General features: G+C 38.6%; 53 protein-coding genes and 2 tRNA genes (1 of these 55 cut by a window edge). 31 read left to right on the top strand and 24 right to left on the bottom strand.

What is annotated here, in order from left to right; genetic code table 11:
• Positions 1-381: 381 nt before the first annotated feature.
• From gmd to I7X29_RS12445, 3 genes are all read left to right on the top strand, one after another.
• Entirely contained in the window at positions 382-1539 is a 1158-nt protein-coding gene (gene gmd, locus I7X29_RS12455; RefSeq protein ID WP_009412673.1) for a GDP-mannose 4,6-dehydratase, read from the top strand.
• A 2-nt stretch (positions 1540-1541) separates the two neighbouring features.
• Positions 1542-2612 (top strand): GDP-L-fucose synthase family protein, encoded by a 1071-nt coding sequence (locus tag I7X29_RS12450; RefSeq protein ID WP_198475082.1) that lies wholly within the window; start codon positions 1542-1544, stop codon positions 2610-2612.
• 250 nt (positions 2613-2862) lie between these two features.
• Complete coding sequence (locus I7X29_RS12445; RefSeq protein ID WP_088593479.1) at positions 2863-3426, top strand: hypothetical protein; 564 nt, start codon at positions 2863-2865, stop codon at positions 3424-3426.
• A 531-nt stretch (positions 3427-3957) separates the two neighbouring features.
• Here the strand turns inward: I7X29_RS12445 and I7X29_RS12440 are convergent.
• A complete protein-coding gene (locus I7X29_RS12440) occupies positions 3958-5040 on the bottom strand; it encodes an OmpA family protein (protein WP_198475081.1) in 1083 nt (360 codons plus the stop codon).
• Between the two features lie 73 nt (positions 5041-5113).
• Positions 5114-6493: a leucine-rich repeat protein gene (locus I7X29_RS12435; protein ID WP_198475079.1), complete on the bottom strand. Its 1380-nt coding sequence runs from the start codon at positions 6491-6493 to the stop codon at positions 5114-5116.
• Positions 6494-6938: 445 nt separating this feature from the next.
• Between I7X29_RS12435 and I7X29_RS12430 the strand changes: the two genes are divergently transcribed.
• From I7X29_RS12430 to cls, 5 genes are all read left to right on the top strand, one after another.
• A complete protein-coding gene (locus I7X29_RS12430; RefSeq protein ID WP_198475077.1) occupies positions 6939-8144 on the top strand; it encodes a hypothetical protein in 1206 nt (401 codons plus the stop codon).
• A gap of 511 nt (positions 8145-8655) precedes the next feature.
• Positions 8656-9696, top strand: a complete 1041-nt coding sequence (locus I7X29_RS12425; RefSeq protein WP_198475075.1) for a threonine aldolase family protein — start codon at positions 8656-8658, stop codon at positions 9694-9696.
• Positions 9693-10406, top strand: a complete 714-nt coding sequence (locus I7X29_RS12420) for a ZIP family metal transporter (RefSeq protein ID WP_198475073.1) — start codon at positions 9693-9695, stop codon at positions 10404-10406. Before I7X29_RS12425 ends, I7X29_RS12420 begins: the two co-directional genes overlap by 4 nt.
• A gap of 155 nt (positions 10407-10561) precedes the next feature.
• The gene (locus I7X29_RS12415) at positions 10562-11743 is read left to right on the top strand and encodes a toxin-antitoxin system YwqK family antitoxin (protein WP_198475071.1); all 1182 of its coding nucleotides are present in this window, start codon (positions 10562-10564) and stop codon (positions 11741-11743) included.
• Positions 11740-13191: a cardiolipin synthase gene (gene cls / locus I7X29_RS12410; RefSeq protein ID WP_198475069.1), complete on the top strand. Its 1452-nt coding sequence runs from the start codon at positions 11740-11742 to the stop codon at positions 13189-13191. The genes I7X29_RS12415 and cls overlap by 4 nt, the downstream gene beginning before the upstream one ends.
• A gap of 34 nt (positions 13192-13225) precedes the next feature.
• Here the strand turns inward: cls and I7X29_RS12405 are convergent.
• A tRNA-Gln gene (locus tag I7X29_RS12405) sits at positions 13226-13296 on the bottom strand.
• Positions 13297-13563: 267 nt separating this feature from the next.
• Between I7X29_RS12405 and I7X29_RS12400 the strand changes: the two genes are divergently transcribed.
• The 8 genes from I7X29_RS12400 to I7X29_RS12365 all read left to right on the top strand — a co-directional run bounded on the left by I7X29_RS12400 (position 13564) and on the right by I7X29_RS12365 (position 19577).
• On the top strand, positions 13564-14388 hold the full coding sequence (locus I7X29_RS12400) for a thymidylate synthase (RefSeq protein WP_198467240.1): 825 nt from the start codon (positions 13564-13566) through the stop codon (positions 14386-14388).
• Between the two features lie 140 nt (positions 14389-14528).
• Positions 14529-15776: an alpha/beta hydrolase gene (locus I7X29_RS12395; protein WP_198467239.1), complete on the top strand. Its 1248-nt coding sequence runs from the start codon at positions 14529-14531 to the stop codon at positions 15774-15776.
• Positions 15757-16305, top strand: coding sequence for a dTDP-4-dehydrorhamnose 3,5-epimerase (gene rfbC / locus I7X29_RS12390; protein ID WP_009412523.1), 549 nt, complete (start codon positions 15757-15759; stop codon positions 16303-16305). The genes I7X29_RS12395 and rfbC overlap by 20 nt, the downstream gene beginning before the upstream one ends.
• Positions 16306-16423: 118 nt before the next feature.
• A tRNA-His gene (locus tag I7X29_RS12385) sits at positions 16424-16500 on the top strand.
• A 180-nt stretch (positions 16501-16680) separates the two neighbouring features.
• Positions 16681-17301 (top strand): hypothetical protein, encoded by a 621-nt coding sequence (locus I7X29_RS12380; RefSeq protein WP_198475067.1) that lies wholly within the window; start codon positions 16681-16683, stop codon positions 17299-17301.
• Positions 17302-17573: 272 nt separating this feature from the next.
• The gene (locus I7X29_RS12375) at positions 17574-18011 is read left to right on the top strand and encodes a hypothetical protein (RefSeq protein WP_225883742.1); all 438 of its coding nucleotides are present in this window, start codon (positions 17574-17576) and stop codon (positions 18009-18011) included.
• Between the two features lie 247 nt (positions 18012-18258).
• A complete protein-coding gene (locus I7X29_RS12370; protein WP_198475063.1) occupies positions 18259-18762 on the top strand; it encodes a hypothetical protein in 504 nt (167 codons plus the stop codon).
• A 29-nt stretch (positions 18763-18791) separates the two neighbouring features.
• Positions 18792-19577, top strand: coding sequence for a DUF7738 domain-containing protein (locus I7X29_RS12365; RefSeq protein WP_198475061.1), 786 nt, complete (start codon positions 18792-18794; stop codon positions 19575-19577).
• Between the two features lie 231 nt (positions 19578-19808).
• Here I7X29_RS12365 and I7X29_RS12360 read toward each other — a convergent pair whose 3' ends face one another.
• Positions 19809-21206: an alginate export family protein gene (locus tag I7X29_RS12360; RefSeq protein ID WP_198475059.1), complete on the bottom strand. Its 1398-nt coding sequence runs from the start codon at positions 21204-21206 to the stop codon at positions 19809-19811.
• Positions 21207-21392: 186 nt separating this feature from the next.
• Between I7X29_RS12360 and nrfH the strand changes: the two genes are divergently transcribed.
• The 5 genes from nrfH to I7X29_RS12335 all read left to right on the top strand — a co-directional run bounded on the left by nrfH (position 21393) and on the right by I7X29_RS12335 (position 26091).
• Positions 21393-22010 (top strand): cytochrome c nitrite reductase small subunit, encoded by a 618-nt coding sequence (nrfH, locus tag I7X29_RS12355; protein WP_198475057.1) that lies wholly within the window; start codon positions 21393-21395, stop codon positions 22008-22010.
• A gap of 27 nt (positions 22011-22037) precedes the next feature.
• Complete coding sequence (gene nrfA, locus I7X29_RS12350) at positions 22038-23504, top strand: ammonia-forming cytochrome c nitrite reductase (RefSeq protein WP_198475055.1); 1467 nt, start codon at positions 22038-22040, stop codon at positions 23502-23504.
• Between the two features lie 84 nt (positions 23505-23588).
• Positions 23589-24812 (top strand): cytochrome c biogenesis protein ResB, encoded by a 1224-nt coding sequence (locus tag I7X29_RS12345; RefSeq protein ID WP_198467565.1) that lies wholly within the window; start codon positions 23589-23591, stop codon positions 24810-24812.
• Positions 24813-24836: 24 nt separating this feature from the next.
• Positions 24837-25631, top strand: a complete 795-nt coding sequence (gene ccsA / locus I7X29_RS12340; protein WP_198467566.1) for a cytochrome c biogenesis protein CcsA — start codon at positions 24837-24839, stop codon at positions 25629-25631.
• Positions 25632-25731: 100 nt separating this feature from the next.
• A complete protein-coding gene (locus tag I7X29_RS12335) occupies positions 25732-26091 on the top strand; it encodes a helix-turn-helix domain-containing protein (protein ID WP_009412534.1) in 360 nt (119 codons plus the stop codon).
• A 34-nt stretch (positions 26092-26125) separates the two neighbouring features.
• On the opposite strand, the gene I7X29_RS12330 is transcribed toward I7X29_RS12335, so the two are convergent.
• From I7X29_RS12330 to I7X29_RS12320, 3 genes are read right to left on the bottom strand one after another with little or no spacing between them, the layout of a single operon-like run.
• Positions 26126-26533: a hypothetical protein gene (locus I7X29_RS12330; protein ID WP_088593504.1), complete on the bottom strand. Its 408-nt coding sequence runs from the start codon at positions 26531-26533 to the stop codon at positions 26126-26128.
• Positions 26534-26544: 11 nt separating this feature from the next.
• On the bottom strand, positions 26545-26916 hold the full coding sequence (locus I7X29_RS12325; protein ID WP_009412536.1) for a hypothetical protein: 372 nt from the start codon (positions 26914-26916) through the stop codon (positions 26545-26547).
• Positions 26917-26949: 33 nt separating this feature from the next.
• Entirely contained in the window at positions 26950-28572 is a 1623-nt protein-coding gene (locus I7X29_RS12320) for a hypothetical protein (protein ID WP_198467567.1), read from the bottom strand.
• Positions 28573-29094: 522 nt separating this feature from the next.
• On the opposite strand from I7X29_RS12320, the gene I7X29_RS12315 reads away from it, so the two are divergent.
• The 3 genes from I7X29_RS12315 to I7X29_RS12305 all read left to right on the top strand — a co-directional run bounded on the left by I7X29_RS12315 (position 29095) and on the right by I7X29_RS12305 (position 31087).
• The gene (locus I7X29_RS12315; RefSeq protein WP_225879542.1) at positions 29095-29916 is read left to right on the top strand and encodes a HipA family kinase; all 822 of its coding nucleotides are present in this window, start codon (positions 29095-29097) and stop codon (positions 29914-29916) included.
• Positions 29916-30758 carry a hypothetical protein gene (locus I7X29_RS12310; protein ID WP_009412539.1) on the top strand — a complete coding sequence of 281 codons (843 nt, stop codon included), beginning with the start codon at positions 29916-29918 and terminating at the stop codon, positions 30756-30758. The genes I7X29_RS12315 and I7X29_RS12310 overlap by 1 nt, the downstream gene beginning before the upstream one ends.
• A gap of 185 nt (positions 30759-30943) precedes the next feature.
• A complete protein-coding gene (locus I7X29_RS12305) occupies positions 30944-31087 on the top strand; it encodes a hypothetical protein (RefSeq protein WP_009412540.1) in 144 nt (47 codons plus the stop codon).
• Positions 31088-31234: 147 nt separating this feature from the next.
• Here I7X29_RS12305 and I7X29_RS12300 read toward each other — a convergent pair whose 3' ends face one another.
• From I7X29_RS12300 to I7X29_RS12275, 6 genes are all read right to left on the bottom strand, one after another.
• Positions 31235-32494, bottom strand: a complete 1260-nt coding sequence (locus I7X29_RS12300) for a putative DNA modification/repair radical SAM protein (protein ID WP_198467568.1) — start codon at positions 32492-32494, stop codon at positions 31235-31237.
• Between the two features lie 18 nt (positions 32495-32512).
• Complete coding sequence (locus I7X29_RS12295) at positions 32513-33085, bottom strand: 1-acyl-sn-glycerol-3-phosphate acyltransferase (RefSeq protein ID WP_198467599.1); 573 nt, start codon at positions 33083-33085, stop codon at positions 32513-32515.
• A gap of 236 nt (positions 33086-33321) precedes the next feature.
• Positions 33322-35496, bottom strand: coding sequence for a peptidase domain-containing ABC transporter (locus I7X29_RS12290; RefSeq protein ID WP_198467569.1), 2175 nt, complete (start codon positions 35494-35496; stop codon positions 33322-33324).
• A gap of 469 nt (positions 35497-35965) precedes the next feature.
• Positions 35966-36169, bottom strand: coding sequence for a hypothetical protein (locus tag I7X29_RS12285; RefSeq protein WP_198467570.1), 204 nt, complete (start codon positions 36167-36169; stop codon positions 35966-35968).
• A 96-nt stretch (positions 36170-36265) separates the two neighbouring features.
• Positions 36266-36790 carry a TlpA family protein disulfide reductase gene (locus I7X29_RS12280; protein WP_198467571.1) on the bottom strand — a complete coding sequence of 175 codons (525 nt, stop codon included), beginning with the start codon at positions 36788-36790 and terminating at the stop codon, positions 36266-36268.
• A 1-nt stretch (position 36791) separates the two neighbouring features.
• On the bottom strand, positions 36792-37424 hold the full coding sequence (locus I7X29_RS12275; protein ID WP_198467572.1) for a hypothetical protein: 633 nt from the start codon (positions 37422-37424) through the stop codon (positions 36792-36794).
• A 274-nt stretch (positions 37425-37698) separates the two neighbouring features.
• Here I7X29_RS12275 and I7X29_RS12270 point away from each other — a divergent pair, with 274 nt between their 5' ends.
• Positions 37699-37935, top strand: a complete 237-nt coding sequence (locus tag I7X29_RS12270; RefSeq protein ID WP_198467573.1) for a helix-turn-helix domain-containing protein — start codon at positions 37699-37701, stop codon at positions 37933-37935.
• A 4-nt stretch (positions 37936-37939) separates the two neighbouring features.
• Here I7X29_RS12270 and I7X29_RS12265 read toward each other — a convergent pair whose 3' ends face one another.
• The 8 genes from I7X29_RS12265 to I7X29_RS12230 form a co-directional block, all read right to left on the bottom strand.
• On the bottom strand, positions 37940-39094 hold the full coding sequence (locus tag I7X29_RS12265) for an ABC transporter permease (protein WP_198467601.1): 1155 nt from the start codon (positions 39092-39094) through the stop codon (positions 37940-37942).
• 153 nt (positions 39095-39247) lie between these two features.
• Positions 39248-40270: a virulence RhuM family protein gene (locus I7X29_RS12260; protein ID WP_198475053.1), complete on the bottom strand. Its 1023-nt coding sequence runs from the start codon at positions 40268-40270 to the stop codon at positions 39248-39250.
• Between the two features lie 19 nt (positions 40271-40289).
• Positions 40290-41006 (bottom strand): Fic family protein, encoded by a 717-nt coding sequence (locus I7X29_RS12255; protein WP_225883741.1) that lies wholly within the window; start codon positions 41004-41006, stop codon positions 40290-40292.
• Complete coding sequence (locus I7X29_RS12250) at positions 40999-41751, bottom strand: hypothetical protein (RefSeq protein WP_198475051.1); 753 nt, start codon at positions 41749-41751, stop codon at positions 40999-41001. The genes I7X29_RS12255 and I7X29_RS12250 overlap by 8 nt, the downstream gene beginning before the upstream one ends.
• Complete coding sequence (locus tag I7X29_RS12245; protein ID WP_198475049.1) at positions 41748-42044, bottom strand: DUF1493 family protein; 297 nt, start codon at positions 42042-42044, stop codon at positions 41748-41750. The genes I7X29_RS12250 and I7X29_RS12245 overlap by 4 nt, the downstream gene beginning before the upstream one ends.
• Positions 42045-42060: 16 nt before the next feature.
• Positions 42061-42453 carry a 30S ribosome-binding factor RbfA gene (rbfA, locus tag I7X29_RS12240; protein ID WP_009412549.1) on the bottom strand — a complete coding sequence of 131 codons (393 nt, stop codon included), beginning with the start codon at positions 42451-42453 and terminating at the stop codon, positions 42061-42063.
• A gap of 48 nt (positions 42454-42501) precedes the next feature.
• Complete coding sequence (ribD, locus tag I7X29_RS12235) at positions 42502-43473, bottom strand: bifunctional diaminohydroxyphosphoribosylaminopyrimidine deaminase/5-amino-6-(5-phosphoribosylamino)uracil reductase RibD (RefSeq protein ID WP_198475047.1); 972 nt, start codon at positions 43471-43473, stop codon at positions 42502-42504.
• A 145-nt stretch (positions 43474-43618) separates the two neighbouring features.
• Positions 43619-44578 (bottom strand): ribonucleotide-diphosphate reductase subunit beta, encoded by a 960-nt coding sequence (locus I7X29_RS12230; protein ID WP_009412552.1) that lies wholly within the window; start codon positions 44576-44578, stop codon positions 43619-43621.
• A gap of 215 nt (positions 44579-44793) precedes the next feature.
• Between I7X29_RS12230 and I7X29_RS12225 the strand changes: the two genes are divergently transcribed.
• The 6 genes from I7X29_RS12225 to I7X29_RS12200 are packed head-to-tail and all read left to right on the top strand — an operon-like array spanning position 44794 to position 49213.
• The gene (locus tag I7X29_RS12225; RefSeq protein WP_034555269.1) at positions 44794-45000 is read left to right on the top strand and encodes a hypothetical protein; all 207 of its coding nucleotides are present in this window, start codon (positions 44794-44796) and stop codon (positions 44998-45000) included.
• A gap of 2 nt (positions 45001-45002) precedes the next feature.
• Complete coding sequence (gene rfbD, locus I7X29_RS12220) at positions 45003-45839, top strand: dTDP-4-dehydrorhamnose reductase (protein WP_198475045.1); 837 nt, start codon at positions 45003-45005, stop codon at positions 45837-45839.
• A gap of 9 nt (positions 45840-45848) precedes the next feature.
• The gene (locus I7X29_RS12215; RefSeq protein ID WP_198475043.1) at positions 45849-46994 is read left to right on the top strand and encodes a cytochrome-c peroxidase; all 1146 of its coding nucleotides are present in this window, start codon (positions 45849-45851) and stop codon (positions 46992-46994) included.
• Positions 46994-47653 carry an HAD family hydrolase gene (locus tag I7X29_RS12210; protein ID WP_198475041.1) on the top strand — a complete coding sequence of 220 codons (660 nt, stop codon included), beginning with the start codon at positions 46994-46996 and terminating at the stop codon, positions 47651-47653. The genes I7X29_RS12215 and I7X29_RS12210 overlap by 1 nt, the downstream gene beginning before the upstream one ends.
• 16 nt (positions 47654-47669) lie before the next feature.
• Entirely contained in the window at positions 47670-48473 is an 804-nt protein-coding gene (locus I7X29_RS12205) for a phosphoribosyltransferase family protein (RefSeq protein ID WP_198475039.1), read from the top strand.
• 2 nt (positions 48474-48475) lie between these two features.
• Positions 48476-49213 carry a TIGR03915 family putative DNA repair protein gene (locus I7X29_RS12200; protein ID WP_198475037.1) on the top strand — a complete coding sequence of 246 codons (738 nt, stop codon included), beginning with the start codon at positions 48476-48478 and terminating at the stop codon, positions 49211-49213.
• On the opposite strand, the gene I7X29_RS12195 is transcribed toward I7X29_RS12200, so the two are convergent.
• The 3 genes from I7X29_RS12195 to I7X29_RS12185 all read right to left on the bottom strand — a co-directional run.
• Positions 49210-50073 (bottom strand): glycerophosphodiester phosphodiesterase family protein, encoded by an 864-nt coding sequence (locus I7X29_RS12195; RefSeq protein ID WP_198475035.1) that lies wholly within the window; start codon positions 50071-50073, stop codon positions 49210-49212. The two genes, I7X29_RS12200 and I7X29_RS12195, sit on opposite strands and share 4 nt — an antisense overlap.
• 6 nt (positions 50074-50079) lie before the next feature.
• Positions 50080-51129 (bottom strand): peptide-methionine (R)-S-oxide reductase MsrB, encoded by a 1050-nt coding sequence (gene msrB / locus I7X29_RS12190; protein ID WP_394368709.1) that lies wholly within the window; start codon positions 51127-51129, stop codon positions 50080-50082.
• A 169-nt stretch (positions 51130-51298) separates the two neighbouring features.
• A protein-coding gene (locus I7X29_RS12185; RefSeq protein ID WP_198475032.1) for a ribonuclease Z crosses the window boundary here: on the bottom strand, positions 51299-51723 show its end. Its footprint extends 490 nt past the window's final position; 425 of the gene's 915 nt are visible here — the last part of the coding sequence; the start codon falls outside the window, past its right edge; its stop codon occupies positions 51299-51301.

The raw sequence follows: 51723 nt of genomic DNA, 5'->3' as shown, positions 1-51723 counted from the left end.
TAAAAAAATAAAGACTTTTATGCACTCCCAATTTCGTGAAAATTCGTGTAATTCGTGGGAGATTAAAAATATTTCACTGATTGTTAAATAATTACTTAGGCCGAACTCACATTAATATAACGTCAGTTCGATATAACAGAACATTGATTTACAGCTTTATAACATAATATATTCACAAAATAATTCACCGTCAGGTGAAAATTCGTGAGATAATAAAAAAATAAGGACTTTTATGCACTCCCAATTTCGTGAAAATTCGTGTAATTCGTGGGCAAGGGCAGTCAATACCTACTAAAAAATATCTACAAAAAGTATCTTTATCTCCAATATTTTTCGTAACTTCGCCCCTTGAACAATCTCCTTTATTACACCAATAATAAAATGACAAAAAAAGCACTCATTACAGGTATCACAGGGCAAGATGGCGCCTATCTCGCCGAATACCTCCTCAAAAAAGGATATGAAGTACACGGTATGAAACGCCGATCATCCCTCTTCAATACCGACCGTATCGACCACCTCTACCAAGACCCTCATTTAGAACACCGCAACCTTATCTTACACTACGGCGACCTTACCGATAGTATGAATATCACACGCCTTGTCCAAGAGGTACAACCCGATGAAATCTACAACCTCGCAGCGATGAGTCATGTGCACGTGAGTTTCCAAACCCCCGAATACGTCGGTAACGCCGATGGTCTCGGCACCTTGCGCATCCTTGAAGCTGTACGCCTCTTGGGGCTTACTGAAAAAGCGCGTATCTATCAAGCTTCTACTTCTGAACTTTACGGTTTGGTACAAGAAGTACCTCAAAGTGAGCGCACTCCTTTCTATCCGCGTTCACCTTATGCAGTCGCTAAATTGTATGCCTATTGGATTACTGTGAATTACCGCGAAGCCTATAATATGCACGCCTCTAATGGTATCCTCTTCAACCACGAATCTCCTATACGTGGCGAGACTTTCGTAACCCGCAAGGTAACCCGTGCGCTCAGCAGGGTAGCGTTGGGTATGCAGGATAAGTTCTATATGGGTAACCTCAGCTCTCAACGCGACTGGGGGCACGCCAAAGACTATATCAAGGCGATGTACCTCATCTTGCAACAACCCGCTCCTAGCGATTATGTAATTGCTACAGGTATCACTACCGCCATCCGCGATTTTATCACAATGGCTGCCAAAGAAATAGGTCTTACTATCGAATTTAAAGGCGAAGGCGTAAACGAAAAAGGCTATATCACAGCAGTAGATACTTCTGTTTTCAGCGAAAAAGTAGGCGAAAAGTACCTCAGTGCCATACGCGAACGTATTGCCAATAACCCCGAAGTGGTAAATGTAGACCCTCAGTATTTCCGCCCTACCGAAGTGGATTTGCTCATCGGCGACCCTACCAAATCGCAAACTGTTTTAGGTTGGAAACCTGAGTATGACCTTAAAGGACTGATTGAAGATATGATGCGCTCGGATATCAAACTCTTCAAACGCGATGCCTACCTCAAAGAAGGTGGTTTCACTGTAATGAATTACTTTGAATAACAATGGATAAAAACGCTAAAATATATATCGCAGGACACAAAGGGTTAGTGGGTTCTGCTATTTGGAAGAATCTTTCTCAAAAAGGATATACCAATTTGATAGGCAGAACAAGTGCCGAACTCGACCTACGTGATGCACAAGCCGTCGCTCAATTCTTTAAAAACGAAAAACCCGACTATGTCTTCTTGGCAGCTGCCAAAGTAGGCGGCATTATGGCTAACAACACCTATCGCGCCGATTTTATCTACGAAAACCTGATGATTCAAAACAATGTAATTCATTCGGCTTACGAAAATAAGGTGAAAAAATTACTGTTTTTAGGGAGTACTTGTATCTACCCTAAGGAAGCACCCCAGCCTATGAAAGAGGACTGTTTGCTCACCTCTCCGTTAGAATATACGAATGAACCCTATGCTATTGCCAAAATTGCAGGCATCAAGCTATGCGAGAGTTACAACCTGCAATACGGCACTAATTATATTGCTGTAATGCCCACCAATCTCTATGGGCCTAACGACAATTTTCACCTCGAAAATTCTCACGTATTGCCAGCGATGGTACGCAAAATACACTTAGCAAATGCCTTGCTTAAAAATGATTGGGAAGCAGTAAAAACAGACCTTAACAAGCGTCCGGTAGAAGGAATAAGTGGTAAAAACAACCAAGAAGAAATAAAAACAATCTTATCAAAATATGGTATTACAGCCGAAACAGTTACGCTATGGGGTACGGGCACTCCTTTGCGTGAGTTCTTGTGGAGTGAAGATATGGCCGATGCTTGTGTGTTTCTAATGGAACGCATCAATTTTAAAGATACCTATCCTGCTGATGCCAAAGAAGTCCGCAACACCCATATTAATATTGGTACAGGTAAGGAACTTTCTATCAAAGAACTCGCCTATATGATAAAAGAGACCATTGGCTATCAAGGAAAAATAGTCTTCGATAGCACCAAACCCGATGGTACAATGCGCAAACTCACCGACCCCAGCAAGTTACACCAACTCGGGTGGCAACACTCTGTTGAACTCCAAGAAGGCGTAAAACTGATGTATGAACATTATTTGTTGTAAATCAACCTCATATCTGTACTACTCTGTTACAACCCTGTTACCCCTTGTTACAACTTTTTGCACACACGCAAAATTCGCCGCAATTTTGCACCGTAAAAGTTAGGAAATAAAGCTCAGAAATGAAATAGGAAATAGAATAGTGGTCAGCCCCTCTGGACAGGCTGACGTGTCCAGCACTATCCACTTTTCACTATTCACTATTCACTATCCCCTAACCCCTAATTATAAACAACTTTAAAATCAAACAAAAATGGCAAAAAGTATTAACAACATCGTAACAGAAGGCCTTTCTGGTCGAATCGGAAAACAAATCGTTTTCAGTCAACGCAATGGTGAAACCATCGTCTCTAAATTCCCAGTGCGTACCAAAAAACCAACCGCTAAACAAATAGCTCAACAAACCAAATTCTCAAGTGCTATCGCCTACGGTAAAAATGCTTTGCAGGACAATTCCCTCAAAGTACTCTATACCACCGAAGCTCAGAAACGAAAAGGCGTATCTGCTTACAACCTCGCTGTCGCCGATTTCCTCAAAGCTCCAGTGATTGAAAACGTAGATGTCTCAGCTTATAAAGGGGCTGCCAGCGGCGAAAAAATAACCATCACCGTCACCGATAATTTTAAGGTAACCACTGTGAAAGTCGCAATTATAAACAGTGATGATACCCCTGTTGAACAAGGCGAAGCAACCCTCTTAGAAGGCAAATGGGTCTATAGCACCACCGCTACTAACGCCGCCCTCTCTGGCGATAAAGTAGTCGTAACGGCTACCGACCGCCCTGGTAACAAAACCGTAAAGGAAACAACCCTCTAATCACAAATCGTTATTATAACAACAATTAGAAAAACAATAGGCTCATCTCCCATCAAAAGATGAGCCTATTATACTTCTGTTTTCCACACACCTGTAGCTTACACTTTTAACATCAGTCCGATATAAAAAAACCTCAGTTCGGTATAATAGAGCATTATAATTCACCGTCAGGTGAAAATTCGTGGGAGATTAAAAATATTTCGCTGCTTCTTAAATAAATCCTTACCTCGAACTTTTTACAAAAAAAAGACTCAGCAATTCCCATCGCGAGCCTTTCAATTATTGTATAATTAAAATGAGATTTTGTGGTGAATAAGCCACCTATGAAAAAAACTTTTCAGCCAACTGTCAATTGCCAATTGTTAATTGTCAATTGTTAATTGTTAATTAAAAAAGCCCTCCCATAGTTCTCCAAAAAGCAAATATAATTACCTTATTAAAAAACATTTATGATGATTGCATTGTGAAGAACCCTCTAATTTTAACAAGTATTCAAAAAAAGAGAATATGGAAGGTACTTTTCATCACTAACTATTGTTGTTCTTTGATAACATTGATTTCTACACGTCGGTTAATCTCTTTACCGCGTTCAGTATCGTTGCTCTCAATAGGGCGAGTTTGCCCGTAACCTTTAGCCTCGAGGCGTTTTTTGCTCACACCGTGGCGTGAAAGGTATTGCTTGATAGCATCAGCGCGATCTTGTGAGAGTTTGAGGTTGTGCTCAGGAGTGCCAGTGTTATCAGTATGTCCTTCTACTACGAAGTTGAAATCGGGGTTTTCGTTCATAATCACCGCAATATTGTCCAAAATAAACTCAGCTTGTGGTTTCACTACCGATTTATCGGTGTCAAACAAGATAGTCTTTGCATAAAGGTTTATCTGTTTTACCACGCGTTTGGTACGCTCTTCGCGTTCTTCAGGAGTTTCTACACGAGTAATCGCTTTGTTAGCTGATACGCGTTTGCGGTCTTTTTTCTCTTTTACTTTAGGTTCTTTGGTGCGTTCTACGTGGTCTACGATAGGGTTTTCGCGAGCGGTAAGAGGCAATTTAAGCACTACACCAGCGCCCCATTGGTAGTAGTCGTGACCAGTGCCACCCCCTACGTTGTAGGCAGTGTTCACATTGGCGCCCACTACATCTGTAAACCAGAAGTTCACCCCAAGACCCGCTATAAACTTAAATTTGCTTTCGCTATCTACTGAAGCAACTCCCACACCCACTTGTGGATAAGGGTCAAGCCAAGGAAGCGCATCCCACAAACGGTTGAGGTGATAACGACCGCGCACATCAAACGCCCAATAAGTTTTTGCGTTTTCGAGTTTAGTTTCCTCTACATCAGGAAAGTAATTTTGGTCTTTCTTGATGCTTGCATACGCAAAACCAGCTTCGGCAGTAATACCTTTTTTGATGTAGCGAGCGGCGTTGAGGCGGAAGCCGATATTCATATCAGGGTAGCCAAACCAGTCTTTCATCATACTTCTTTCGGGCACCTTAAAATCTACGGTGCTCACACCCGCCCCTACGAGCCAAGGGCGATAGTTATCTTGTGCTGTTACAGCACTCGCGCTGAGCGCTGCAATGGCAGCAATGGTATATATTTTAATTTTGTTCATTTCTTGTGATTTTTTTTAATTGTTTTATTCTCAGAGTTTTTCCGAGATTCTCAGAGTTCCTTAAAAACAGCTATTAGTAGCCTCTTACACCGCCTGTAAATACAGTAGTAATCCAAGGATGTACAGTTTTCCACTCAGCAAGTGATCTGTTAGGCACATACAAGGCAGCATTGTTTGGCTTTCCTATAGGTCCTTGAGGCACAGCTCTATTATAATGATTAACACCTTCTGGAGTATACTTAAAAGTATTTTTGTCTATTTGAGTAGGAGCCTCTACCCCTATACGCAATTCTGCCAATGAGTTTTCAGTACCATTAAAAGCATAGTATCCTATTTTTTTAATATTTTTCCCTATGATTATAGAACGTATCGTAGCAGGGAAAATATTAAAATAACTATAATAATCACTATAATCACCATTCAATTGACCAGAATAATAGGCATGAAGTTCTTCTAAAGCAGGTAATTCTATTTTAGCAAGTTTAGTGTTATAGAAAGCACCGAAATAAATTGTTTTTACTTTAGGAGCAATAACAGTTGTTAAATTGCTTGAATTAGCAAAAGCGTGAGAGTTTACATATTCCACATTGTTAAGGTCTATTCTGGTAATGATAGGGTTTCCATAGAGTTTAGTAGCATCTCCTCCACTATGGTTACCACTATATACATATTTTACAGCATAAGGCACTTTAGGTACTCTTGGCGCATTGGTAAAGCTGTATAGGGTTACATAATCCTTATTAGAAATACCATAGAGATATTGACCACTGTAATTCCAGAACTTGGTCACGCGTTTTACTTTTACAGTAAGGGGTGTTTTTGAAGCATCGGTTTTGTGTTTGAGTTTGAACTCTAAAGGAGCAGAAGAATCGTAGTGGTTCTTAGCGGTTACCCTTACAATATTACCAGCTTGTGAACTAACTGTAATACGAGTAGAAGCCTCAGAAGAAAGTGAAGAACTATCGTACTGATAACCATCAGGGTATTCTACATCCACATAGTCGTTAGAGTTAGCTTCAGTTTTATCGCCATCAATATCTTCAATAGTGTATACACCATCTCTCCAACCGGTATCGCGTGGAGCTACTTCTACAATAAGGGTAGCCTTGCGTTCAACACCCTCTTTGGTATCGGCAATTACAATTTCGTAAGTACCTTGAGTATTAGCACGGATATTTAAGGTGGTTGACACAGTACCTTGTACAATAGTGAGACCTGTACCTGCATTATCAGTAAAAGTAAAGTTATCCGAAACACCATCTAAAAATACAACGCGATCGTCTCGTTCTACCATATGAATAGTGTGTTTCCCTCCATTTCTAAAATAGAAGCTGTCTTCAGTACTTGGGCGTGGTTTTTCACCTACCCCGTCATCGGCATCCGATTTACAGCCTACAACGCAGGCAAGACTTAAAGATACAAATGCCATTAAAGCAAAAATTCTTTTTCTCATATTCTTTTTTTTGTTTATATACGCACTATGGCGTGGGTTATTTATCTGGTGCAAAGGTACAAACGGGAAAATAAACCCTCCAAATTAATTTAAGACATTATTAACTTTATCACATCATTGAAGTAGTGAAGTAGTAGTGTTTTTAACAATTTTAACAATTTACAACCACTTTTTAATACCATTTTAACAGATTGCAAGCTTAAAAATAGCCAATTAGAACTTATACGTGTAAAAAGTATTCATTTACACATTTCTATAACTCTCTATAAATAAAACTCTTACAAAATAATGACGTACTAATGACGTAGTGCCGTAACAAATTTAAAGGAATAACAATAGGTAAAAAAGTAACGCATAAATCAGTAAAATTACCTTTATTGAAGAACCAATTCTTGCTATTTTGCAAACTATTTTTTACCTTTGTAACCTGAAATTTAGTATTGATATGAACACCCCTCCTTATAAAAAAGCACTAAAATACCTCATTATCATCATCAGCGTGATGGTGGTATGCGCAGGTGTTGCGTTCTGGATAAAAAGTGAGTTTGATACATTTGTTGCGGTCGTTTGTGCTGTATTGTGCAGTGTTGTACTCTCATTCCTGTTCCTTTTTTACTACAGTTTTTTCTACCGTTGGGCGCGCCAATGGCTCTTAGCAGGCATACTGGTAGGGCTCGTTTTATTTTTGCTATTAGCACTTCAAAACGAATTAGAAAATGTCTATTCTGTTATGATGACTCCTAAAAAGTACGACAACTACCTCTCACTACAAACTCATACGCCCTACCGCAAAAACGGCAAAACCCTATCCCTGCTCTCCCCTAATCCCGATAAGAACTTGGAATACAACTTCCTATTTCTAAACGAACACGCCCAGTTGGTATTGATGCAAAACGTCTATTACCCTCATTTCTACAAGTTTAACCGTCAAGGAATACTCATCGATAGCCTGCAACTAACGAACCAATGCGATTTTGAATACGCTTTCTTGGGTAGTCATTATGTGAATCTCAACGATAACCAAAGCCTCTCGTGGGCAATCGATGGCGATACACAACTCAAACCCATAACTATAGTAAACCATTCACCACAGTGGACTGATAAACAGCGGAGAACCTTCTTCAACGAAGTGCAAAATACCGCCGATTACTACTATATTTATGAGATTCGCAGTCAGGAATCCGAGCAAAGTGATGAGCTAAACACCTCAAAATCTAAAGAAAAAGTATTCTTCTACAGAAATGAACGATGGCAGTATTTTTACCTGTCACCCAACGAGTATACCTATCAAAAAATACCTGAAAACGAACGATCTAAAGGTGAAAACAACCCGCTTATCGGTGACTTTAGCGCGCGATTTACCAAAGAAACAACCTGCAAGCATCACAGCATACATCCGCTTTATGTAACTGAAAATAACCGAGGTTTATACATAGATTTAGAAACGAGTGGGGTGGTTTTTCACCTCCTCATTTCGCGCAATAACCCTATGTTTGGCTCGATTGACTACCAGCCATTGTACTGTTTAAAAAACGGAGATGAACATTTGGAAACCTATCAAGATTTAATGTTCTACAGCAATACCCAGCTACTCTATCAATTGTTTTACAACAGCCGAGAAGTGTATATAATTAGAGAATTAGCAAATTAGAGAATTAGCAAATTAGAGAATTAGCAAATTAGAGAATTAGCAAAATTTCCTACCCGTGCGGCTCGCACAAATCGCTTTTGCATCATAAACTTTGTCAAAGTCCCAAAACTTTGACAAAGTCTATAAATCTGATTATCAATTACTTTTAGAGTATGTTATGTAGGAAAGCCAGCGATAGCTGGGTATGTGCTGCAAACGCCCATTAACAAATTGAAAAATCGCAAAAATTCTTGCCCGTGCGGCTCGCACCAAATCGAAATTATTCGTATCTTTGCCCCCTCATTCTAACTAACGTCAGTTCGATATAACAGAACATTGATTTACAGCTTTATATCATAATATATTCACAAAATAATTCACCGTCAGGTGAAAATTCGTGAGATAATAAAAAATAAAGACTTTTATACACTCCCAAATTCGTGAAAATTCGTGAAATTCGTGGGAGATTAAAAATATTTTACTGATTGTTAAGTAATTACTTACGTCGAACTCACATTAACTAATACTAAAAATGAAAATATCATTTAAAAACGATTATGCCGAAGGCGCTCACCCCGCAATTTTAGAAGCCCTCGTACGCACAAACACTGTACAACAAGCAGGATATGGCTACGATAGTTATTCGGCAGCTGCCAAAGAACTCATCAGAAAGAAGATAGAAAACCCTGAGGCGCAAATATTTTTTGTAAGTGGTGGTACGCAAGCTAATATGCTGGTAATAGGCACTTTGTTGCGCACTTATCAAAGTGTGATAGCCCCCGAAACAGGGCATATCGCCGATAATGAAACCGGAGCCATAGAAGCAGTAGGTCACAAAATACACTTAGCCCCAGCAACAAACGGTAAAATCACTCCTGAGAGCATTGCCGATTTTGCCACCCGCTATACAAATTATCCACACCAAGTACAACCACGACTCGTGTATATTACGAACGCCACCGAGATAGGAACCATCTATACTTTGGCAGAGCTCAAAGCCATTTACGAGTGTTGCCAAGCGCATAACCTCCTGCTGTTTATGGACGGCGCGCGATTAGGATCGGCATTAAATGCTGAAGACAACGATATACAATGGAAAGATTTAGCCCGTTATACCGATGTGTTTTATATAGGAGCTACCAAAAACGGCGGATTGTTAGGCGAAGCCATTGTAATCAACAACCCAGCCCTCGACGATGGTTTTGAGTATTACCTCAAACAACAAGGAGCGCTACTCGCCAAAGGACGCTTGCTCGGATTGCAATTCCTCACCTTGTTTGAAAACGGATTGTACGATGCTTTGGCATTGCACGCTAACCAGCAGATGAAGCGTATCAAAGAAGCGTTTGTAGTCAATGGTTATACCTTGCTTTCAAATACTTGTACAAATCAGTTATTCCCGATACTCACTCACAACCAAATTGCCGCATTGGCAGAGCAGTTTGATTTCTACCAGTGGCAAAAAGTAGACGAGCAACACACCGCCATTCGCTTGATTAGCTCGTGGGCTACTACCGATGCACAAGTAGATGCGCTTATCCAAGCAATTCAATCATTAGCAGTAACTCAATGAAAAATTACCTCCTTCCTTTCCTTTCAATCGTGATAGGGGCTTGCCTTGTGTTGTGGCTCAAACCCACGCATAAAAGCAGGCTTAAGCTGTTATTGGCATTCAGTGGCGCTTTTTTGATGGGGATGACCATTTTTCACCTCCTCCCCGAAGTATATCACGAGGCACTACACGCTCACGAAGAACACAGTGATTTTGGCGATAAAACCATCGGACTCTGGATCGCTGTGGGCATACTCCTGCAAATTGTGTTAGAGTTCTTTTCGCACGGCGCCGAACACGGTCATTTTCATTCACCCGCCAAAGGATTACAAACCCATTTCCCGTGGGGGCTATTCATCAGTTTGAGCATTCACTCAGTGCTTGAAGGCTTCCCATTACACGAACATAGCAATATGGTATACGGCATTTTCATCCACCATTTGCCCATAGCTATGGTGCTGACAATCTTTTTCTTAGATTCTGGTATCGGACTCAAACGCACGCTCGCTTTTCTGTTTGTCTTTTCGCTAATGACCCCGCTGGGCGCTTTTTTAGCAAACTATGTACCCGCCTTATTGCCCTATCACAACCTGATGAGCGCTATAGTAGTGGGGATATTCTTGCATATCTCGTCAGTAATACTGTTTGAAACCTCCGAAAATCACCAATTCAATTATAGAAAGTTAGGCGTGATTGTTATAGGTTTTGCAATGGCATTTCTATTCAATTAACAATTGATAATGAACAATGAACAATTTTGAAAACCCTTTTAGGATGATACCCTGATAATCAGTTGCTTTTCCGGTATATTGTAGGGGCGATTTGCAAATCGCCCTCTAAGAATAAATCTATTATCCGCAATCTATTTTTGTTTAACTATAACAATATGAAACATTTAATCTTTACAGTCTTATCACTGCTTTCATTACAGCAGTACGCACAGCAACTCCTCACCGAGAGTGAGATAGAAGAAAAAAAATTCGGCAATGAGAGTATCCATTTCCTCAAAAGCAACAACACTCGCTTGAACGGCGCCTACAAAATAGGCAACAACCAAGGAGAATACTACGAGGTTACCTTCGTTGATGGAATTGCCAACGGATTGGTGAAATTCTACAACCGTTATGGCAAACTAAAAACCGAAGCCACTTTTGAAAAAGGCATCTTCCACGGTCCTTATAGGCAATACGCCCCTTACTCAGGCGAAATGTATCGCGAATACAACTACAAGAACGGCGAACTCGACGGCAAATTCCGCGAATATTCCGATGGTAAATTAGTAGTCGATAGAAACTACAAGGATGGCAAACCCGACGGCGATTGGAAAGAATACGACGAGAACGGCAAACTCACCAAAGAAGAACACTACAAAATGGGCAAAAAGGACGGTAAACAGTGGTCAGCTGTCACTCGCCGCCGTAGCGGACTTGTACAAACCGATGTAGAATACTACAAAAACGGTGAACCTACAGGCAAATGGCTCTCTAAATTGAGCGACGGCACCCTCCGTGAAGAAAGAGAGTACAAAGCCAATGGCACTTCAGTACGCAAAGAATATTACGAAACCGGTCGACTTAGTAAAATAGTGCATTACAAAGGGGAAAAATACCAAGGTGATTACCAACTCTACAACACCGATGGAATACTCACTGAGGAAGGTACTTACGACAACGATTTCCCTACAATGAAAAAAACATATTACCCTAACGGAAAACTAAAAACCGAAAGTTATTACCAAAACAACGAACAACACGGCAAATACGCTTCTTACGACGAACGCGGACGCCTATTAGTAGAAGGAACTTACCTAAAAGGCTATCCCGATGGAACTTGGAAATCATACACCACCGATGGTGTGTTAACTAAAGAAGCTCATTACGACAAGGGTAGGGAAGAGGGCGCTTACAAAGAGTATTATCCCTCAGGAATACTTTCTATAGAAGGACAATACGCTCGCGGACAGAGAGAAGGCGTTTGGAAATACTATAACGAGCAAGGTCAGGTCGCTAAAGAAGTAAAATACCAAAACGGCAACTCAGTACAAGTTACTAATTATATGGATAAATGAAACTGATTCTCCTCTACGAAATACTCTACATACTATTTGTTATAGCTGTGTGCTTGCGAATTATTTGGGACACACGCTCGGTGAGTAAAGCTTTAGCTTATTTGCTCTTAGTTATCTTTGTGCCCATTGCAGGGGCAATCTTCTACTTTTCATTTGGTATCAACTACCGTCGGCATAAAATATACCACAAAAAACTGACTGTAGACCAAGCTTTCCGCCGACAATTAGAACAGATTTACCCGCGTATACAAGCGCATTTAGAATCCTTAGGAAATTCGGTTACAGCATCTTATGAAAAAAGTTTGCGATTTCTGTCGAATATAGAGGAACGCCTTTTATTGATTCCTAATGAAGAAGTAAAAGTAATATGCAATGGCGAAAACCTCTTTCCTGAATTGCTTGAGAGTTTGCGAAGTGCTCAACATCATATCCACATAGAGTATTACATCTACGAGAACGACCACATAGGCAACGCTATTAAAGATATTCTAATAGAAAAAGCGCGTGAAGGGGTAGAAGTACGTTTCATTTACGACGATTTTGGCAGTCAAGGCATACGCCGAAACATTGCGCGTGAGCTACGCGAAAATGGAGTCCCCGCTTTTCCGTTTTACAAAATCAACTTCGTAAAACTCGCCAATCGTATGAACTACCGCAATCACCGCAAAATAGTAGTGGTAGATGGCTATACCGCTTTTATAGGAGGAATCAACATCAGTGATAAGTACAACAATGCCGAAGCTAACGAGCGCTATTGGCGCGATACTCATCTAAAAGTAAAAGGCTATTCGGCTCACGTGTTACAAGCAGTATTCTTGCAGGATTGGAATTTCTGTAGCGGTGAAAATGTAGCTATCAACGCTCCTTATTTCCCAATAGGTATAGAGCCCCATCCCACCGATTATTTCACACAAATCGTCGCCAGCGGTGCCGATTCCGACCTCCCAAATATCCTCTACGCTACCGTGCAGCTCATCTATGCAGCTAAACGCGAAATCCTAATTACCACCCCTTATTACATCCCCGATACCTCCTTGCAAGAGTCGCTTATCATTGCCGCACTTAGCGGAATAAAAGTGAAATTATTAGTACCCCAAAAAGGCGATTCGGTATTTGTACATATCGCCAGTGAGTCATTTTTTGAAGAATTGCTCAAGGCAGGAGTAGAAATTTATCTTTATGAAAAAGGATTTGTACACGCTAAAACTTTTGTGATAGACGGCGAAGTAGCATCGGTAGGTACAGCCAACCTCGATGCGCGCAGTTTCGACCTCAATTTTGAAGTAAATGCTCTCGTGTACAACAAAACAGTCGCCAGCGATTTGCAGAGAATTTTCTATAACGATTTAAAAGATGCGCGTTTGTTGCAGTTAGAACAGTGGCAAAAGCGGAGCGAGTTTAAGCAAATGATAGAGCGGGTAGTGCGTTTGTTTTCACCGTTTTTATAAAATAAAAAAGGCCTCCTCTCGGAAGCCTCTTTCGTTGGTCTACTAGGACTCGAACCTAGAATAACAGAACCAAAATCTGCTGTGTTACCATTACACCATAGACCAGCGATTTCTCATTTGCGGTGCAAAGGTACTGCTATTTTTGTAATCTGCAAATTTTTTACAAGATTTTTTTAAATAAATCGATAAAAATCTTCTTTAACTACTGAAAATCAAATCAATTGCCTAATTGCTAAATTATCCTTACCTTTGCGCCCTGCTAATCTACTAATCAACAAATTATAAAATATTTTATCTTATAAACACTCACTTTTGCGGCTTGCCCCTCTCCTTGGGAGAGGGGGAACGGGGGTGAGGCTATTAAATTGGCAAATGAAAGTATATCACGACCTCTTGCGCCATATCCTTGAAAATGGCTATTCTAAAGACGATCGCACTGGTACCGGTACTACCAGCGTGTTCGGTTACCAAATGCGTTTCGACCTCAGTCAAGGATTCCCTTTGGTAACTACTAAAAAAATACATCTAAAATCAGTGATTCATGAACTCTTGTGGTTCTTAAAAGGCGATACCAATATCAAATATCTCACCGATCACGGCGTGCGTATCTGGAACGAGTGGGCTGATAAGAACGGCGACCTCGGCCCCGTGTATGGCGCACAGTGGCGCAACTGGAATGGAGAAGCTATCGACCAGATAAAAACCGTCGTCGAAACCCTCAAACACAACCCCGAAAGTCGTCGCATTATTGTATCAGCTTGGAATCCTTCGGTATTACCCGATACAGGAAAATCGTTTGCCGAGAATGTAGCCAATGGCAAAGCCGCCTTACCCCCTTGCCACGCCTTATTTCAGTTCTATGTTGCCGATGGCAAGCTTTCTTGTCAGTTGTATCAACGCAGCGCCGATGTATTTTTAGGAGTACCCTTCAACATTGCCTCTTATGCCCTGCTCACAATGATGCTCGCCCAAGTATGCGACCTGCAAGTAGGTGATTTTGTGCACACTTTCGGCGATGTACACATCTACAACAACCACCGCGAACAAGTAGCCCTACAGCTCAGCCGTACCCCACGTGAATTGCCTACTATGCACCTCAATCCAGCGGTAAAAGACCTCTTTGCTTTCGACTACGAGGATTTCCGTTTAGAAGGCTACGACCCCTATCCCGCCATCAAAGCACAAGTATCAGTATAATTAGCAAATTTTCCAATTAGTAAATTTACTAATTATCCTCCTATCGTTAAAGTTTCGTTAAAATGCAGTGGATAACTTTTTTATATAAGCCTTTTTTAGTTATTTTGTACGCTCAAACAAAAAGTAACAAATCTATGCAGATGAAGAAATTATGTACACTCCTCATTGCCTTATTAATGGCACAAAGTATTTTTGCACAAATCAGCAACGAAACATTCACTTCAGCCAAAACCGGCAAACGCCAGAAATTAGGACTCTATAAGCCCACTGGTTACACCGATAAAAAAGTCTATCCACTGATAGTAGTCCTCAACGCCAACACCCTAATGGAGCCCGTGGTAACCGCCGTTCGCTACTACGAACAATTTGAAGAAATGCCCAAATGTATAGTAGTAGGCGTATACGATGAAAAGTTAGAAGAAGTAGCCATTATCGATGAAGTAGGACGCCCTATGAATGAGTCCGCACGCTTTTTCGATTTTATTTCCACCGAATTAGTACCCTATATACAAGGCAAATACCCCATTGCAGGTTTCAAAGGAATTATCGCATCGGAAGAAGCCGGTTTTTTAATCAATTACTACCTGCTCAACCCCAAATCGCCCTTCAGTATGTACGTGAGTTTAAACCCCACAGTAATCCCACGTATGGCACCCGAGTTTGCAGCCGCTTTGGCAACAGGCGCCTCAAAAGAACAACACCGCTTGTATTACTATATGGCAACCGCCGATGTAGAAAACAAACTCAGCTACGACAAAACAATTAATTTTGAAAAAGGATTGCGCTCTATGCCTATCCACGAATCGGTACTCTACCGCTTTGCCGATATGAAAGGAAGCTCCGTCAACTCCGCCAAATTACAAGGAATTGCCCAAGCTCTCGACGAGTGTTTTGACATCTATAAACCCATAGGAGGCAAGGAGTATAAAACTCAAATGGAAACCTTGAGCAATAATATTTTTGAATATTTAGAAAACAAGTACAACACTATCGAACAATATATCGGACTCAAAAAGAAACCCCTGCTTAACGATGTGATGGCAACCTATACCGCTATCAAATCGGCAGCCGATTGGGAGTCGCTTAGAAAATTAGCAAAATATGTAGAAACAAATGGCTATGTAAAAACCGCAATGCCTAACTTCTTCTTAGCCGAATACTACGAAAAAACCGAAGATTACAAAAAAGCATTGAAAACCTATCAAAAATCGTATACCGAACCCAGTATAGATTTCATCACCGCCGACCTTATCACCGAACGTATCAATGCACTTAAAACCAATAGAAATGTAGGTAGACCCTCTAAAAAATCTAAAAAAGTAATAGAAGAAGTGCCTGAAACCACCGACGAACAAACAACCCCCACCGATGAAAGTAATCAAAACTAAATTAGAAGGTGTGGTGATTATAGAACCACAAGTATTTTTTGACGGCAGAGGCTATTTTTTCGAGTCGTTTTCACAACAACGCTTCAACGAGCAAGTAGCCCCCATCACATTTGTGCAGGACAACGAATCAAAATCAAGTTATGGTGTGTTGCGCGGCTTGCACTTCCAAAAGCCCCCTTTCGCACAATCTAAATTAGTACGAGTTGTGAAAGGCAAAGTGTTAGACGTTGCGGTTGATTTACGCAAAGGTTCACCCACCTTTGGGCAATACGAATCGGTAGTGCTTAGCGAGGAAAACAAACGACAGTTTTTTATTCCACAAGGCTTTGCTCACGGTTTTGCAGTGCTCAGTGAAGAAGCTATTTTTCAGTATAAATGCGACAACTACTACGCCCCTCACAGCGAGGGAAGTGTGCGTTGGAACGACCCTACTATAGCCATAGATTGGCTATTGCCCGAGAAAGACATTATCCTATCAACAAAAGATGAACAAGCCCCACTCTTATCACAATTAACAATTAACGATTGATAATTAAGAGAATACACTTTCTTACTTCTTATCTCTTACTTCTTATCTAAAAAAGTTTAGTAAAAAGTTTGGTAGTTTCAAAAAAAGGTATTAATTTTGCCCCGAAAAAATAAAGATGGTGGTTTTAGCTCAGTTGGTTAGAGCGTCGGATTGTGGTTCCGAAGGTCGTGGGTTCGAGCCCCATATTCCACCCCAAAGGGAAAACCTAATAAAAATACGCCTTAGAGCGTATTTTTTTATTTTATACTTTAGACAAATGAGGTTGTAATGGCATAAGCAAGAAGCTCGCGATACTGGTTTTACACAGAATGTGATACAAATGTAATTGTAAATCGGGGGGAAGGCATATCGAACTGAGTTTTTTTAGAAACAATTATGAAAAAGTATGTATATATAATCGTAATTCTATTTGTGTTAGGATGTAATACAAACAAGAAAGTTCAATTGATACCATTGAATAACGAGAATGTTGAAATAAATTTTATTGAATATAATGAGAAAAAAGTTTCTTTATATTTTCAAAAAAAAATGAAGTTGAAAAACCCTTACTTTTCAACTGCAAAAGTAAAACTAAACTATTTTGTTCAAGGAGAACAAATAGATGATATCTATGCTTGTGCATTAGATTACGACCGGTATGGAGCTTTATCTTTTATTGGCAGTGATAAGGGGGAAGTGTGGGGCGAAATAAAAATATCACCTTTAGGAGAACGAGAAATTATATATGAAAGATATATTCCTATTGAACCTTTTGAATTTTTGGGAATATACAAGAGTTTAGAACAATATATACCTTTAGCAAAACACCCTATAAAAAAGAGTGACCTAACAGGGGAAACTTATGAAGATACCATTGTACTTGTCTATAATGAATCATTTTCTGAGTTCAAACGAAAGAACCCAGAACTTGTAGAGACTCTAACTAAGGGAGATACTATAGAATTAGAGGTTTTAAGTCCTGAGAAAGCAAAATATCGTTATAATGCAGGGTGGTAAATGGTATAGTGTTGTGAGATAAATATAAAAAGAATAATAACTAACCTGAGTTTGACACGAAAATATAATTTATTAATCAAACAAATAAAATTTTACCCGTTAATTATCAATTGAATTAGTTCTTCACATTATTTTTTTGATTTCTACTAAAAAACCATTACCTTTGTCAGCGTATTACCTTTCAAATTCGTGAACAGATGAAATTTTACTTGTTACTAATGGCTTTTTCACTCTTCTTTTGTTCTACCAAAGAACAGAAAAGCAATAAAAATATGATAGAGAAAGCACAAAAATCCAATGAAAATGAAATTCTAAAGATTAAATATTTTTATGTAAGATGTGACATCCCTATAAATGTAGGCAAAGTAGCATTAGAGAGAGTTGAAGTTACTAAAAATAGATATTTAATCTATAAAGAAAATTATGATGAGGGTATTCAACTTAAAGATTCAATCTTAGTAGATATCCCTTTCAAAGCTGACACTCTATTTTCATCAATACCTGAAGCATATCTCAATAATGCTAAAGCATATCCTTTTCTAAATTTTAAAAATATTTATAATCGCAACTATGAACGTTTCCTTCTTTTTAGGCAGAAAGATACTATTGTATGGAATATTAAATATCAACTGCTCCCTGAAGATTTCGTTTTTTACAAAAATTTTAAAGAATTTAGATTGGAACAGTTAAGGAATAAGAGAACTAAATAGGTGTTAAAAAACACATATATTGGGCTAAAAAGGAGGTAGCCGAGATGTCTTTTTGGTTTTATACAATCCCAATTTCGTCAAAATCCGTGTTCACATACCCAAATGAGAGCCCTTGCTGACTTTGTAGGAGACTTAAAAAAACTCTTTATTTTGATTAATAAATATTTCTTACGCCAAACTCATATTATTATAGAAAATCAATATTAGAAACTTTTTAAAATTGTTGTACAACCCAAAAAAACGTAAAATGGAAATTTCAAATAGAAAAATAATTGTATCCGTATGTATATTGATTCCATTTATATTTTTATTGCACATAAAAAAGTGTCATAAAGATTTATGTAAGGGATTTATCGATGAAAAATCGTTTGTATTAGGAGAATCTACGATTAAAGATATTCAAAAAAGATTTAATATTTACAAAGATTTGGAATTTTTTCCCAATAATGATAGCCTTTATATTACTAAGATTGAAGAAAAGGAAGGTTTTATAAAAATATTGTCTCAAAAAAGATTTCTGTTTAAGGACAGTTTACTTCAAAAAGTTGAATGGGTGGTAAGCACAAGTTGCTGTTGGAATAATGATTTCAAAGAAAATGATTTTGCACAGAAAAAAGATGAAATTTTCAGAGAATATAACAAGTATATTCATACAATAAAATCAAAAAATTCAGCATCAAAATGCTTTAATTTTCAAAGTATTGATACGACAATGTTTCATAAAACCTCCTTGTTTAAGTGGGGAGATTGAAAAAATAAAGAAAAAAAATACTTTAGTCAATGGAACGATTGGTAACATTTTTAGCAATAAGTATACTGTGCTTATCCTGTGGACAAGAAAAAAAAATGATAAATACAGATTTTCAAATTACAGAGTGTAGTGCTTTGTATAAAGGGAAACCACTGCCCTTTGGCAAACCCATTGAAGAATGGGAGAAGATATTTGGTAAAGTTTCAAGAAAACAGTATGAATGTGTTTATATTTGGGACGATTTAGGTACAGCTATTCAGAATCCTATGACTACTAATAGCGATCCTTATGACCCCTCACCTAAAACGAGAAAATACGATGTTCTCTATATCTTTTATGCCAACTTAGATAGCCCTGCTGGAAGAAAGGAAAAATTGTCTTTTATCCCAACAGATTACCTTGAAACAATGAAAAAATATGAAGAGAAATACAATCTTACTCATGATGAGGTTTGGGATAAACTAAATTATCAGCAAGGAGAAGGTTATACAAATATTAGCATCTTAAAAGAATTCTTTTTCCTGCCCTACAATATATATGATAAATCAGTTACCATAGATGGGGCAGAGGTAAAGGCAGGAATGTCTCTAAAAGAGTTTAATAAAAATCGTAGAGCCTTAGAGGTTAATAAGTTTACTTTTCGTGATGTAAATATGAATGGAATTAACGAACACGGGAAAACGGAAGGAGACGGTGAGTTTTGGGATGATTATCGAAAAAATTTCTGTGAAGAACAAGGGCATTATATTCTTTGCAGTCTTCAATATAGCGATAATGCTTTGGAATATATTAAAATAGGCTATGGAATCAACTGAGATGATGAAAATATGTATTCATTCTAACTATTTATGAAACAATTTACAATCCTTATCATATAGCATAGGATTACTCATTTACACTTTATCCGTATTATTAATTTTCATCTTATTAAAAAGAGTGTTATATTTTGTAGTCTCTAAATGTACAAGGAACAAGTAGTAGCAAATGTAAAAAAGGATAGCTCTCCATAGAAAGCTATCCTTTTTTGTTATGAGTTGTTACTCCTTTTAAAACATTGCTGAAAACAACTTAGGATTGATGTTCAAACTGCACCAGAACCAGTCTTGGTAACCGCGTTGGTTAGCAGTACCTTTGAGGGCTTTAGTGCCATCGTTAGCAAAATAAGTAGAGTAACCTACTTGTAACCCTATAAAAGGTTGTACTTTTAAGTTGTACACTAAGTCGATTTCACTACCGAGGCTACTGTGCTTCTTATCAGTTTCGAACTTGGCAGCGGGTGCAAAGAAGTGATAAGTAGCGCTGAGGTTGCTCTTTTCGCCAGTGCGCACATTGGCAGTGAGATAAGGATTGAGCAAACCTACAGAAGGAGTGAAACCTACATAGTAATAATCCATAAAGCCGTAGAACTTGTGGTTGGTACCGCTGAATGGGTTAAATTTCTTATCTTTACCCGAAGTGTCATCAGAGGCGTTGCCACTGAGGTAGTCTACTCCAGCGGTTAAGCCAAAGATAGGAGAGAACTTGTAGCCTGCGTTCACTGCAAACATATAAGCGCTTTTATCGGCACCTGCAGCGTTTTTACCAGTTTGCAAATAAGCAGAAGCTCCATAGGTCAACTGGTTACTTTTGCCAGTGTAGTGCGCACCGAAAGTTTGCATATTTTGGTCAGCACTATCATCAGTACGGTAACCTAAGTTAGCAAACAAGAGCGACAATTGGTGCGCTTCACTGATGCTATAGTGCGCGTGAAGCGCTTGCAAGTGTTGATAATCCTGACCCCATCCTGGAGTGAAATTCTGTCCGCTCGGAGTATTTACATTTAGAGTAGGGGTCGTGGTACTTCCCGATTGGTTATAAGCAAAGAAACCGCGAAGTGTCAACTTTTCAGAAGGTGTCCAATTGAGGTTCACCGCATCGTGGCTACGTCCGGCAGGATGCCAATCAAGCGACCCAAAAATGCGATCATCATCTAAAACAATCATCTGTCTACCTACTTTTGCGCTAAGAGTATTCATAAGAGGGAATTCGGCGTAAGCCTCGAAAACCGACATACCGCCTGTTCTATCGACAGCTTGTACTTGTTGCGCTTGCCCCCAAACGTTTACGTTTTGGAGAGAAACGTACAAATGTAGGCGGTCGCTATGCTTATAGTCGAAGTTTAAGCGCACGCGGTTGTTGGTGAGGATAGCAGGAGATTCACCTTCTACTAAAGGGCGATATGCCCCATTGCGGTACTCGAAACGCGGACGAATTTGTGCTGATAGCGTGAACTCATTATCGGCAGGTGGCGGAGAAGGAGGTGTCATCATCTCTTCCATAGGAGGTTGTGGAGGAGGAATACCTTCATTAGGGGCAGGAGGATTTTCTACCTGCGCAGTTGCTAAAGTGGGGCACAAAACGAAAGCGGTACCCAAAGCAAAAAATGATAATAAATGTTTTTTCATTGGTATAGTGTTTTTAAAATGTTTTACGTTTAAAATAGGTTAAAATACTAAAAATAAGACATAAGACCACAGTCTCTTATTTAGAATTACAATAAAATAAGGATATATCTTTATTTTCTTTTGCAAATGTAAGGAAACTATTTTACATTTGCAACGAAAAACAACGAAAAAATATTTTTTTATATAATGGCGACAACAGATAACAACACCCCATCTACTAAAAAAGGACGATGGTTTCGTTTCTTAATTCCCTCGTTAGTAGGGATACTGATAGGGCTTTGCGGATATATTTTTTATATATCGAAAGCGCATACCTATCTGTCCGACGACCCCAAGGCGTGTGTGAACTGCCATATTATGGAGCCTGAGTACGCTACGTGGATGCACTCTTCGCACGGTCGCAATACTGTGTGTAACGATTGCCACGTGCCTCACGACAACGTTTTTCGCAAATATTATTTTAAAGCGAACGACGGTCTGCGTCACGCCACGATGTTCACCTTCCGTATGGAACCACAAGTGATTAAGATGCATTCTCCAGGGCAAAGAGTAGTACAAGAAAATTGTATTCGTTGCCATAGTACTTTGGTAAGTGAAGTACAAGCAGGAAAGGTAACTGCCGAAATGGCTCACGCCGATAACGGGCGACTGTGCTGGGACTGCCACCGCGAAGTGCCTCACAGCCGTGTACGTGGACTTAATGCAGCTCCTCATTCACCCGTGCCTATTATTAGTAATATGCCAAGCAATACCCCTGAGTGGCTTGACAAAATGGTGAAAAACAGAGAAAAATCAAATAATTAAAAAAAACGAAATATAATTTATACAGCGATGAAAAAGAAACATTGGTTAATTGCAGGTTTATTAGCAGTGGTTACCTTTTTATTAGGTCTATTGGCTAATTCGATAATGAACAGATCTACAGAAGCTCAATTGATAGCTAGAGGTGGTAATAACCTTAAAGAAGGTGAATGCCGCAATGAGCTTTACGAACCGTTCTATCCTCGTGAATACGCTTCGTGGGCAGCTACTGCCGACACTACTTTCCGCTCTAAGTATATGAGTAGTAACGATGATGATCTGCTTGAGCTACGTCCAGAAATGGTAATCCTTTGGGCTGGTTATTCTTTCTCTAAGGGATACAACGCTCCACGCGGACACATGCACGCTATTGAAGACGTTACTAAAATCCTCCGTACTGGTGCCCCTACCGATTCTACCCACTCTCCTCAACCAGGTACTTGCTGGACTTGTAAAAGCCCCGATGTGCCTCGCCTTATGAAAGAAGTAGGTGCCGAAACTTATTACAGCGCTCCTTGGGATCAATGGGGTAGCCAAATCGTAAATCCTATCGGTTGCGCTACTTGCCACGATACTAAAACTATGAAATTGCAAGTAAGTCAATTGGCTTTACAAGAAGCCTTCAAACGTCAAGGGCGCGATATCAATAAAGCTACTCATCAAGAGATGCGTTCTCTCGTCTGTGCGCAATGCCACGTAGAGTACTACTTCAAAGGTGATAAAAAATATCTTACTTTCCCTTGGGATAAAGGTATGACTATTGAAAAGATGGAAGAGTACTACGATGCAGAAGGTTGGACTGACTATGTACACCCACTTAGCCGTACTCCTATCCTCAAAGCACAACACCCCGACTATGAACTTTCTCAACTCGGTATTCACGGACAACGTGGCGTTTCTTGTGCCGATTGCCATATGCCTTACAAAACTGATGGTGCTGTGAAATTCACCGATCACCAAATCAGTAGCCCTTTGCGTAACGTGTCAGCAAGTTGTCAAACTTGTCACCGCCAAAGTGAAGAAGAATTGGTGAAAAACGTATACGATCGCCAAGATGCTGTATATGGTATGCGTATGAAACTCGAAAAACAATTAGCAAAAGTACACTTTAAAGCTAAATTCTTGTGGGATAACGGTGCTACTGAAGAACAAATGAAACCTACTTTGGCACTTATCCGCAAATCACAATGGCGTTGGGATATGGTACACTCTTCACACGGTGCCGCTTTCCACGCTCCTATCGAATCTGAACGCCTCCTTAGCGATGGTCTTATCTATGCTTATCAAGCTGAAGATAATTTAGATGTGCTTAAAGAAAAACTAAACATCAAAACAGCTTTCGTGATGCCTGATATCAGCACTAAAGCTAAAGCTCAGAAAGAAATAGGCTTAGATATCCCTAAAGAAGAAGCTGCTAAGAAAAGATTCTTAGAAACTATCGTTCCTAAATGGATTAAAGAAGCTAAAGAAAAAGGACGCTTAGTAACCCAAAAGTAATTTAACGAATTACGAATGACAAATCACGATGTAGGGGCGAATTACATTCGCCCCTATTTCTTACCTCTTATCTCTTACCTAACTATGAAACAATATCCCTTCGCTATTCTCGTAGCGTGCTTATCCCTTATCATAGGGCTGATACTACAACTTACCTTAGGAAGTATCAGCAAAAGCTGGTTTAGCTTTCCTTACAATGTAATAGGAGGCTTTGCCTTTGTGGTACTCACTACAGCTGTATATTTTATTTTTAGAAAAACGAATTTTATCGTGCGCTTTTCATCAGCGCCTTTTGCTATTGTTACGGTCGTAACCCTTGGGGTACTCACCATTGGTTTGGGGAGCATCAACGTAAATCCTCAAGAGGTAGCTCATAGCTTTGTGGGCAAATTGGGCTTAGACGACCTTACCAAAACTTGGTACTTTGGCATTATCTTCGTATTGGCACTGATGAACCTCTGGTTTTCTATCCTAAAACGCTCGATGGTCTACCAACGCAAAAACATACCTTTCCTCCTCAATCACTTTGGCTTATGGCTTACAATGTTCGCTGGCGTATTAGGTCAGGGAGATATTATACGTCTGAAAATGAACCTCTATAAGGATAAGCTTGAATGGCGCGCTACTACCGAGGATAATCGCGTAGTACAACTTCCTATCGCTATGGAACTCAAAGAGTTTAGTATCGATATCTACCCTAATAAACTATTTGTTATCGATAGCACAGGCTCAGCACTACCTCACGAAAAACCTATAGGCTTTATGCTCGAAAAACAAGGTGAGAGTATGACCCTGCTGAACTGGAAAATTACCCTTCTCCAATACCTCGAAAAAGCAATCCCCGATACCGATAGTACTTATGTCAATCACACAATGTGGGGAGCTACCAATGCAGCCAAAGTAACCGTAGAAGACCTCCGTACTCATAAAAAGAAAACCGATTGGATTTCAGCAGGAAACTTCCAATTCTCACCCCGTGCCATTCATTTAGACGATGAACATACCTTAGTAATGGCTCCTGCCGAAGCACGCAAATTCCAATCCGATGTATTGATATATCAAAAAGATCATATAAACGAAGTACTCGAAGAAAAAATAGAAGTAAACCACCCTATCAGCGTAGGTGGTTGGCGCATTTACCAATTGAGTTACGACGAGCGTATGGGGCGCTGGTCAGAACTCAGTGTCGTCGAACTCATCTCCGACCCTTGGTTACCTGTCGTTTATGTAGGAATTTTCTTACTACTTGCTGGCGGTATTGCCCTACTCTTTGAAGTAAAAACTAAAAAACAAACATCTAATTCCTAACTCCTAATTCCTATTTTCTAAACTATGTGGCATTATTTTAATCTTATAACATATATCACAGTAGCTTTGTGGCTACTTTCTGGTACGCTTATCTACAGCAAAAGCAAAAGCCTTAGAAACCTCAGTATTACAGCTCATTTAGTAGCCACCCTAACCATAGGAGGTTTTATCGTTGCCTTATGGCAAAACTTAGACCGTCCACCATTGCGCACCCTTGCCGAAACGCGCGTTTGGTACGCATTCTTTATGGGGCTCATAGGCTGTGCCATCTATTGGCTCTATCGTCAAAAGTGGATGCTCAGCTATTCGGCTGTAATGGGGATTGTGTTTGTAGTACTTACCTACACCCACCCCGATACAATGAACAAAGCCCTAATGCCTGCCTTGCAGAGCGTGTGGTTCATTCCACACGTAATTGTGTATATATTTGCTTATGCAATGTTAGGAATGGCATCACTCACCGCTTTCTATGGCATTTATCGCTATAAAAAAGGACAAGAAGTACAATCAATTTTCATTGTTATCGATCAACTCGTAAAAATAGGTTATGTATTCCTCACCTTTGGATTGCTTTTTGGAGCCCTTTGGGCAAAAGAAGCTTGGGGACACTATTGGACGTGGGACCCTAAAGAAACTTGGGCATTTATCACTTGGCTCGGCTATTTGGTATATCTCCACCACAAGTACAATCACAAAGAAAAGAAACCATTCCAGAGTTTCCTTATTGTAGGAATTGCCTTTATACTGCTCCTTGTTTGCTGGTTTGGTGTAAACTACTTACCAACAGCACAAATGAGTGTACATACCTATTCTGGATAAATAATAAAAAAAGTCGCTAAGTACCTCACTAAGCGACTTTTTTTGTTTAATAGGAAAATTATTTATACTTTTGCCTACTGATTATTAAAATGGTATTAAGATGATTGAACAACCAGAAGTAAAGATAAAGCAAGCACGCGAAGTAAAAAGAGTTTCTCAAGACTTTGTCGCGGCTCAGTTAGGAATTTCTACACGCGCTTATTCAAAGATTGAATCAGGAGAGACGCAACTTACCATTACGCGCCTCAACGAAATATGTGCTATTTTGCAAGTAGACCCGATGAAAGTTTTAGGTTTCGACGATAAAAAAGTGTTCAACATCAATAATAATTCTTCTGGCACTTGTAATGGAGAATATCATTTGAATCAAATTCCCGAAAAATTAATAGCTCAATACGAAGAAACTATAGCTTCCCTGAAAGAGCAAATAGTAATGCTCAAAGAGATGCTTAATAAATAATAAAAAAGCTGCCTTAGGGCAGCTTTTTATCGTTTTAGTTGAGTACCAACTTTTCAGTTTTGGTATCTCCTTTTTTCAAAGTAATAGAAACTCTTTTAGTTTTACTACTATTGTTAAGTGTATAGTGCGCTGAAAAAGTAAAGGTATTAGTCTCATTATTAACACTTGTGAATTGCGTTCCTTTATCAAGATTGGTAAAAGTAGCGTTACCTGCATCATCAGAAACTACTTGGAAGGTAGCGTGAAATGTTTCGTCGCCCATCATATTCCAAGTATCTTGATCGTAAGCGTATACTCTCACTCCTTTTACAGGTTTACCTAAGAGGTCTACTAATTGAATAGTAGCAGAAGTTGCTTTGTCTTCATCCTTGTCTTTACTACACGCAAATGTGGTGATTGCTGTAAGTAACAATACTGTTGTGTACATTAAAAATTTCTTCATTGCTTTGTGGATTATTGGTTATTACTGTGATTGTGTATTTCAATAGTTGTGTTACCTGCATTCTGAGGTTGAGCTTGTTGAGGAGCATTCTCACGTTTTGCTTTGATTTTGATAGTTTCAGTGGTTACAATACCAGCTGTAATTCCACTAATCAAAAAATCAGCAAGGTTAGTACGAGTAACTACTTGACAGTTACCTGAAGAGGGTGTATTTACTTTAGTCCGTCCTATAGGAAGTAGTCCCCAAAAAAGCCATACTTGTTTACCTTTGGCATACACATAATCTTCGGTAGGGGTTTCGCGAAACTGCCCTACATCTGTTTTAGTGGTACGACAAGCACTTAACATTAGCAGTGCTGTACCAAGAATTAAAAATTTCTTCATTGGTTTATGAAAATTAATTAGTTACGAAATTGATTAGGGGAAAGAAACTGTAATTTCTCTGTTGTTTCTACTAAATTCAGCATCGTAAGAGCCTTCAGTAGGATAAAAAGCATAACCTTTGTTTTGTTTCCAGCTTACGGTATAAGTTTCTAATGCTACCTCAAAAGTTCTTGTTGTTTTTCCTTCCATTACAAAAGTACTACTTCCTACTTTTACAGTATATGGATTTTTAGAAGTGTTTTTAATGATAAGTGTTCCTTTTGCTTGATTATTACAGTTTTCAGTAGTGTTGAGGGTTACTTGAACCATATTGCTATAAGCATTAGTAGTAAAACTACCTGTTTTAGTATGACCACAAGGGGTAGTAGCAGTATAGCTAAAACTTTTGTTTTGTTCAAGTTCAAAAACTACATAACCTTTAACACTACCTATTGTGTTAGTGCTTTTTGTTTGCCCTTCAATAGTTATTTTTACATTGTTTAGGTATTCATTACTATCTCTTACCAAGAATTCAACGTTTACTTTTCTTGTTTGTGCTTGGCTTCCTGCAAGAGTAATAGTACTTTCTTTAGCAGTACCATCAATAGCGAGTTCTACTTCTTTGTAGTAAGGTGAAGAAGAAGTAACTACAAAAAATGTATATTTTTGATTGTTGTATGTAGGACGGAAGTTGCTGAAAGTAGCTATACCTTGTACATTGGTAGTAGCATTTTTAGTAGAAGTTAAAAGATTTTCATTGCCATTACCCGTTTTAAGTCCATAACTGAGAGCTTGAAAAGTATAAGAATCAGCAGCATACACCTTTTTACCACTTACAGCAGTACCATTGCTTACTACCTTTATCTTTACAGTATAATCCTTTGCAGTAGCTGTAAGAGCGATGGTATTATCGCCTTCAGCAATTGTTTTTTCTACTTCAGTAGAAAGATATTCATTGTCTTTTTCTACAATGAAATACAGCTTTCTACCTATATATTCTGATACATCAATAATAGCACTACCATTGCTTACAGTAGCCTCTTTTACAGCTACGTGGCTTGATTTAAAAGTACTATTAGCTACGATTACTTTTATTCCATTAGTAACCCCTGATACAGTGATTTTTGCAGTAGCTTTTTTCGCAGCTGGTGCTGTACTATTAGAAGAGGTTTTAGTAAGGGTGCGTTTAGTAGTTTTACCATCTTCATCTTTTACAGAAACTATGATGTTATCCCCAGCTTTAGTAATATCCAAAAGTTCTTTCTTCCCTTGAATTACAAGATAAACCTTGCCATTTTCTACTGTATAATTAAAAGTGCCTCGATTTTCAGTACAAGTATTGTCCTCATCGTCATACTGATTGGTGATAAGAGTAACTTGATTTTTGGTAAAGACAAAAGACCCTTTTTTAACACAATTCCATTCAGTTTGGTGGTTAGCATTGTTAGAGAACTTCACTCCGTCATACTCAAATTCTACGTGTGACCACGTTCCGTTGAGAAAGTCGGGTGTAATAGCTGTTACAGCCTGACCAGTATTGCTGTTGCCATTACCGTTCCCAGTGCCATTACCTCTGTTATTGCCGTTGTTGTCGCTCCCTCCATCGTCTTTGGAGCAACCGATAATCGTAAGTGCTATAAGTGAAAGCACCGTGAAAATTGTTGATAATCTTTTCATTATTTGAAATTTTATGAATTAAACGGGGCAAAAATACCACGGATAAAAAAGATATACAACACTAATTATTTCTTATTTTGAACTTATATTTCTTATTTTGAACTAAAGAGTGATGATTAAATAAATAGATTATCAGTATAATCAAATTTAGAAAAGTTTTAAGACTTGCCAAAATGTAGCGGCATAAATACAATTTTGAGACTTTTTGAACAGATGAAAGGTTTTGTGACCAATATCATCAAAAAGATAGGTCAAGGTGACTTTGTAGACATCAACAAAGAACAGTATGAAACACATTTTTGATGTGTTTTAGGAATTAATTTTGATAATAAAAAGCTGTTGAGCATCTTGCTTAGTAGCTTTTTTTGTTTAATAGGAAAATTATCTGATACATTAAATGTCTAATGTCTAAAGACTGAATTATAACGTTTTTTAACGTGAAAAATAAAAAATAACAAAAATATAATATATACATAAAAATATTTTTATATTTTTGCAACAGAAATCTGCAAAAACTCCCAATTGAAAAGATTAAAAAGTATACAATCCATTATAAAAAAATATGATACACAGGGTAGTAGCCCCGTTTTGATAATGGCAAATGACCTGAACCAATGGGTGTGTAAGTATAGAGATGTAAACCAACTCTTTAATGAATTATTAGCTTATCAATTTGCTAAAATATGGCAAATAAATATACCAGAGGGGGCTTTTATAGAAATAGACTATGAGAAACATATAAAACCTCTTGAAGACAAACGAGGATTAGAACGAAGATTTTTTGAAAGGGAATGTTTTGGGTCGCTTTTTCTACAGAATGCAATTGAAGTTAATAAAACAATACTTACAGACAAAGATATTATTAGAAGGATTAAAAATAAAAATGATTTGCTCAAAATAGCCCTTTTTGATATTTGGCTATCCAATGAAGATAGAACCTTTAACAACTATAACTTGTTATTACAAGCAATAAAAGGAGGGTTCTCAATTTTGTACATTATTGATAATACAGAGATTTTCAATTCATCAATGGCATATGATCAATCAATGGAACTAATAACACAAGACGACAGCATACTCAATTCCAAATTAGCTACATTTGTATTTAAGAATGACACAGAAACAGTGCGAGAAATGAATGATTTATTGAAAGAGTTCCCTATATTTACAAAGAATTGTCAAGACAATTTACAATCTATATTAAATCAAGTTCCTCAAAAATGGCATATAGACTTACAAAGTCACAAAACTAAAATAGACATAATTTTCACAGAAGATTGGCTTAAAATTTGTGAACATACATTTAGAAAATATATACAAACATCAATAATTCATAAACCATAATGGAAACCTTATACTGTCCTATCTACTTATCAACAAATGCTCTATCATCAGATAGATTCAGCGTTGGGCTCATTATGGCAAATAATGACACTTTGTTTTTCAACTATTCCGATGAGAAACTAACAAAAGTTAAACACTTATTCACTAATGAAGCATTTCTTATCGTAAAACAATATCTAAAATCACTATATAAAAGTTTTAATACCGATGAGTCAGACACTTTATTTGCCAGAAAAGAAATGTTAAATAATTGGGTAAATAAACAATACCTATCCTATTTAGGAAAATACTCAAATAATCTCATACAATTTGGAGAGACAACAATTGTCGATATAGAACTTAATGAAGACATCTTTAAAAAATTCTTTGAAATGTATGTATTTCGTTATCCTGTATTGATAGATAAAGAAAAGGATATAGATATATTGAAAAAACCACAAACTATATCTTTTTATGAGGAAGTATCAGAAAGGGTCAATATAGATAGAGAAATTACCAATAAAGATTTAAATACCCTTCTAATTCCTACAAAAGTTGGGTTTATAGGTAAAAATGAAGTCCCCACAGCGGGAGATATACTTAACCTAAAAAGAAACATTCAAACTATAAGTAACAATATAAATAGTTTTATATCTCTAACGAAAGCATTAAACGATAATCAAAATAAGAAAGGGAAATACTATCTTATAGGCGAAGAACCAGACAAAAAACTAAAAGAAAATCATCATCTTTGGAATAACCTGCGTAATACCAAAATAATAGATTATGTAGAACTTCAAGATATAGGAGAAATAACTAGTTATTTTACACAACACCAGGTAACGCCTTTTTTTGCCGACTGATAATCTATCAAAATAGATTTTCCGTCAAAAATATCCTATTTTTTATCCTTTAAAACTGAGATAATTATTCTTTGAAGAGCTTTTTGTGGCTGTTGGCAATAAGTAGCTGATGGAACAAACAATTTGTTTAATAGGAAAATTATTTATACTTTTGCGCTTGTAAATAACACTTAAATTTTTCAACAATGGGAAAAAAGATTACCCCAGAAAACAATTGTGCCAATATGCAAAATCCAAACAAAGGAAGTGATGGCACAAATAAACAATTTGACAAAGCCCAAGGGAATAGAGGCAAACAAATGAATCCTAATAGAAAAAAACAATCTTAATTTTGTTCCCTAAGGTTAGAAACGATTAAAAAATCCCGATTCTAATTTACTAATGCTAATTTTCTAAAAACCAATACAAGGTTAATTCTTAAAAGCAAAAGTAAATATACAAAAAAAGCTGTCTTTTTAGATAGCTTTTTTTGTATCTTAAAACAGCGATAACTGTCCGTTGAAGAGTTCTTTGTGTTTGTTATGGCTATTGGCGATGAGCAAATGGCGGAGTTTTGTGGGCTCCATAGTGCCTGCTAAAGGGGTTGCCCCACTGCAAGTGATGAAGTATTTGGCTCGGCTGAGGGTTACTCCTATCTGTTTGAGACTGTAATAGGTGAGTTTTTGGAAGGTGCGCGCTGTGAGTATCTTCTGTACTGAACGTACGCCTACCCCTGGGATGCGCAAAAGCATCTCACGAGGTGCGGTGTTTACATCTACCGGAAAGATGTGTGGGTGGCGCAATGCCCAAGCGAGTTTAGGGTCTATTTCTAAGTCGAGGAAAGACTGACGCGTGTCTAAAATCTCATCGGGGGCAAAGCCATAGTAACGCATTAACCAATCAGCTTGATAGAGACGATTTTCACGCACTATAGGCACCTGAGAGTGAATAGACGGCAATCGGCTGTCTTGCAATACCGGTACATATCCCGAATAGTACACCCGCTTCATCTCTAACTTATCATACATATAACTGGCGACTTTTATTATCTTCTGGTCAGTTTCATTAGTAGCGCCTATAATCATTTGGGTAGTTTGTCCGGCGGGGGCAAATTTTGGTGTATGCTTGAATTTCTTCTTTTCAATAGAGTGAATAGCCAATTCATTTTTCAGCTGCTGCATTGGGGTGATCATCTGCTGGTGATCTTTTTCGGGAGCAAGCAACTTGAGTCCTTCTTTGGTGGGGATTTCGAGGTTGATAGAAAGGCGGTCGGCATAGAGTCCTGCCTCGTGAACGAGAGCTTCACTCGCCCCTGGAATCGTTTTTAGGTGGATATAACCATTGAAACGCTCTTCTAAACGTAACTTTTTAGCCACGCGCACCAATCGTTCCATTGTGGTATCGGGGTCTTTGAAGACTCCTGAACTGAGGAACAAACCCTCTATATAATTTCGGCGGTAAAAGTTGATAGTAAGGTCTACCACCTCTTGCACGCTAAAAGCAGCGCGCTGTATGTCGTTGCTGCGTCGCGATACGCAGTACACACAATCGTAGATACAATGGTTGGTAAGCAGTATTTTGAGCAGAGAAATACACCTGCCGTCCTCGGTAAACGAGTGGCAGATGCCAAAATTGGCGGCGTTGCCCAATTCGCCTTTCACTGCCTTGCGTGAACTTCCGCTACTGGAGCAAGAAACATCGTATTTGGCAGCATCGGCGAGGATAGCCAATTTTTCTTTGATACGTTCAAAATCCATATAATTAGGGGATAGGGGTTAGGAAATAGGGGATAGGGGGTTCCACTGTTCGGGGTATTTTGGATTGATATCCTTGTAAAAATCGTAAATTTCCTGCATAATACTCTCTTGAGAGCGCGTTTGCAGGTCGGTGAGGGAGATGGTTTTACCTATGTAGATTGTTTTTTTCTTAAAATCGCCAGCCCCCAAAACCACAGGCACTTGGGCAGAAAGCGCAATATGGTAGAAGCCCATACGCCATTTGTTCACGCGAGAGCGCGTACCTTCGGGGGTTACCACCAAGCTAAAATCTTCTTCTTTAAAGCGTTGGGTGATAAACTCGATGAGGTGGTTGTGCTGAGAGCGGTTGATGCCTATGCCGCCCAATTTGCGTACCACCCAGCCATACCAAGCTTTGGTGTGGGCATCTTTGATAATGAGTTTGATAGGTTTTTCAAACTTCCAATACGCCAAAATACCGAGAACGAATTCCCAATTGGTAGTATGAGGCGCTACTACCAACACACAGCGATTGAGGTTTTTTAGATCGCCCTGTAGTTCTATTTTCCAGCCCATCACCCATAAGGCGAAAGAGCCAATCCATTTTTTAATCATAAACTGTCAATTTGTTGATTTGTCAATTTATCAATTCTGAGGTAAGAGGTTAAGAATGTTACAAAAAATAACAAACCTGAGATAATGGTTAAGAAATGCATTTTGTTGTTGAGATATTCCATTAAGCAATAGCCAGAAAAGCACAATGAAAGACACATCATTACGATAAGAACGATTTTTCTGCTGTTCATAACCTTGATTGTTTTAAATATTTACGGCAAAAGTACGAATAATTAGGAAATTGACAAATTTGCAGAAGAGTTAGCGAAAAAGTTGCTGTAGAAATTTTGACTTTGCATTAACTCCTTGTGAGAGCCTGAGTGGGTGATAGTTCCTTTTTCTAAAACACAAATACGGTCAGCAAGGTTGGGTAAGGAGTGCAGGCGGTGGGATATGAAGAGTATTAGGCTATTGTGTTTGATTTGGTGGAGAACCCTATGTATAAAGGCTTCAGTATGCCTATCCATTGCAGAAGTAGCTTCGTCTAAAATTAGCAATTGAGGTTTTTTGAATAGTGCCCTAGCAAAGGCAATGAGCTGTTTTTGTCCACCAGAGATATTTACCCCTTTTTCACCTAACTGAGTAGCTAATCCTTGTGGAAACTGATTGAAATAGCTATCAAAACCATATTTATTTAAGAAAGCGATGAGTTCTTCAGGGTTAGATTGAGCACCTAATAAAATATTATCTAATACATTCCCGTTGAAAATAGCCACTTCTTGTGGAATATAGGCTACTAAATTGCGATAGCTTTCTAAGGTGATAGTATGCAAAGGCTGTTCCTCATTGATAATAATATGTCCTTCATCAGGAAGATAAAACTGCAATAAAAGATTAGCAAGCGTACTTTTTCCACAACCGTTTTCACCTATAATAGCCACGATTTCACCTTTGTTTATTTGTAAAGAAAGATGATGCAAGATAGGTTTTCTACCTACAAAACGGAATGATACATTTTCTAAGATTATTCTATCAATAGTATTGATATTTTCACCTTCTTCTTGCTCAGGAGGTATGGCTGTGAAATTGTACATACGCGCAAAAGCTACTTTGGCTTCGTTGATAGGAATACTTATCAGTGCTAAATTGAGAACAGAAGGCAATAAAGAGCCGGCCATTGAAAGGATAGCCATTAATCCACCTAATAGTAAAGTGCCTTTGAGTACTTGTATAGCGCTATAAATGAGTATACTTACTAAGAAAATCACACTTATTATTCCAGATATCCAAGAGAGTTTGATATTCACTTTTCCTAACTGGAAAGCCTTTTCTTGTGAAGAGAGAAAAAGAGTTTCATTTATTTTTGAAAATACATTTTGTTTGTTGCCTATTTTTATATCGGTAATACCTTGAAAGGTATTGATATAATGACTTTCGACCAAAGCATAACTTTGCATTACATCGCGTTGTAGGGTAACGATTTTAGTGTTGTTTTTATGAATGACAAAAAAATAAATAGGAATGGATAGTAATGTAAATACCCCCACTTGCCAAGAGTAGTAAAACAAGAATGCAGATGTGATAAGTACTACCAGAATATCAATGAATGTAGCACTCACAAGCATTTTTATTACCCGTTGAATACGCTGGGTATCGTTTAGGCGAGCAATGAGTTCTCCTATTTTGCGTGTATCGAAAAAGAATTTAGGCAAGTGAAGGAGTTTGCTAAAAAACTGCTCATTGATACGTGTATTGAAGTCTTTGGCTTGCAAGAGTAAGAAGTATTCTCTCACTACTGAAATACCAATGCGTGCTAATAATAAAAAAGTGAGCAATAGCACGCCTTGAATGAGTTTGTTAATGTCTTTTGAGGGGAGGATATTATCAATGAGTTTTTGAGAGAAGATAGCCATAGCTAAACCTAAAACAGCTATGACAGTACCTAACAATCCGCTGATGAGAAGCAAGCGCAAATCTTTTTGAATGAGGTTTAAAAACCATTTAAACTGAGCTTTCTGTTCTGTACTTTTCTTTTTAAGTTGTATTGTAGGTGTGAGTGTTAGGCAAGTTTTGGAGAGCCAAAGACTGTCTAATTCTTCTGGAGATAGTTTTATAATACCTTTAGCGGGGTCACCGATGATAAATATATCTTTTTCAAAACCATAGCACACTACATAATGCTCTAAATTACCTATTGTTAGATGTAATATAAGCGGAGCGTTATAGGTTTTAAGCACTGTTATATCCGCCTCGTTACCTTCTGCTTCAAAACCTATGGAATTGGCAGCTTGGTAAAGACCTAAAAGCGTAGTACCTTGCACGGTAGTACCGCTTTGTATACGTAAGTCTTCCAAGGAGTGAGTACCACTATAATATTGAACGAGCGACAGCAAGCAGGCTACCCCACAATCACTTTGGTCGTGCTGGAGTACAAAAGTTTTATAGATATGTTTTAGAGGGAGAGACATATATAAAGATAGGTTGATATGGTGTTAAAAATATTATTTTTTCTTTCTAAAACTATCGTAGAGAATTATAATGAGATGGATTGATAATACCAAAAAGAAAATAGGGCTTAATACCTTATTTGAAAAAGCTTCATTTGGTAATTTAAGTAACACAAAAGGGAAGAGAATTACAACTAATATTGATAATACTTTTTGTAGTTTATTCTTCATAGTATTAAAAATAACCCTCATTTAAGAAACCCTAAATGAGGGTTGTTAAGGTTAAAATTTTACATTAAAGCAAGCTAATGCTCTTTTTTCTTTTTAAAACTATCATAGAGAATTATAATGAGATGAATTGATAATACTAAAAAGAAAATAGGATCTAATACCTTGCTTGCAATAGCTTCATTTGGTAATTTAAGTAACACAAAAGGGAAAAGTATTATAATTAATATTAATAATACTTTTTGTATACTATTCTTCATGTTTACCAAATTCTCATTCCTCTACCTAAACACGCAACAGCTCCTGCAGCAAAAGCTACTTGTCCCCATAAAGGTATAGCAATCACTGGAGCTACTAAAGCTCTTACAGCTATAGCAGCTCTAGTTCCCCCCATAACAGCACAAGCACCATTCAAAAAATCTCCACCTTGGATTTTTTCCATTTGTTTGATTTCTAACTTTTTCATAGTTTTAAAAGTATTAAATTAATAAATTAGTGAGTATCATCTAAAAGAAGTATCCACAAACGCTAGCTTTTTTGCTCCTCTCCTTAGCAGATGATTTTATTTTTCGCCTAAGAGCTGTAATAGTTTTTCAACTCTTAATTGTCCTTTATGACGCAATAGTAATTTGCCTTGCGCATCGTACGCCAATATATAGGGTATACTATTGGCTTCGAATTGTTTGGCAAAAGTATAAGCGCTATCTTGCAAGCATATTACCTTGTCTTTACCCAATAAGTTTTGCTTTATAGCAAAGGATTTAATGGCTTCTTTGCTCTCGTTTGAGACAAGTAGTAGTATAGTTGACTTAAATCGTTCTAACTGCTCGCTGATGTCTTTGGTTTCATAAAAACAATAGTCGCATTCGGTATTGAAATAGATAAAAACTGCTTTGTTATTTTTGGGAAGGTTAGCTTTCGTAAAAGCGCTCCCTTCTAAGGTTTGAAAGTTAAACTCAGGCAAAGTACTGAGTTGTTGCTGTACTTGCTTTTTGTATTGTAGCTTTTGTACAATTTGAAACCCCATAAAACTTAGAAATAGTAGTACAATTGCTATAATGAGTTTCTTTACAATTGTTTTTTTCATACTATGCCATATTTAAGGTAAAGAACATTACACACACTATCCATAGAAGCATTCCTAAGCCATAACCACTTGCCATAATGTTAAGTCCTTTACCAGTAGTGCTCCCAATAGCTTTGTTGAGCTGTATAGCCATAAAGAACCAATAGGTTATTTCGAATACATTCAGCACTTGCAAAGGATAGATAAACCAAACTGCAATGCCTTTATACCCTGTGATATTTAAAGCTGATAGTGGATAGAAATACTGTATATCTTCCAATGTGAAATCAGGTTGAAAAAATGTAAACCAACACAATTTAATAATAGGAATAACTAAAAAAATACTTTCACCTAACAGCGCCATACGAAAAAGTTGTTTATAGGGCAATTTTTCGTTGTAGAACACACAACCTATATCTATTAGCAGGGCGATTACACTTATCTTTATTATTAGTAGTATGGGAACTGCTACATAGCCTATCCATTGCCACTTATCTCTAAAAGAAATAAATTTATCTATTTGCTCTGAGGTAAGTTGCTCAGATAATGATTGTGCCATTACCCCATTTAAATTTAGTATTACAGATGAAATATAGGAGAGTAGTATATAAGCCCCCGATAATACAATAAAAATAGTGCTGTTATTCCATTTCATAAAAATACTTTGGTTTGAATTACGAGGCAAAGTTACTACGAGTTTTCAAAAGTTGTAGTGCAGAAAATGCACAAATTTTGTGCAGAATGCGCACTTTTCAAAAAATTAACAATTTTGTTGATTAATATATAATACTTCTATTGTTTTCTTAACAATAATATTATTTTTATATACGCAAAAAGAGTAGTTTTTTTTTTTTATAATAAAAAATATATAGTTTTTTTTGCTATTTTCATTTTAATTATTAATTTTGCCTTACTAAACACTTAATCCGATGAAAAAATTCACACAAGAAGTTGCTGAAAAAAATAGCAAGATTTTAAATAAAATAAGACAGCTAAGAGAAGAAAAACGCTACAGTCGTGAAGAAATGGCTGAAAAATTAGGTATGGATACCTCTACTTATACGAGGATAGAAAATGGAAATGTTCATTTAAAGATGACTACCTTTATAATGATTGTTATGGTATTAGGAGTATCGATGATGGATTTTTTTCCACAAGAAAACTAAACCTCTATTTCACACGTACGCGTGATGAGGCTACTAACGAAGCTAAAACACCTAATATTACTATTGTTGCAAAAACAATTACTATATTTAGCGCTGTAATAGCAACGGGGTAGGGGAGGGTAGGACTTATCTTCACAAACTCAAAATGTTGTTGTAATAACACAATGGTTGCTCCTAATACAATCCCTAAAATAGCACCTAATACCGATGCCATAGTGCCTTGCCAGAAGAATATCTGTCGCATTTGTTTTTCGTTCATTCCGAGGGCATAGAGTGTTTGTAAATCTTCCTTTTTATCCAAAATCATCATAATAATTGCCCCTACAAGATTGAAAAGTGCAATGATAAGCACCAAAATAAAGATGAGATATACCGCTATGTTTTCGGTGTTGAGCATACGGTAAAGCGCATCGTTTAGTTGTACGCGGGTTTTTACAATTATGGGCTCGTGAAAGAGCTGTGTGAGCTGCGCAATTACTTCTTTTTCATTGGCATTAGGGGCTAATTTCACTTCTATAGCCGATACTTGATTTTTGTTTGCTCCCAACAAAAACTGCGCCTCATCTAAGGACGAAAATACGTATTTCTTATCTAAATCTTCTGTAAGTTGATAGATGCCTTGCACTACCGAAAAGGCTTGTCGGTAGGGCATAGGGTCGTTTAGGATACTACCTTTTCCTGCTTTAGGGACGACTATTTGCAAGGGAGAAGAGCCATCGGCGAGGTTCAAGCCTAAGTTATTGAAGATGGTGCCTCCCACAATTACGCTGGGGGGAGTGAGATCCCAGTTGCCTAATACGAGGATACTATCCACTGCATTTACCAATGGATACTCAGTATCTACCCCTTTGATATAGGCGATATGGTTCTTTTGGTTATGAGTGAGGAATACCTGTTCTTCTAATACTTTAGTGAAGTGAGCAACCGAGGAGAGTTGGCGTAAGTTTAGAGTGTCTTGTTTGGTAATTGATAGGTATTTGCCTGTTTTGGGGAATATTTTCAGGTCGGGGTCGAAGGTAGAGGTGAAAGAGAGGGTAAATTCTTTGAGACCGGCAAATCCTGCGAGCACGATAAATAGGGCAGCACCTCCCAGCACCACTACAAAGGCAGTAACCCTATTGATGATGTTGATAACGTTCTGTGAACTTTTGGCGAACATATAGCGCCTTGCTATGTAGAGAATGGGAGACATTTTTTTAGGTAACAGGTAACAAGTAATAGGTAAAGCCAGCGAGGGTTCACAGCTGGGGTGTGAGTAATAATTGGGGCAAAGGTAGAAATAATTTGCTAATTGGCAAATAGCTAAATCAACTCATTTTTTGTGTTTTAATAATTTAGTTGTGTTCTTTTCTAATGCTTTTAAACTCTCTAAGTATGATTCTTCAATAGGAGAAAGAGTTCTGGCTTCATAAGCGCGGTATTCTTGAGTTGCTTTTTTCTCGGCTTCGTCGTGACTAATAGTGCCTGCTCCTTGTAATACACCTTTGCCATAATTGGCTGAAAATTTATCTAGTTCTTCAATCCAATCCTGCATATACATAGGGCTTTGTGTTTGAGCTTTGAGTTCTGCTAAGTCAAAAAAAGCTGAAACAAGACGGTTTAGGCGGAATAATTCTTCTTCGGTGAGATAGTTTTTAGCAATTTTAGCTTCATTTAAGGTGGGTAAAGCGCCTTTGAAAGTAGTGAGTCCCATAAAGTCTTTGGTGCTATCAGCTCTGTGATAAATAAGTTCAGCTGATGTTTGCTGACTGCTAGCGTAATGTAGTTTATTTTGTACTATTTTGAAGAAAGTGAGGGTTGTTTCACTTTTAGGGTCGTAATCTCTGCTGGTAGCATACAAATCGAGTACTTGGCGGTATAGAGCTTTTTCACTTGAACGAATATCACGAATTCTGTTGAGCAGTTCTTTCCAATAATCACCTCCTCCGTTGCCTTTGAGGCGCTCATCGTCCATTGTAAAGCCTTTTACGATATATTCTTTTAGTCGTTGTGTTGCCCATTGGCGAAAGCGCGTTCCTTGTACAGACCTAACACGATAGCCAACTGAAATAATAACATCTAAATTGTAATGTTTTACTTCTCTTTCTTGAGTTTTTCCTTCTATAGCACCGTGTTGAGTGGTTTGTCGGAAATTCCGACATACCTCTTTTTCATCTAATTCACCTTCCTCAAAAATATGAGAAATATGTTCAGTGATTGTAGTACGTCCTTTACCAAACAATACCGACATCTGTTCCTGCGTGAGCCATACCGTATCCCCTTCAACCCTTACATTGAGTTGGGCTGAACCATCTTCACGCTGATAAAGTATGATTTCTCCTTTTTGTATTTCCATTTTTAGTTTAGGTAATTAATTAAACTCTGAAATATTCCATTACTGCTTTGTACTCATCTTGTGCTGTGAGACAAGTATCGAGCAAATATCCTTCTATTTGAGGCCAATTTTGCAAACCGCGATAGTAGAACAAACGCAGATTTTCAGTAATGATAAAAGGGGTTATATTGTTGGCTAAACATTCTTTGAAGAGGAGTAATCGCCCTACACGTCCGTTGCCGTCTTGAAAGGGGTGAATATTTTCAAATTGCCAATGAAAATCTATCAAATCACGAAAAGTTTTCGTCGGTTTTTGGTGATAATTGCTTAGTAGGAGCGTCATTTCTTTTTCTACATTTTCAGGTAGTGTGGTGGCATTGCCCCCTACTTCGTTAGGTAGTTTTTTATAATCACCTACTGCAAACCAATCTTTTCTACTATCGGAAGTGCCTGCTTTAAGAATGCTGTGAAATGATTTGATCATTGTTTGAGAGAGAGGTTCAGTAGCTGAGTGTAACATTATATCAAAAGCTCTAAAATGGTTGATAGCTTCTACGATGTCGTCTACTTTTACAGCTTGCTGGGTAATGCCAATAGTGTTAGTTTCAAAGATATAACGCGTTTGTTCGCGAGTGAGTTGGCTACCTTCTATATGATTAGAATTATAGCAAAAATCTATTTGAGTGCGGTGGTAAATTCCGCCCTTCAATTGAGATGTTTGTTCTTGTAATAAGCGTTCTAAAAGCATATTATTCATAATATGTCAATACACGAGTCTCTATTCTAAAAGGTTTTTTTATTCCTTCATAGTCAGTTAAATATATAATGCGCTTTGTCCAATTCTTATGTGTGTCAAAAGAAATGTATTGGTATTGTGTGGTCTCTATCAAATCACCATCTTCATAGAGTATTTCTTTTTCTAAATGTCCCTCTTTGTTATAAGTGTATTTAGTAATCCGCTGTCCTCCTGATAAATTAGCGACAATCAATCTTCTTGAAGAATCGTATTTCAGACTAACGCTATAATCGATATCCTGCTTGCATTCCCCCACTCCTATAGATCTTTTCTCGATAGGGTCTCCTTGTGCATTGTATTTGTAAGTATCAATACAACAGAGGTCTCCTATATATATTTTTTCAATATATTTCCTTTGTGTATAACTATACTCCGAAGCGAGCGTTAACATTCCACCATTATTAGACTTTAGTTTTTTTAATTTCCTACCTTTTTCGTCGTAGAGGTATTTTTCTAAAGAAATAATATTAGCTATTTCTTTAAAAGTCAGTAGGTTACCATCTTTGTTGTAGAAAGCTTCTTTTGAGGAATTGTCTTTAGAATTGTTATCAGGCACTACTTTTCCATTTTTATAAATAACCTCATAGTAGGTAGTAACTGTTGTTTTTACCTTTCCTTTTAAATTTTCTTCTTGAAGATCAGTTCTCATTTTCTGTCCGAAAACAGTAAAAGGCAATAAAAATAAGCAAAATAGAAGTGTTCTCATAGTAATCTCTTGATTTTGATAGCTGTTTCTAACTGATATACATAAAAAGGCTTCTTTTCTTTTTCTAAACCCAAAAACTTTATAAACCAAAGGTATGGAACCTTTGATTCACTATAAAAATAATCATCAAAAGGGAAATCGCTGATGTCTACCTCAAAAGCCTCACTGAATGCGACTAATAAATCCTCAGCATCATCACCCTCAATATGCAGCTCTTTATTAAGGGCAGTTTGTGAAGAAAAAGGTTCTTTCCCTACAAACCTTTCAATGAGTTGTTGCAATTTCTCCCTCATAGCTATCACCTAAGTCCTATGTCATTTTTCTCTTGTAGAGCAAAGCTCTGTTCTCAATAGGGTTTTCTTCTTCTTTGAGTGATTGTTCAATGCCCTCGATGTATTGCAATGAGTCGTCTATATAGAAGAATAATTCCGGCATACGGCGGAACTGGTTTTTGGTGATTTGTGAGAGTTCGTGTTTGATGAGGGGAGCGTTTGAAGTTACCCCTTTGAGCACCTCGGCAGCCTTTGCTTCAGGGAATACGCTGAGGTACACTTTTGCCACCGATAAATCTACAGTTACATTTACTTTAGTCACCGAAACGAGTAAATTTTGTTGTCCTGCATCGCGTATGGATTGCTGCAACACTTTGGCTAATTCTTCTTGAATGATGCCTGCTATTTTCTTTTGTCTGTTGTTTTCCATTGTATAATTAATTAAATAAGAAGTGCAAAGGTAGTAATAATTTGTAAATTAGCTGATTTGTGGGGCTTTCACACCTTTGCCGAAAGTCACTTCGCTTTTGTAGATACGCATTTCGTCGTATAAACCTGCATTGATAAATTGTTGCAGGGTGTATGCACCTCCTTCTACTATAAGGCTTTGGATATTGCGTTGGTAGAGCAGGTCACAGATTTGTTGAGGTACATTGTGGGTGAGGTCGATGCCTATTATTTCTGTTTGTAGCCCATAACTTTTATCACTTACATTTTCCTTGTTAGTTATGAAAAGTGTTGGCTGTTGGTCGTTCCACACTTTAAACTCTTTAGGAGAGCGCAAGTGAGGGTCGATAATTACCCGTAGCGGATTTTTGCCATACCAATCGCGAGTGTCGAGTGAAGGATTGTCGGCTAATACAGTGCCCACGCCTACTAATATAGCTTGTTCTTCACTGCGCATTTTGTGTACTTCTTGGCGTGTATAAGCATCGGTAATCCACACAGGGGCAAGCGTATCTTTGTGAGCAGGAGCAATAAAGCCATCGGCAGTTTCTGCCCATTTGAGGAAGATATAAGGGCGTTTTTTCTCGTGAAAGGTAAAAAAGCGTTTGTTGAGTTCCCTACATTCTTTTTCCATTACCCCCACTGTTACTTCACAGCCCGCAGCCCGCAGTTTTTCAATGCCACGACCAGCGACTTTAGCAAAGGGGTCGATCGTGCCAATCACCACGCGGGGAATGCGGTGGGCGATAATCAAATCGGCACAAGGGGGCGTTTTGCCATAATGACTGCAAGGCTCTAAACTCACATAGAGCGTACTTTCTGCTAGTAGCGACTTGTCTTTCACTGAGGCTATAGCACGCACTTCGGCGTGAGGCTCACCTGCTTTTTGGTGCCAGCCTTCACCGATGATTTTCCCATCGTGCACTATCACACAACCTACCAGAGGATTAGGATATGTAGTGCCAAGTCCATTATAAGCTAATTGTATACAGCGTTTTATCATAGATGTTAGGGGATAGGATTTAGGGAATAGGGGTTAGAGTTTAAGTTTTGCAAAGAGTGAATCATTTTTCCAATTTCTTGAATAAGAGAAATAGATTTTTCAATATCTCCTGATACCTGACACCTATCCCCTAATAACTGAATCCTTAAAACAAATCGTTCTCGGTGATACTCTTGTCGTGTTTGGTATAGGCGGTAGGACGTTTGGCAAAGAAATCGTCGAGTTCGTTGCTAAATACCTCTTCTTCAAACCACATCATAGGTTTAGCTTCATCACCACTGATGTTGAAAGGCTTGTCTAAACCGAGTTGAGTAAGCGAGTCGTCAAGGCGGTAACGCATATAGTTAGCGAGGTCTTTTTTGCTGAAGAATTCTAATTCGCCTTGTTCAAAAATCCAGTCGAGCATCTTGTCTTCCAAAAGAATATAGTTGCGGATAAAATTAGTAGCTTCGTGCTCGGCAACGGTTTTCATTTCAGGGCGTTCTTCAAATATTTTTTTGAGAATATAAATACCAGCATTGGCGTGCACTTGCTCATCAATAGAAGTCCAAGCAATGATGTTGGCTACATTTTTCAAATAACCTTTGAAACGTGTGAATGATAAAATAGTAGCAAACTGACTGAACAAAGAGGCGTTCTCTATAATAAGGGTGAAGAAAAGGATGCGCTCCATAGCATTCTCGCGGTTTTTAGCGAGGTATTCTTTTAGTATGTTGTTGCGCTCTTTGAAAATAGGCACTTCAAGGAGGTTTTCAAACTCGTTGTTGTAGCCCAAAACCTCCAATAAGCGCGCGTAGGCTTCGCTGTGGCGGAACTCACACTCGGCAAAGGTAGCGCCAAGTCCGTTAAATTCAGGTTTTGGAAAAAGGTCGTAGAGATCGCCCCAAAAGGTTTTTACCGATACTTCTACTTGTGCAATACCTAATAAGGCACGCTTTACGGCTTCTTGCTCTACAGTCGATAAATTAGATTTAAAATCCTGAATATCGGCTGTAAATTCTACTTCGGAGTGCACCCAAAACGATTTGTGCATAGCGTTTACGAACTCCATAACCTCTGGGTATTCAAAAGGTTTGTAGTTCTCGCGTTTATCAAAAATTCCCATTTTTATTGTGTTTTTATTAATAATTCAGGGGGCAAAGATAGGGATAATTTGACAATTAGCCAATTAGTAAATTAGTAAAATCACTCCTGTTCATAACTATGTTGATAACGTGTTGATTTTAATTGATAACTATTTCATTGTTGTTTTGCATTTTCTTCGTATCTTTGCCCTCGCAAAACAGAATAAAATTCATTTTAATAAAAAAGTTAAAAGCTATGGAAGAATTTGTAAAGTTAATCGAACAAATCTTGTATATGGAAAATTTCAACACTGAAGTTACTCCTGATTTGAAAGAAAAATTTGTAGCCTTGTACAACAAATTTGGCAACAGTGTACCTGATAAATATAAAGGTGATGCTAACAGAATGTACAATAAGTACGCTGCAACCGTAGGTAGCAATGCGTTTAGCTACGCTTACTAATAATGAATGTATTAGTAACCGGAGCCAGCGGTCAGTTAGGTTCCGAAATACAAAACAACACACACCGTATAAGCAATTATTATTTTAGCGATGCCGACAGCTTGGACATTACAGATGCCCAGGCTATTCGTGCTTTCGTTCAACAGTACGCTATTGACCTCATCGTGAATTGTGCAGCTTATACCAATGTAGATAAAGCTGAAGATGATTCTGCTACCGCCGAAGCTATCAATCACACAGCTGTAGTTCATTTGGCAAATGTGTGCAGCGAATTTCACTTGCCTCTTATCCATATTTCTACCGATTATGTGTTTGGAGGTACTAAAAATACGCCCTATCGTGAAACCGATGCTACTCAACCCCTCGGCGTGTATGGTCGAACCAAATTGGCAGCTGAGCAAGCTGTTCAAAACAGTGGAATTGAGTATCTTATCATCCGTACTTCTTGGCTTTATTCTCTCCACTTTGGCAATAATTTTGTAAAAACGATTCAGCGACTTAGCAACGAGCGCGACCAGCTAAAAGTAGTAATTGATCAAGTAGGAACGCCTACTAATGCTGCCGATTTAGCCGATTTTATAGTGCAAGCTATAGAAAATGCTTGGTATCGCGGTAAGCGTGAAGTATATCATTTTTCTAATGAGGGAGTATGTTCGTGGTACGATTTTGCTGTGGCTATAGTAACCAAAGCGGGCAATGCTTGTGAGGTATTACCTTGTACTTCAGCCGAGTTTCCTAGTAAAGTTACACGTCCTGCTTATTCAGTATTAGATAAAACCAAACTCAAAACCGATTTTGGTTATCGCATTCCATATTGGAGAGATAGTTTTTTGAAATAACATTTCTCTATGAAGAAAATTCCTCTTATCATACTTGGTATTTTAGCTCTTTTGGCTTTTACACTACGCCATAAAGACGATATCTTCACCGACCCCGAATATATCGCTCAACTGCGAACGATGTATAGCTCTGGCGACCCTACAAAATGGGAAGCTCCTACCTTAGACAGCACTCTTGTAGCTGGTTTTCAAGATATAGGCTCATTACCTCCAATACCTTTTCCCACTGATAATCCTTTCTCCGAAGATAAAAAAACGCTGGGCAAACTGCTCTTTTTCGACCCCCGTTTGTCGCGTTCAACACAAATATCCTGCGCTTCTTGTCACGATTCTCAATTGGGCTGGGGCGACGGTCGCAGTGTGTCGTTTGGACATAACCGCCGTATGGGGGTACGCAACGCAATGACTATTCTCAACACGAGCTATTATACTTCGTTCTTTTGGGACGGTAGGGCTGCTACTTTAGAAGCTCAAGCCTTAGGTCCTATGACCGACCCCGTGGAAATGCACTCTACCCAAGATTTATCGGTAAAACGCATTCGCAAAATTAAAGGCTACAAACCTTACTTTGTAAAGGCTTTTGGTGACGATAAGATAACTATCGAACGTATTACCCAAGCTATCGCTACCTACGAACGCACTATTGTGAGTGGCAAAAGCAAATTCGACCGCTTTATCAGTGGGGATAAAAAACGCTTCACCGATGAGGAAGTTGTAGGCTTACACCTTTTCCGCACCAAAGCGCGCTGCATCAATTGTCACAATACCCCTCTGTTCTCCGATAACCAGTTTCACAATGTGGGACTTTCCTATTACGGACGTATGTACGAGGATTTAGGCAAGTACAAACACTCTAAAAAGAAAGAAGATGTGGGGAGCTTTAGAACACCATCGCTTAGAGAGGTGGCACGCACTGCCCCTTATATGCACAATGGCTTTATGCCCGACCTTGAGGGGGTTGTGGAGATGTACAACATAGGAATGCCACGCCCTGAACCTCGCGAAAACCAAAAAAAAGATACGCTTTTCCCTACTACCGACCGCCTATTGCAGCCTCTGAACCTCAGTAGAAAGGAAAAAGAAGCCTTGGTAGCTTTCCTCAAAACACTTTCTTCACCGGCTTATCACGAACGAATGCCCGAACTCCCCCAATAATGACTACTATCGACCTACAGAAATACCAGCACTTTTCATTTGATATGTGGCTCACAATCATCCGTTCTCATCCTGTTTTCAAAGAACAACGAGACCGATGGTTGCGCTACTATTTTAGCATTACTACACCTTTAGAAGAGGTGCACAAAGCGATACGTACGGTAGATTTGCAAGCTAATGCCGAAAGTGAACGCACGGGGCTACACATCCCTCAGCAAGTGCTTTTTGAGAGAGTACTCACGCTGTTGAATGTTCCCATAGATGAAAAGATTGATTGGGAAGCGTGTTTTGCAGAACAGGAAACTCTCTTTTTGCATTATATGCCTCAGCTATTAGACCCTGAGATTGATGAGCTTTTCGCCGAAATTCAATCGCAAGGGAAGACCATAAGTCTGTTGAGCAATACGGCTTTCATTAAGGGGAAGACCTTGCATAAGGTATTGGTGTACTACGGATTAGCATCGTATTTTTCGTTTGAACTCTATTCTGATGAGGAGGGAATTGCCAAACCTAACCCCGCGATTTTCCAGAAGGCTTATGAGCTTACTAACGCCTTGCGCCCCGTTGAAAAAACTCAGTGGCTGCACATAGGCGATAATCCTATTGCCGATATACAAGGTGCTACCAATGTAGGTTTGTGCGCCTTTCTTATCTCTTAACTTTTATCTAAATTAAATGAATAAACGTTTTAGTCTGCACTCTATAGAGAGCGCCGAGGCTTGTACTTTTAGCGAAGCCGCCTACAGTAGATTTAAATTTGGCGACACAGCTGTTGCCGAACAATTTGGCAAAGAACTCTTTGCTGGGTTTATCGCCCAGCACAGTGATTTCATTTTAGCACAAGATGAAATTGTGCTTTTGCCAAGTCCGTATTACGCAATTCCTACTGCATCCGACTATCTGTGTCATTATTTTAAGAAAGAACTGAACTACTTTCTTTTTCAACACGACCGCAAATCTTGCGTAACTGCCAAAATACACCGCAATCAAACATACGTGCAGGATTATGGCAATATGAGCTATGAACAACGCGTAAACCTCATTGCTAATGATACTTATTACATCGATCGCACTTTTATAGAAGGGAAATGCTGCTTGCTTATTGACGATATCAAAATCACTGGTAGCCACGAACACACCGTGAACCGCATTCTCAAACAATACAACGTACAAGGCGATTTCTTTTTCTTGTACTACGCCGAACTTACCAATAAGGATATAGACCCTAAAATTGAAAATCACTTCAATTATTTTGCTATCAAAACTCCTGCTGACCTTATTGGACTGATGAAAAGTGAGCGTTTTGCTTTCAATACGCGCATCGTTAAGTATATTTTACTACTTCCTGAAGCTGAATTTGACAAAATATATAAAGCTATAACCGAAACCCAACGAAAAGAGATTTTTGAATGGGCAATTAGTAATAATTATCACCAAATAGCTGAATACAGAACTAATTTACTAAAAATAGCACCTTAATTTTGAAGATTTTAGTATACGATAGTACTTTTGAAGGCTTCCTCACAGCGGTTTTTGTAGTTTTTGAATACCGTTATGAGGAAGTTGCTATCGTTGCCCAACACCTATTTGCTCCTTCGCTGTTTGAGGAAGCAATAACCGTATACACCGATGCAGCTAAGGCTGAGCGTGTGCTGAACAAAATAGAACAATGTTGGGGGAAAGAAGGGAAAGCAATAGTATTGAGGGCTTTCCTATCGGAAGAAGAGGGAATGGAAAACTATCTATTAGTCGCTATCCGGTTGATGATACAACACCCTGAAGAACAAGTACTTGAAAACTATGGGAACACGGCTATTGCTGCCATACAAAAGGCTGCCAAAAGTGTAGGCAGAGAAGTACACCGTATGAAAGAGTTTGTGCGTTTTGAGAAGGTAGGCGATTTGTATTTTGCCAAAATAGTTCCTGAGTACGATGTGCTGGCTTTGGTAGTTCCTCACTTCAAAAATAGATTTTCCGACCAGCAGTGGGTGCTCTACGACCCGCAACGCGCTTATGGTTTTGCTTACAATTTAGAAGAAGTCTTTCCCTTTACTCCCGCCGATAAACACTTTGGAAAGCTATCCACCTCCCTGCCCGACGGCTATGAAATGCTTTGGAAAACCTATTTCCAGCACATCAACATAGCCGAACGCAAGAACAGCAAGTACCAGCTCAGGAATATGCCTAAGCGTTATTGGCAGTACTTGCCCGAAGTTTAAAATGAAAGGGAAAGAGGTCTATCGGTAGAGAAAATTTGAATACCTTTTTGCGCCCATTCTTTGTAAAGATGGTCACCTTTAGTTGCGGCACGCTTGTCCAAGTTTCCTAAAGTACCCAAAATAGCTGGGATTTTCAGTTTGTTCAAACGTTGGTAGAGTGCATCGGGAGCTACTTTGATACCCGTGAAAGCTACCAATTTTTCTTTGGGGATACCCGTTTGCAATATACGTTCTAACTCATCGTTGTTGCGCACACTTACCGAGAGCAACATCTCAGGAGCCACTTTGTAGAGCGCTTTGGCTTGTTCGGTGTTATAGCTGATGAGCACCACTTGGGCTTCCATACCTTCAGCACGTACTAAATCTACTACTTTTTGGTAAGAAATTCCTTTTTTGAAATCGAGCATTAGGTATCCGTGATTGGCCTTACACCACGCTAATACATCTTTTAAATAAGGAATTTTAAACTGAGTTACATTGCCGAACTCATCTTTTAGATTTTCTTTGAGTAAATCGGCGGTAGACATAGCCGAAACTTCACCTTTGCCCGTTGCAGTACGACCTAAACTGTTGTCGTGCATCAAAAGCAAATCACCATCGGCACTTTCAAAAATGTCAATTTCAAAACTGTGCACTCCCTTAGTAGAAAGATACTGAATGCTTTCCAAGCAGTTTTCGGGGTATCCTTTGAGACCTTCGCCGCCGCCACCGCGGTGAGCCGATACAATAGGTTTGGCAGCAAAGTAGATTTGGTTTGTAATCTCTTGCTGAGCGATAATCTGTCCTGTTGCAGGAGCTGAAGCGTTTTTGCAGGCTATGGCGCAAAAAAGGAGTCCTATAAATGATAAAAAATTCTTCATCAGTGTTTATTTCTTCTTATTTTTCTTAGTAGTTTTAGTTTTATTTTTAGTGTTTTGGGTATTTTTAGTGTTTAATAAAGGAAGATATTGGCTATAACCTTCTTTTTCCATATCTTCTTTAGGGATAAAGCGCAACGATGCACTGTTGATACAGTAACGCAAGCCGCCTTTATCTTTAGGCCCATCGTTGAACACGTGCCCTAAGTGAGCATCGCCTAATTTGCTGCGCACTTCGGTACGAGTCATATTGTGAGAAGTATCTGTTTTTTCAGCGATGAGCTTGTTGTCGATAGGTTTAGAGAAGCTTGGCCATCCACATCCCGATTCAAACTTATCGGTAGAGACAAAAAGCGGTTCACCAGTGGTGATATCCACGTAAATACCTTCGCGGAACTCATCGTAATAAGCATTAGCAAACGGACGCTCGGTAGCGCTTTCTTGGGTTACAGCGTACTGTTCGGGGGTGAGCTGCTTGCGGAGGTCGGCTTTAGAAACTTTTTTGAAAGTCTTCTCGGCAGGAGCGGGATTCGCTTGGCGAGCCAACTCAAACAAAGCGGGTGAAATATGGCAATATCCTTGTGGATTTTTGTCTAAATAATCTTGATGATATTCTTCGGCTTTGTAGAAGTTTTTTAGCGGAAGAACCTCTACCACTATGGGTTGGGAGTATTGTTTTGCCACTATGGCAATAGCTTTCTCGATAAGAGGTTTTTCAGCTTCATTTGTATAGTAGATACCCGTGCGGTACTGGGTGCCGCGGTCGTTACCCTGTTTGTTGAGAGAAGTAGGGTCGATGATTTTGAAATAGAGGTCGAGTAGTTGGTTCAGGTTGATGAGTTGGGGGTTGTAGGTAACTTTTACCGTTTCGGCAAAACCTGTATCGCCCACGCACACTTGGCGGTAGGAAGGAGCTTGAGAGAGGTTGCCATTGGCATAACCTACTTCGGTAGCGAGCACTCCGCGTATTTGCTTGAAAAAGTGTTCGGTACCCCAGAAGCAGCCTCCAGCGAAATAAATGTCGGTAGTATTAGCATTGGAGTAATTTTGTTCTTTCATCTCGGTGTTGAGGTTCTTGTTGTTAGTTGAAACTTGTTGGTTAGTAGCGGTTCCGTTAGCGCATCCCAAAGTGAAGATACTTGCCAAAAGGCTAAAAAAATAGGTTTTCATTTGCTGTTGTTGATAATTAGTTTTTCAGTTGGCAATTTCCTCAAAAACAGTGCCAATGCTAATTTTCAAAGACAAACTTTTTTCCGTCTTCAGCTAAAAAAACATTCTTAAAAACCTCTTGCGCTTCCTGTTTAAACATATTTACATCGGGGTAACGAGAGGAGTAGTGCCCTAAAATAAGCGCTTCAGCCTGAGCATTTTTGGCGACAAGCCCTGCTTGGTAGGCGGTAGCGTGCATTGTTTTGGCAGCGAGTTCTTCGTTGATTTTCAAGAAAGTAGATTCGTGGTAAATCACCCTTGTTCCTTGTATTTCGGTTGCTAAATCTTCTAAATAAACAGTGTCGCTGCAATAGGCGTAACTTTGCGGGCGATGAGGTTCGAAAGTGAGCTCAGTATTAGCAATAGTTTTACCATTCTCTAAAGTAATGTCTTTTCCATTTTTGATATTCTGGTAATCACATACTTCAATCTCGGGGTATTGGG

Origin of the sequence: Capnocytophaga periodontitidis (genome assembly GCF_016126015.1) — a bacterium.
Lineage (GTDB): Bacteria > Bacteroidota > Bacteroidia > Flavobacteriales > Flavobacteriaceae > Capnocytophaga > Capnocytophaga periodontitidis.
The sequence above is the reverse complement of the archived record's forward strand: the minus strand, read 5'-3'. Positions and strand labels throughout refer to the sequence as shown.

Excerpts from the sequence above, each read along its gene's own strand:
- I7X29_RS12205 (WP_198475039.1), top strand. The coding sequence starts at position 47,670 with ATGAATAAACGTTTTAGTCTGCACTCTATAGAGAGCGCCGAGGCTTGT.
- I7X29_RS12330 (WP_088593504.1), bottom strand. The coding sequence starts at position 26,533 with ATGAAGAAATTTTTAATGTACACAACAGTATTGTTACTTACAGCAATC.
- I7X29_RS12370 (WP_198475063.1), top strand. The coding sequence starts at position 18,259 with ATGGAAATTTCAAATAGAAAAATAATTGTATCCGTATGTATATTGATT.
- I7X29_RS12415 (WP_198475071.1), top strand. The coding sequence starts at position 10,562 with ATGAAACATTTAATCTTTACAGTCTTATCACTGCTTTCATTACAGCAG.
- I7X29_RS12250 (WP_198475051.1), bottom strand. The coding sequence starts at position 41,751 with ATGAGAACACTTCTATTTTGCTTATTTTTATTGCCTTTTACTGTTTTC.
- I7X29_RS12230 (WP_009412552.1), bottom strand. The coding sequence starts at position 44,578 with ATGGGAATTTTTGATAAACGCGAGAACTACAAACCTTTTGAATACCCA.
- I7X29_RS12360 (WP_198475059.1), bottom strand. The coding sequence starts at position 21,206 with ATGAAAAAACATTTATTATCATTTTTTGCTTTGGGTACCGCTTTCGTT.
- I7X29_RS12420 (WP_198475073.1), top strand. The coding sequence starts at position 9,693 with ATGAAAAATTACCTCCTTCCTTTCCTTTCAATCGTGATAGGGGCTTGC.
- I7X29_RS12285 (WP_198467570.1), bottom strand. The coding sequence starts at position 36,169 with ATGAAAAAGTTAGAAATCAAACAAATGGAAAAAATCCAAGGTGGAGAT.
- rfbD (WP_198475045.1), top strand. The coding sequence starts at position 45,003 with ATGAATGTATTAGTAACCGGAGCCAGCGGTCAGTTAGGTTCCGAAATA.
- nrfA (WP_198475055.1), top strand. The coding sequence starts at position 22,038 with ATGAAAAAGAAACATTGGTTAATTGCAGGTTTATTAGCAGTGGTTACC.
- rfbC (WP_009412523.1), top strand. The coding sequence starts at position 15,757 with ATGAAAGTAATCAAAACTAAATTAGAAGGTGTGGTGATTATAGAACCA.
- I7X29_RS12435 (WP_198475079.1), bottom strand. The coding sequence starts at position 6,493 with ATGAGAAAAAGAATTTTTGCTTTAATGGCATTTGTATCTTTAAGTCTT.
- I7X29_RS12280 (WP_198467571.1), bottom strand. The coding sequence starts at position 36,790 with ATGAAAAAAACAATTGTAAAGAAACTCATTATAGCAATTGTACTACTA.
- I7X29_RS12265 (WP_198467601.1), bottom strand. The coding sequence starts at position 39,094 with ATGTTCGCCAAAAGTTCACAGAACGTTATCAACATCATCAATAGGGTT.
- I7X29_RS12395 (WP_198467239.1), top strand. The coding sequence starts at position 14,529 with ATGAAGAAATTATGTACACTCCTCATTGCCTTATTAATGGCACAAAGT.
- I7X29_RS12320 (WP_198467567.1), bottom strand. The coding sequence starts at position 28,572 with ATGAAAAGATTATCAACAATTTTCACGGTGCTTTCACTTATAGCACTT.
- I7X29_RS12400 (WP_198467240.1), top strand. The coding sequence starts at position 13,564 with ATGAAAGTATATCACGACCTCTTGCGCCATATCCTTGAAAATGGCTAT.
- I7X29_RS12270 (WP_198467573.1), top strand. The coding sequence starts at position 37,699 with ATGAAAAAATTCACACAAGAAGTTGCTGAAAAAAATAGCAAGATTTTA.
- rbfA (WP_009412549.1), bottom strand. The coding sequence starts at position 42,453 with ATGGAAAACAACAGACAAAAGAAAATAGCAGGCATCATTCAAGAAGAA.
- I7X29_RS12325 (WP_009412536.1), bottom strand. The coding sequence starts at position 26,916 with ATGAAGAAATTTTTAATTCTTGGTACAGCACTGCTAATGTTAAGTGCT.
- I7X29_RS12310 (WP_009412539.1), top strand. The coding sequence starts at position 29,916 with ATGGAAACCTTATACTGTCCTATCTACTTATCAACAAATGCTCTATCA.
- I7X29_RS12275 (WP_198467572.1), bottom strand. The coding sequence starts at position 37,424 with ATGAAATGGAATAACAGCACTATTTTTATTGTATTATCGGGGGCTTAT.
- I7X29_RS12430 (WP_198475077.1), top strand. The coding sequence starts at position 6,939 with ATGAACACCCCTCCTTATAAAAAAGCACTAAAATACCTCATTATCATC.
- I7X29_RS12260 (WP_198475053.1), bottom strand. The coding sequence starts at position 40,270 with ATGGAAATACAAAAAGGAGAAATCATACTTTATCAGCGTGAAGATGGT.
- I7X29_RS12305 (WP_009412540.1), top strand. The coding sequence starts at position 30,944 with ATGGGAAAAAAGATTACCCCAGAAAACAATTGTGCCAATATGCAAAAT.
- I7X29_RS12345 (WP_198467565.1), top strand. The coding sequence starts at position 23,589 with ATGAAACAATATCCCTTCGCTATTCTCGTAGCGTGCTTATCCCTTATC.
- I7X29_RS12425 (WP_198475075.1), top strand. The coding sequence starts at position 8,656 with ATGAAAATATCATTTAAAAACGATTATGCCGAAGGCGCTCACCCCGCA.
- I7X29_RS12440 (WP_198475081.1), bottom strand. The coding sequence starts at position 5,040 with ATGAACAAAATTAAAATATATACCATTGCTGCCATTGCAGCGCTCAGC.
- msrB (WP_394368709.1), bottom strand. The coding sequence starts at position 51,129 with ATGAAAGAACAAAATTACTCCAATGCTAATACTACCGACATTTATTTC.
- I7X29_RS12210 (WP_198475041.1), top strand. The coding sequence starts at position 46,994 with ATGACTACTATCGACCTACAGAAATACCAGCACTTTTCATTTGATATG.
- I7X29_RS12245 (WP_198475049.1), bottom strand. The coding sequence starts at position 42,044 with ATGAGGGAGAAATTGCAACAACTCATTGAAAGGTTTGTAGGGAAAGAA.
- I7X29_RS12215 (WP_198475043.1), top strand. The coding sequence starts at position 45,849 with ATGAAGAAAATTCCTCTTATCATACTTGGTATTTTAGCTCTTTTGGCT.
- I7X29_RS12445 (WP_088593479.1), top strand. The coding sequence starts at position 2,863 with ATGGCAAAAAGTATTAACAACATCGTAACAGAAGGCCTTTCTGGTCGA.
- cls (WP_198475069.1), top strand. The coding sequence starts at position 11,740 with ATGAAACTGATTCTCCTCTACGAAATACTCTACATACTATTTGTTATA.
- nrfH (WP_198475057.1), top strand. The coding sequence starts at position 21,393 with ATGGCGACAACAGATAACAACACCCCATCTACTAAAAAAGGACGATGG.
- I7X29_RS12380 (WP_198475067.1), top strand. The coding sequence starts at position 16,681 with ATGAAAAAGTATGTATATATAATCGTAATTCTATTTGTGTTAGGATGT.
- I7X29_RS12255 (WP_225883741.1), bottom strand. The coding sequence starts at position 41,006 with ATGAATAATATGCTTTTAGAACGCTTATTACAAGAACAAACATCTCAA.
- I7X29_RS12335 (WP_009412534.1), top strand. The coding sequence starts at position 25,732 with ATGATTGAACAACCAGAAGTAAAGATAAAGCAAGCACGCGAAGTAAAA.
- I7X29_RS12225 (WP_034555269.1), top strand. The coding sequence starts at position 44,794 with ATGGAAGAATTTGTAAAGTTAATCGAACAAATCTTGTATATGGAAAAT.
- I7X29_RS12290 (WP_198467569.1), bottom strand. The coding sequence starts at position 35,496 with ATGTCTCTCCCTCTAAAACATATCTATAAAACTTTTGTACTCCAGCAC.
- I7X29_RS12375 (WP_225883742.1), top strand. The coding sequence starts at position 17,574 with ATGATAGAGAAAGCACAAAAATCCAATGAAAATGAAATTCTAAAGATT.
- gmd (WP_009412673.1), top strand. The coding sequence starts at position 382 with ATGACAAAAAAAGCACTCATTACAGGTATCACAGGGCAAGATGGCGCC.
- I7X29_RS12365 (WP_198475061.1), top strand. The coding sequence starts at position 18,792 with ATGGAACGATTGGTAACATTTTTAGCAATAAGTATACTGTGCTTATCC.
- I7X29_RS12195 (WP_198475035.1), bottom strand. The coding sequence starts at position 50,073 with ATGAAGAATTTTTTATCATTTATAGGACTCCTTTTTTGCGCCATAGCC.
- I7X29_RS12300 (WP_198467568.1), bottom strand. The coding sequence starts at position 32,494 with ATGGATTTTGAACGTATCAAAGAAAAATTGGCTATCCTCGCCGATGCT.
- I7X29_RS12450 (WP_198475082.1), top strand. The coding sequence starts at position 1,542 with ATGGATAAAAACGCTAAAATATATATCGCAGGACACAAAGGGTTAGTG.
- ccsA (WP_198467566.1), top strand. The coding sequence starts at position 24,837 with ATGTGGCATTATTTTAATCTTATAACATATATCACAGTAGCTTTGTGG.
- ribD (WP_198475047.1), bottom strand. The coding sequence starts at position 43,473 with ATGATAAAACGCTGTATACAATTAGCTTATAATGGACTTGGCACTACA.